Origin of the sequence: Actinocrinis sp., assembly GCF_035605935.1 — a bacterium.
Taxonomy (GTDB): Bacteria; Actinomycetota; Actinomycetes; order Streptomycetales; family Catenulisporaceae; genus Actinocrinis.
The window spans coordinates 1-44,735 of the sequence record NZ_DATNGK010000060.1 but is presented as its reverse complement, the minus strand read 5'-3'; the positions used below and the strand labels follow the sequence as shown (position 1 = coordinate 44,735).

Genomic DNA, 44,735 nt, shown 5'->3' with positions numbered 1-44,735 from the left:
CAACGCGGGCCTGTTCACCAACACGCCGCAGTCGATCGTCGGCCAGCAGGTCCTGGTCGAGCACTTCCCGGCAGGCGCCGGAAGCCCGGTGATCGTCATCTCGAACGCCGGATACGCCGCGCAAGCGGACACCGCGCTGGCCACCACGCCGGGAATCGTCTCGGTCGAGGACCCGATCATCAAGAACGGCTACGCCTACCTGCAGGGCAACCTGGGCTCCGCGCCGGACAGCCAGGCCGCGAAGAGCACCATCGACGCGGTACGCGCGAACGTGCACGCCGTGCAGGGCGCCGACGCGATCGTCGGCGGCAACACCGCGGTACAGCTCGACACCGAGCGAGCGTCGCAGCACGATGACAAGGTCATCATCCCGCTGATCCTGCTCGTCGTGCTGATAGTCCTCGGGCTGTTGCTGAGGGCGCTGGTGGCGCCGTTCGCGCTCATCGCGACCGTGGTGCTCTCGTTCGGCGCCGCACTAGGCCTAAGCACGATCTTCTTCAACAACGTGTTCCACTTCAGCGGTGAGGATGCGGCCTATCCACTGCTGAGTTTCGTGTTCTTGGTCGCGCTCGGGATCGACTACAACATCTTCCTGATGACCCGCATCCGGGAGGAAGCGGTCAAGAACGGCACCAAGCGCGGCGCGCTGATCGGTCTGGCCGCGACCGGCGGCGTGATCACCTCGGCCGGCATGATCCTGGCCGGCACGTTCGGGGTGCTCGGCACGCTGCCGGTGGTGGGCTTCGCCGAGATCGGGTTCACCGTCTCGCTCGGCGTCCTGCTCGACACCTTCATCGTCCGCTCGATCCTGGTCACCGCGCTGGCGATGGACCTGGACCGGCGGATCTGGTGGCCGAGCAAGCTGGGCCGGCGCGCTACGGCGTTCGCCGCGGTTCCCACGCAGGGAGTGCCTGCGAACGAGCCGGATTCGGTGACTCGGTAGACGTAGTGACTCGGTGGCTCGGCGACTCAGTGACGCAGCACCCTTAGTAGCAGGCCGAGTCCCAACGAACACGAGGGTCCGGTACCGCGATCGAATCGCGGTACCGGACCCTCGTCGTTGTGATGCCTGATTGCGTTTTCGGCTACTTGGTCTCGGTGACCTTGGCCAGGGCACGCGGGGCGTCCGGGTTCAGGCCGCGGGCCATGGTGACCTCGTAGGCGAGCTGCTGGAGTGGCAGGATCTCCAGGATCGGGGCGACCTCCTCCGCGGCCCCAGCGGGCAGCACGAAGCCCGCTGAGGCGCCCGCCACGTGCTCGCGGGAGCCGACCACGACCAGGTCTGCCCCACGCTCGCGCAGGCGGTCGAGAACCGGCTCCAGGGCCGCGCCGCCGGCCCCCGCGGAGGCGATGGCGATGACCGGGGAGACGTTGTCCACCATCGCCAGCGGACCGTGCAGAAGGTCCGCGCCGGAGAAGGCGTGCGCCGGCAGGTATGAGGTCTCCATCACCTTGAGCGCGGCCTCACGCGCGGTCGGATAGCCGTAGCCGCGCGAGGTGATGACGAGGCGCGCGGCGAAGCGATAGCGCTCCGCGAGCTTGACCACTTCGTCACGCCGCTCCTGGATCGAGGCGGCCAGCTCCGGCAGGCCCTTGGCCGCCGAGCCGTCGCCGCCGCGCACCGCGTCGATGAGAAGGAAGAGGGTCAGCAGCTCGGCGGTGTAGGTCTTCGTCGCGGGCAGCGCCTTCTCCGGTCCGGCCAGCACGTCGAGCGCCAGTTCGCTGGCCTGGTTGACCGGGGAGCCGGCCACGTTCGTGACGGCCAGCGTGAGCGCCCCGGCCGCTTTCGCCATCTCGGTGTAGGCGAGCAGGTCTGGCGAACCGCCGGACTGCGACACGGTGATCGAGAGCACGTCGCTGAAATCCGGCCGCGCGCCATACGCGGTCGCGGTGGACATTGAGGTGAGCCCGGCCGGGATGCCGAGTCCGACCTCGATCAGGTACTTGGCGTAGTAGGCGGCGTTGTCGCTGGTGCCGCGCGCGGTGAGCAGCACGAAGCGCGGCCTGCGGCGGCTGATCTCGGCGGCCACCTCGCGGATCGCCGGCAGGCCCTCGTCCAGGATGCGCTGGAGCACGGCGGGCTGCTCAGCCATCTCCCTGGCCATGATCTCGCCGGGCTCCGGGCTGGTCGCGGCCTGGCCGGCCGGGATGGTCGTCATGCGGGGCGGTTCCTCTCGGGGTTCAGGTTCTCGCGGCGCGGTTAACCGCCGCGGCGAGCGGCAAGCGCCTCGGCAGCGGCGATGCTGCAAACGCGCGACGCGCCGTATGTCTCGATCACGATCACGCCGCCGGCAGCGAGTTCATCGACTCGGCCGTACGGCAATCCCAATTCGACGACGACGGCATCCGGACGTTCGGCGACGATCGCGCTGACCGCGTCGGCCATCCACGCGTTGCGATTCAGGTCGCGCACAGCAAGCACGAGCGGCCGGCTTACCGCAGCGTCCAGGAGCGGTGCGACGTCGATGCGCGCGTTCTCGTCGACGACGGGCACGGTCATCAGGCCGACCGATTCGGTACCGGACGTGGGCGCGGATACGCGCGTACCCGTCGTACCAGGCAACAGCTCGGCGAGCGGCGCGAGCAGGCCCCAGCGGGTCGCCGTGTCGACGGCGATGTTCACCAGCGGCGAGAACTCGACGACGTAGGCCGGGCTGGTGAACGGCTTCAGCTCGCCGCGCACGCGCAGCGCCCGCCGCGCGGCCTCAAGCCCAACGCCCCGGTTCACCGGCTCGGTGCCCGCTCGCCCAGCCCAGACCTCGGCCGACCATCGTGCTACCGCGCGGTTGCGCTCGGCGGCCTCGTGCAGCCTCTCCTCCGACAAGCGACGCTCGCGTACCGCCCACACAATCGCGTTGCGCAGGTGGATGAACGCGTCTTCGTCGGCAAGTCCGCCGCCGAAGCAAATCGCGTCCGCGCCAGCCGACAGCGCCTTGACGGTGCCCTCGGCAATGCCATGCGTCGCGGAGATCGAACCCATGTCGATGCCGTCAGTGATGATCAGACCGTCGTACCCAAGTTCCTCGCGCAGCAAGCCGGTGAGCACCGCACGGGACATCGTCGCGGGCAGCGCGGCGTCGTAGCGCGGGAAGAGGATGTGCGCGGTCATGATGCACTTCGTCCCGGCCGCGACCGCCGCGCGGAACGGCGCGAGGTGCACGGCGAACCGCTCGTCGTCGAAGTCGATGAGCGGCAAGCCGAGGTGCGAGTCGGTGCCGGTGTCGCCGTGTCCGGGAAAGTGCTTGGCGCAGGCGGCGACTCCGGCCGCCTGCATTCCCTTGATGTACGCGGCGGTGTGACGCACCGTCAGCGCGCTGTCCGAGCCGAACGAACGCACTCCGATCACCGGGTTGTCCGCGTTCGCGTTCACATCGGCGACCGGGGCGTAGTTCAGATTGATCCCGGCGGCGGCCAGGTCGGCGCCGATGGCCCGGGCCACCTGCTCGGTCAGCTGCGGGTCGTCCGCGCTGCCGAGGGCCAGGTTGCCCGGGTAGGAGGAGCCGCGCTCGATCTCGAGGCGGGTGACGTCGCCGCCCTCTTCGTCCACGGCGACCAGCAGGTCAGGTTGCAGTGCGCGCAGCTCGCCGGTGAGTGCGGCGAGCTGCTCGATGCTGCGTACGTTCCGGTGGAACAGGGCGACACCGCCCAGTTCCCCGGCCTCGATCCGGCGGCGCAACCAGTCCGGCGGAGTAAGGCCGTCGAAGCCGGCTTGCAGGACGGCTCCGGCGTCGCGCAGCAGTCGGGCGGTGTCGGTGCCGGATCGGGCCATGGGTCCTGTCCTAGTTGCGTTACGTCGTGCGCTGTCTTGCGTCGTACTGTCTTGCTCGGGCACTGTCTTGCGTCGGGTGCTCAGCTGCTCAGCCCTTGACCGCGCCCGCGGTGAGCCCGGAGGCGACCTTCCGCTGGAAGACCACGAACAGAATGATCACCGGGAGGGAGACCAGCAGCGCCCCGGCCATCTGCGAGCCGTAGTCGGCGCCGTGCGTGGGGCTGGAGGAGTAGAAGGACAGCCACACCATCGAGGTGCGCTTGTCGTTGCTGCTCAGCAGGGTGTTGGCGAGGACGAACTCGTTCCACGCCTGGATCCAGGCGTACACGCCGGTGGTCACCAGGCCCGGCAGGGACAGGGGCAGGATGATCCGGAAGAACGCGCCCCAGCGGGTGCAGCCGTCCACCATGGCGGCCTCGTCCAACTCCACCGGGATGTTCACGATGAACGAGCGCAGCGTCCAGACCACGTACGGGATGGTGAAGACCAGGTAGGCAAGGATCACGCCGAGGAACTGGTCATAAAGCCCGGCCTTGTTCAACACGATGTAGAGCGGGATCGCGATCGACAGCAGCGGCACCATCTGGACGATCAGGATCGCCACGATGAACGGATTGCGGCCGCGGAAGCGGAACCTGGCCACGGCGACCGCGGCGAGGAACCCGACGACGAGGCCGGCCAGCACCGAGCCGATCGTGATGATCGCGGTGTTGCGCATGTTCCCGAGGAAGTCCGGGTCGTCGAAGATCGTCTTGTAGCTGGAGAAGTCGAAGTGCGTCGGCCAGAACGTCGGGTTCTGCGAGAGCAGGTCCCCGTTCGACTTCACCGTGGTCAGGATCATCCAGTAGATCGGGAACGCCATCACCAGGCCGAAGATCACGGCCACGACGTTCCACACGGTGGTCATCGCGCGGCTCTCGCCGGGACGGCGGCCGCGGCCGCGCCCCCGGGTCGGCTGCGTCTCGGGCAGCTGAGCGGGCATCGCCCGGGCGGAAGTGAAGCCGGCCATCAGCCCTGGCCCCCGATCTTGACGACCTGTCGGATGTACGCGACCAGCACCACCAGCATCAGCAGGATCATTGCGATGGAGATCACCGAACTGGTGCTGTAGTGCGAGCTGGTGAAGCCCTCTTCATAAAGGTAGATGCCCACGGTCCAGTAGCCGGGCTCCGGCGAGTTCTGCCGCAGCGCCCAGATCTGGGTGAACACCTGGAAGTCCCAGATGAAGCTGAGCGAGGTGCACAGCAGCAGGAAGGGCCGGATGATCGGCAGCACCACATGCCGGAAGCTCTGCACCGGGTTGGCGCCGTCGACCCGCGCCGCCTCGACCAGTTCCTTGGGGACCTGGGTCATCGCGGCGTTGAGGCCGAGCACGAGGAACGGCAGCGCGCCCCAGATCACCGCGGCGGCGACCACGACGTACAGGCCCTCGTTGGCATTGGCGAACCAGTCGTGGTTCTTCATGCCGCTGCCGCCGAACACATAGCAGATGTAGTCGATCACGCCGCCGATACCGGCGAAGAGCCAGCGGAACACGGTTCCGGTGACCAGCGCGGGGATCGCCCAGACGAACATCAGCATGGTCGAGACGAAGATCTTCACCCCTGTGGAGACCCGGTTGAGCACCAGCGCGAAGATCAGGCCGAGCGCGATGGAGAGCGTCACCACTTCGAAGGTGAACAGGAAGGTGCGCCAGACGACGTGCCAGAACTGCGAGTCGGAGAAGACCTTGCTGAAGCCCTGGAAGCCGATCCAGCGATCGAGGCCCGGCACCGCGAGGCGCAGGTAGCTGTTGACGTTCTGGAAGCTGAGCAGGATCACCCGCACCAGCGGGTAACCCATCACACCGATCAGGGTGAGGATCGCGGGCAGGATCAAGACATACGGGATGTACCGGCCCTGTACCGTGACGCCGCGCCGGCGGCGGCCGCTGGACGGCGCCAGGACCGGGCCCTCCAGATCTTCGACCCCGCGCTGGCGGGGGTCGGATTGAATCGCGCTCATCGTGTAGAGGGGTCCTTCCCTGGAGCCCGCGGTCCAACTGCGATACCGAGGCGGCGGCTCGTGCACAGCAGCCCGCGCGGTGCGGCGCGCGGGCTGCTGACTGGAACGTGCGTGGCCGCCGGAGGTGTGCTGAGACACCGTGCTCGCGGGCCCGGGCTGGCCGGGCCCGCGAGGGGAGACTACTGCGCGTTCAGGTCGCCCAGAATGGTGGTCTGAGCGGTGCCGAGAGCGGTCGCCGGGTCGGCGCCGGTGGCGATGGCCGAGAACGCGGTCTGCAGCGCGGTCTCGTCGGCGCCGGACCAGTTCGGCGAGTTCGGGATGAACCAGGTCGACGCCTTGGCCGCCTCACCGGTGGCCTGGTTGGCCGGGCTGGCCGCCTCGTAGGCCGAGATCAGCGTCTTGTTGTTCGGGATGGCGTACTTGGCCAGCAGGGTCTGGTTCGCGGTGTCGGTGAAGATCCGCAGGAACTCCGCGCCCAGGCCGGGGTTGGCGGCGTGGCTCGGCACGGCCAGGTCGGAGCCGCCGAGGAACGCCGGGGTCGGCGAGCCGGCCGCGGTGCCCGGAACCGGGATCTCGGCCAGGTCCTTGGCCAGCGCCGGGTTGCCCGCCTTCGGGTCGGCGACCGAGCCGGCCTCCCAGCCGGCACCGATGATCGCGGCGATGTTGCCCTTGGCCATCAGCGCGTCCTGGTTGGACTCGTCCACCGTGGTGCCGCCCACCGAGTACTTCTTCTGCAGGTCGTACCAGGTCTTGATGCCGTTGATGAAGGTCGGGTCGGTCAGCGTGCCGGTCCAGCTGTTGCCGCTGGCCTTCGCGATGACGCCCTTGACGCCGTAGGTGCCGGCGCCGAAGGAGACCGCCGAGTACCAGTTCTTGCCCGCCTGGTAGAGCGCGGAGAAGTTCGGCACGCTGGCGTTCTTCGCCTGGACCTTGGCCAGGTCGGCACTGAGTTCGTCGAGCGTGGTCGGCGGGGTGGTGACGCCGGCGGCGGCGAACAGGTCCTTGCGGTAGATCAGAACACGCGCGCCCGCGTAGTACGGGACGGCGTAGGTCTTGCTGCCGTCCGCGCTCTGTCCGGAGGCGGCCAGCGAGTCGAGCCACTGCGCCGAGTTGTCGAACTGGCTCTTGACGCTGGTCAGGTCGACGAACGAGCCGGCGTTGATGTACTTGGCGGTCTGGGTGTTGCCCAGCTCAAGCGCGTCGGGCGCGTTGCCGGACAGCAGCGCGGTGTCGAGCTTGGTGGTGTAGTTCGACCAGGTCTGGTACTCGATCTTGAGCTTGGCGCCGGTTTCCTTCTCGAACGCGGTCTTGGCCGCGGCGACGACGTCAGGCCAGCCCTTCTGGGCGTCTTGCATGATCCAGACGGTGACAGTCTTTCCGGCACCCTGAGTGCTGAGCGCACCCTGGGGCGTCGCGTTGTTGCCGCTCGACGACGACGAGCACGCCGAGGCGGTCAGCGCGGCCGCGGCGAGCGCGGCGGCGGCTGCGAACTTGCGCTTCAAGCCATCCTCCTGTGGATGCCAAGGCGGGGTGAGAGTGGACGGCACCGGTTCGGTCCCGAGCCGGCGACCCTGGGCTTCGCCGAGCCGGGCGGGTGCCACGCTGAACTTCTTGATTGGGGCGTTTACCGAACGGTCCGTGCCGCGTTTCTCAATGGTTTAGACCAGTTGGGAGAGTGGCATAGACCAATGTGGACCGTCAAGGGTTCCGGCGCGACCAGCCCAAGCCGTTATCAAGGCTTCACCGCCAGGGGCGATGTAGCTCCTGGTGCGATCGCTGGTGCATACTGGTCTAGACCTCTCAGCCGAGTGGCCGCCGCCGGCAAACCGCGCCGCGCGCAACCGGCGCCGCACGCGCACCGGCCCGGGAGGCTGTCGGTCCTTTACAGCGCCGTGGGACCATGACACCTTGTGCCCACAACATCAGGAGGTGCCGTGACGGTCGAGCACAGCGCGATCGAGGTTCGCGCCCCGCTCGTCGGGCCGGGGGAACCGGATCAGGACGACAACGCCCAGGCCGCCGAGCCGGCCGCGCGCGTGCCGAAGTACTACCGGCTCAAGCGGCACCTGCTGGAAATGACCCAGACCATGCCGCCCGGCACCCCGGTTCCGCCGGAGCGCACACTCGCGCTGGATTTCGACACCTCGCGTACGACGGTCCGTCAGGCGCTGGCCGAGCTGGTGGTGGAAGGCCGGCTCGAGCGGATCCAGGGCAAGGGCACCTTCGTGGCCAAGCCGAAGGTGGCGCAGGCTCTGCAGCTGACCTCTTACACCGAGGACATGCGCGCGCAGGGCCTCGAGCCGACCTCGCGGCTGCTGGAGATCGGCTACGTCTCCGCGGACGACGACTTGGCCGACCGGCTGGTGATCAAGCCGGGCTCACGGGTGCTGCGAATCGAGCGGCTGCGCATGGCCAACGGCGAGCCGATGGCGATCGAGACCACGCACCTTTCCGCGAAGCGTTTCCCCGGTCTTCGCAAGCATCTGACCAAGTACTCCTCGCTCTACACCGCGCTGAGCGAGGAGTACGGGGTGCATCTGGCCGAGGCCGAGGAGACCATCGAGACCGCGCTGGCCACCCCGCGCGAGGCGGCGCTGCTCGGCACCGATACGGGCCTGCCCATGCTGTTGCTCTCCCGGCATTCGAAGGACGACAACGCGGAGCCGGTCGAGTGGGTGCGCTCGGTGTACCGGGGTGACCGGTACAAGTTCCTGGCCCGCCTGACCAGGCCGAAGGCTTAACGTTCCCGCTCTTGATGTCTCATCGCCTCCACCGCAAGTCCCGGCGCTCGCTGATCGTGATCGCCCTGGCGGTGTGCGTGTTGTGCGCAGTCGGGGTCGGCATCGGAGTGGGGATCAGCGGGCCGCACAAGGACGGACCGCCGAGCGCGGTGCAACGAGCTGACTTCGCGGACATCCTGCCCGCGCCGGTCAGCGCGACGCCGACCGGCGGTCAGTTCACCATCACCAGTGCGACGTCGATTCACGCGTCGTCAGATTCCGCGCCCGCGCTGGCGGTGGCCGGGTATCTGGCGACGCTGCTTCGGCCGGCTACCGGTTATGCGCTGCCGGTGGCCAGCGCCGATACCGACGGCGCCGGGGTGATCCGGCTGGTGCTGACCGGCGAGGGCGACAAGAAGCTTGATGCCGAGGGCTATCGCCTGGATATCTCGGATGATCAGATCACTGTCACCGCGGCGCAACCGGCGGGCTTGTTCGACGCGGTGCAGACGCTGCGTCAGTTGCTTCCGCCACAGCCGGCGAAGGGCAGCGCGCAACGCGGCGTGGTCTGGTCGGTGCCCGCCGGACACGTGCTTGATTACCCGCGCTTCGGGTATCGCGCCGCAGGCCTCGACGTCGCACGGCATTTCTTCGGCGTCGCCGACGTCGAGCGGTACATCGATGAGATCGCGCTCTTCAAAATCAACTACCTGCACCTGCATCTGACGGACGATCAGGGTTGGCGACTGGCGATCGACGGTTGGCCGAAGCTGACCGACGTCGGCGCACGCACCGAGGTCGGCGGCGGCGCGGGAGGCTTTTACACGCAGGACGATTACCGCAAGCTGGTCGCATACGCGCAGGCTCGATACGTGACGATCATCCCGGAGATCGACGTCCCCGGGCACGTCACCGCCGCGTTGGCCTCGTACCCGGCGCTCAGTTGCGACGGCAAGACGCGGTCGGTGTTCACCGGCATCGACACGGGCTTCAGTTCGCTTTGCGCCGCCAAGCCCACGACATACGCGTTCCTCGACGACGTTTTACGGCAGATTGCTGCCCTTACGCCGGGACCATACGTCGGGATCGGCGGCGATGAAGCGCAGGCGACATCCGCGGCCGACTACGCAAAGATCGTCGACGAAGCCGCAGCGGACGTCCGGGCGGCCGGTAAGACCCCGTGGGGCTGGCAGGAGACCGCGACCGCGTCGGTCGGCACGCCATCCGTGGCGACGTACTGGAACCCGGGCCTGCCTGGCGCCGCGATCAAGCAGGCCGCCAATAGCGGCACGCAACTGGTACTGGATCCGGCCAACCACAGCTACCTGGATCAGAAATACGACGCGGAGACCGCGCTGGGTTTGCACTGGGCAGGCTACGTCGAGGTGCAGAACGCGTACGACTGGGATCCCGGCACCTATCTGCCCGGCGTGAATCAGGATGCGATCCTGGGCGTCGAGGCGGACCTGTGGACCGAGACCGTGGCCACCACCGGCGACATCGACTACATGGCGTTTCCGCGGCTTCCGGCGGTCGCCGAGCTCGGCTGGTCGCCTGAATCGACGCACAACTGGTCCGCATTCCGTGATCGCCTCGCCGCGCAGGGTCCACGCTGGAGCGCGATGGGCATCAAGTACTACCACTCGCCGCAAGTCCCCTGGCCCGCGGGCAGCTGACCACGCAGCTCTAGACTCGCCCGAATGAGCATCCTCGTTATCACGGGCACCGGTACCGGCGTAGGCAAAACGATCACGACGGCGGCGCTGGCGGCCCTCGCCGCGGCGCGCGGCTCCTCGGTCGCCGTGGTCAAGCCCGCGCAGACCGGTGTGGCTGACGGCGAGCCGGGTGACTTGGCCGAGGTCGCCCGGCTCGCCGGGATCTCGACGGCGGACACGCACGAGTACGCCCGCTACCCGGACCCCCTGTCCCCCGCCGCCGCGGCCCGGATGAGCGGCCTGCCGCCGGTCTCGCTGCACGACGCGGCGGCGGACATCCGCAAGCTCGCCGAGTCCCGCCGCCTGGTCCTCGTCGAGGGCGCGGGTGGGCTGCTGGTGCGCTTCGACGAGGACGGCACGACGCTCGCCGACCTAGCGCGCGAACTGGACGCGCCGGTCCTCGTGGTCGCCGATCCGGCGCTCGGCACGCTCAACCACACCGCGCTGACGCTGGAGTCGATGGCGTTGCGCGGCGTCGAACTGGCGGGAGTGGTCCTCGGCAACTGGCCGCAGCCACCACGGGAGCCGGACCTCGCGATGCGCTGCAATATCCGCGATCTGGAAACCCTCGCCGCGCGCCCGCTCGCCGGGGCGATCGCGGCCGGCGCCGGAAACCTCGACGCCGCCGAATTCCTGCTGGCTGCCCGCGCGGGCCTCTCCCCGGCCTTCGGCGGCACCTTCGACGCGGCGGCCTTCCGCGCTGCCTTCGGCCGCTGATCAGTCGTCGAACGGAGTCAGCCGGAACGCCGCGAACCGACCAGTCATCGGTGCCACCGCTCGAAAGTGCCGCTGGTCGAGTGTCAGAATTCGGTCCGTGCCGAGGCTGTCCGCTAGAACGACGTTCACCGCATCAGCCAGTCCAAGGGGCAGACTGGCATACCTGTCGAGCACACCCTTAGCGACAAGCACCTGGTCTCGTCCGACATCGGCAATCTCGTACACGCCTCGCTCGACCTCGCCGAGAAACGCCAACGCGGCCGAATAGCCGAAACGGGTCGTGATCATATAGTCGAGTTCCGCGAGAACGAGTGGCGAGACCACGACGGCCTCGGCCGTCCGAACAGCCTCCAAGCACTCCTTGTGAGCAGGATGCGACCGGTCCAGCGCCGCGAGAATGCCCGACGTATCGCCGATGACGCTCACTGATATCCCTCGCTGCCGAAACCCTCCGCCAGGATCTCATCGGTCCGGTCCGCCCACGTCGGATCGCCGCTATCGAGAAAGAGGCCGGGTTCGGGGCGTTCGGTAGGCAGCGAACTGAGAATCAGTTCGACACCTTTACGGATCAGCTCGGCTTCGGAATGGCCGCTGCGCGCTGCGGCTCGCTTGAGCCGCACCGCCTGCTCATCACGGAGGTAGACCGTTGTCCGATGCATGCCATATATGTTAGCAGCCAAAAGCTATTCAGGGGCCCTTGACCCTCCAGCGACCGGCATAAGGCAGACTGCTGGGCGAGATCGCCGCGCCGGAAGCACCGCGCCGAATGAAGGGCCTCGCATGACCGTCACCGTTGAAGCCGCCGACTCCGCGACGCCGGAGCGTGTCGCCGCTGCCGACCGCGACGCCGGGACGGGCGACATCTTGGCCGTCGCGCGGACGCAGGTGCTGGAGCAGGGGCGCGCGCTGGACGAGGCGCAGGTGCTCGCGGTGCTCGAGCTGCCGGACGAGCGGCTTGAGGAGCTGCTGGCGCTGGCGCACGAGGTACGTGAGCGCTGGTGCGGGCCCGAGGTCGAGGTCGAGGGCATCGTGTCGGTGAAGACCGGCGGCTGCCCGGAGGACTGCCACTTCTGCTCGCAGTCGGGCCGCTTCCCGAGCCCGGTGCGGGCCGCCTGGCTGGACATCCCCTCGCTCGTGGCGGCGGCGAAGGAGACCGCCGAGACGGGTGCGACCGAGTTCTGCATCGTGGCGGCGGTGCGCGGGCCGGACGAGCGGCTGATGGCGCAGATGCGCGAAGGGGTCGCCGCGATCAAGGCCGCGGTGGACATCAACGTCGCCGCGTCGCTCGGGATGCTGACGCACCAGCAGGTCGACGAGCTGGCCGAGATGGGCGTGCACCGGTACAACCACAACCTCGAGACCGCGCGCTCGTACTTCCCGAACGTGGTCACCACGCACTCCTGGGAGGAGCGCTGGGACACGCTCACCATGGTGCGCGACGCGGGCATGGAGGTGTGCTGCGGCGGCATCGTCGGGATGGGCGAGACCCGCGAGCAGCGCGCCGAGTTCGCCGCGCAGCTGGCCGAGCTGGAGCCGGACGAGGTGCCGCTGAACTTCCTCAACCCGCGTCCGGGCACGCCGTTCGGCGACCGCGAGCCGCTTGAGGGCCGCGAGGCACTGCGCACCATCGCCGCGTTCCGGCTGGCCCTGCCGCGCACGATCCTGCGCTACGCGGGCGGCCGGGAGATCACGCTGGGGGACCTGGGCACCGAGAAGGGCCTGCTCGGCGGGATCAACGCGGTGATCGTCGGGAACTATCTGACGACGCTTGGGCGGCCGGCGACGCAAGATCTCGAGCTGCTGGATCGGCTGTCGATGCCGGTGAAGGCGCTTTCTGCAACGCTCTGACCTGCGCTGCCCGTTCAACTGGACACAGAGTCCTAATAGTCGCGCCCGCGGAGCCTCGGCCCGCCACGGCTCAGGTCAACACAGTCAGGCGAGCAATGGCGTAAGCGCCAGCTCGGCTGCTCCGACGAGCGCGGGGGCCGAGAGGGCCGCCGCAACCACCGGTACGGCGACCGCGCGTTCCAGGAACGAGCGCTCGTGCAGCGCGTTGGACAGCGGCTCCGGAGCCACCACGAGCAGCCTGGCCAGCAGGCCGCCGAGCACGATCCGGTCCGGATCCAACAGGTTGACCAGCACCGCGAGCCCCGCGCCCACGCGGCCGGAGACCGTGTCCGCCGCCTCGCGCGCGACCGGGTCGCCTGCCGCGGCGTCCACCAGCACGACGCGCGCCCGGTATTCGAGCCCGGTGGTCGGCGTGTCGAGGCGCCCCGCGGCTCGCAGCAAGGCGCGCGGGTCGGCCTCGGTCTCCAGGCAGCCGCGCGCGCCGCACCGGCATGGCTCGCCGCCGGGATTCGCCGTCGTATGGCCGACCTCCATCGCGTAACCGCTCGCGCCGGTGAAAAGCCGGCCGGAGCTGATCAACCCTCCGCCGATGCCGATGTGCTCGGTCGTGACGAACAGCATGTTGCGAGCCTCCTTGCCCGCGCCGTGCACGTGCTCGGCCAGCGCGGCCAGGTTCGCGTCGTTGCCGACGTGGACCGGCAAACCGCGCAGCGCGGGGGCGTCGGCGAGTTCGGCGGCCACCAGGTCGCGGGCCGGGATGCCGGACCAGTTCATGTGACGCGGCGCGAGCGCGTAGCCGTCGGTCGCGCGTACCGGTGACGGCAGCGAGACGCCGACGCCGATGCACGGCCGGCGCGACTCCTCGGCGATGAGCCGCACTAGTCGCCCTATCCGGTGCATCGTCATCTCGACGTCGGGCGAGGGCTCAACTGCCTCGCGCTCGATCCGCAGCATCGTGCCGCCGAGTTCGAACGCACTCACGTCAAGGGTGTCCACGCGCAGGTGGACGGCGATCACGATCGGGGAGGTCGGCGCGACGCTGACCAGGTGGGATGGCCGTCCGCGGCCGCCGCCGGTCCCCGCCATCGCGCCGGTCGCGGTCTGCTGCGGACGCTCGTCGACGGTGACGAGACCGCGCTCCACGAGGTCGGCCAGCGCGTAGCTGATCGCCGAGCGGCCCGAATCGAGGTCGGCGGTGAGCTCGGCGCGCGTCGCCGTCCCGCCGCGCCGGTGCAGCGCGGTCAGCAGCCTCGTGGCGTTGTTCGCCGAGTCGTTGCCCGGCGTACCGCTGATCGGAGTGGACAGATCGGGGGTCACTCCACGATTATGTATTTGTACAACGTCTGCACAAAATGAGGGCCCGAGCAGGGCCGCACACTCGCCCGAGACGGATCGAAGCCGCGCGGACGCGGGAGGGGGAAAGGACGCAGGATGACGACCGCAACACTGATCGGCCTGGTCGCAGGCTCGCTGACCACGCTCGCTTGGCTGCCGCAGGTGTTCAGGGCGTTTCGTACGCGCTCGACCAAGGACTTCGCCTGGGAGTGGTTCGCGATGTTCGGCACCGGGGTCGGCGCCTGGCTGATCTACGGCTTTCTGGCGGCGGCCCCGGCGGTGATCGCCGCGAACGCGCTGACGCTGGTGCTGGTGCTGGCGCTGGGGGCGCTGAAGGCGGCCCACTCGGTGCGGTCGCGCTGAGCGCGACGATAGGCCATTAGGCGCACCGGACGCGGCATTAACCGAATCGCAACATCACGGATCAGTGCATCCGCCCTGGCCCGGCAATAACCTCCCTGCGGCGTCAATGCCGACGCTGTCGCCAGGAGGTTGAGATGAGTACGGGTTCCGATCAGCCGAGTCCACCTGCCCGGGGCCGGCCAATCCTCTCCCCGCTGCGTGTTGTCGCGGCGGTTTCCCTCATCGCGCCGTTCGTCGCGATGCTCTGGATCCCTTCGTACAACAAAACGAGCCCGAAGCTGCTCGGGTTCCCGTTCTTCTACTGGTACCAGCTGCTGTGGGTGATCATCACCGCGGTGCTGATGATCGTCGCTTTCACGGCGGTGAATCGCGATCGGGCGCAGCGCCGCGGGGCCTCGTCCGGGTCGGGTCCGGCATCCGGTGTCGATGAAGGCAGCGATGGAACGGGGGCCGCACAATGACGGGTAGCGCTGTGACAAGCACTGCTGTGCACGCGGCTTCCGCGCCGCTCGCCGCCGGGAAGGCCGTCAACGGCACCGAACTCGGCGTTCTGATCTTCTTCTTCGCCGCCGTCGCGGTGCTCGGCTTCCTCGCCGCGCGCTGGCGGCGGGTCGCCGATCGTCGTCACCTGCACGAGTGGGGACTCGGCGGCAGGTCATTCGGCGGCTGGGTCACCTGGTTCCTGCTCGGCGGCGACCTGTACACGGCGTACACGTTCGTCGCCGTGCCGGCCGCGATCTTCGCCGGTGGCGCGCTGGGCTTCTTCGCGGTGCCCTACACGATCCTGGTCTGGCCGATGGTCTTCATCTTCCTGCCACGGCTCTGGTCGGTCTCCCGTAAGCACGGCTATGTAACGCCCGCCGACTTCGTCAAGGGACGGCACGACTCGCGTGCGCTGTCGTTGGCAGTCGCGGTGACCGGCATCGTCGCGACGATGCCCTACATCGGCCTTCAGCTCGTAGGCATCCAGGCGTGCCTTGACGTGATTGGCATCGGCAGTAACGGCTCGACGTTCCAGAAGGACCTCCCGCTCTTCATCGCCTTCATCGTGCTCGCCGCCTACACGTACACATCCGGTCTACGTGCCCCCGCGCTGATCGCGTTCGTCAAGGACACACTGATCTACATCACGGTGATCGTCGCGGTCATCTACATCCCGACCCGGATTCCGGGTGGCTGGTCGCACATCTTCGACGCCGCGCAGACGAAGCTGACCGCGGTGAATCCGAAGACCGGCAAGCCCTCGGGATCGATCCTGCTGGCCAAGGGCAACTCGCTCCCATACGCCACGCTCGCGATCGGGTCTGCGATGGCGCTCTTCATGTACCCGCACGCGCAGATCGGCGTGCTGGCTACGAGGGCCCGCAGCACGGTACGCCGCAACCTCGCCGCCCTGACCGCGTACTCGCTGATGCTCGGCGTGATCGCGTTGCTCGGCTACATGGCGATCGCCGCGCACTTCACCACGGCCTCGCTCAACGGCAATGCGCAGCACGCGGTGCCGGCGCTGTTCGACTGGGCGTTCCCGTCCTGGTTCGCCGGCGTGGCCTTCGCCGCGGTGGCGATCGGGGCACTGGTGCCGGCGGCGATCATGTCGATCGCGGCGGCGAACCTGTTCACCCGCAACGTATGGGTGGACTTCGTGCGGCCTGACGCCTCGCCGCAGGAGCAGACCCAGGTCTCCCAGCTGGTCTCGCTGCTGGTGAAGTTCGGCGCGCTCGCGTTCGTGCTGGGCCTGGACGCGACCAGCGCGATCAACTTCCAGCTGCTGGGCGGGGTGCTGATCCTGCAGACCTTCCCGGCGATCGTGTTCGGCCTCTACACGCGGTACTTCCACCGCTGGGCCCTGCTGCTCGGCTGGGCGTCAGGCATCGTCTACGGCGCCCTGGTGGCCTGGTGGCAGTCCTCTGCGACGCAGCACCACTTCGGCTCGCAGGTCGCGCTGATCCCGTGGACGCATCAGAAGGCGTACATCGCGGTCACCGCGCTGGTGGTCAACCTGGTGGTGTTGATCGTGACGAACTTCGTGCTCAAGGCGATCAAGGCGCCGGCCGGCACCGACTCGACGGCGGAGGCGGACTACGAGTACGAGGAGATCGAACCGGAAGCGCCGCAGGTGACGCCGGTGGTGCTGTAGCGAGCAGTTTCGCAGTAGATCGAATGCATGGCTCCCCATCCCCGCCGGCTGTCAGAATTGGCGCTGAGCGAGGATGGGGAGCCATGGACGTCTTGGTGCGGGAAGCCCGCGAAAGCGAACTGGACGAGGTCGGCGCGGTCACGGCGACTGTGTACGACGGTCTGGTCAGCCCTGAGTATCTGGCGATCGTGCGGGACGCGCGCTCCCGCTGGGATTCTCCGGCCACCACGACATTCGTCGCACTCGACGACGGCACCGAAGGGTTGCTCGGAGCGGTCGTGCACGCCGCACCCGGCTCGCCCTGGCGCAATCTGGGCGAGGACGAGGAGTGCGAGATCCGCATGCTCGGCGTTCTCGCGGCGGCGCGTGATCGCGGCGTCGGCGAGGCGTTAGTGCGAGCATGCATCGCCCGAGCGAAGGCGCAGGGCTCGCCGCGGGTGGTCCTTTGCACGGAGCCCGAGATGCAGGCCGCGCAGCGGTTGTACGCGCGACTGGGGTTCGAGCGCGTGCCGCAGCGCGATTGGTCGGTGCGGCCGGGCATCACGTTGATGTCGTACGCGATGGAGCTGTCGTGATGAGCGCCACGGTGACGTACTGCGGACAGTGCGGGAAGCCTGTCGCAGAGGCCGATCATCGAGCGTGTGCGGCGCGGCTTGAGCTTGAACCGCCGCGGTACTGCGCACAGTGCGCCCGGCGGATGGTCGTGCAAGTACTGCCGAGCGGATGGACGGCCCGCTGTTCGGTGCACGGCAGCGCGTAGCTGGGAGCAGCGGGTGTCAGGAGCAGCGCAGAATTCCCGACAGCGTCTGACAGTGGGCGAGGCGGCTACGCGAGAACCGCGATGACGTCGCCTTCCTGGATGACGTCGCCGGGCACGACATGGACCTCGGTCACCATGCCGCCGAACTCGCACAGCACCGGGATCTCCATCTTCATCGACTCCAGCAGCACCAGCGCGGCCCCGGCCTCGACCCGGTCGCCCACCTTGACATCGACCTCGGCCACATTGGCCACCATCTCGGCGCGTACCACCTCGGACATGCCCGAATCCTCGCACAGACCGGGGCCGGCGCAAGGACGCGACGTGGCTGAGGCCTGAGTTCCTCGCCGGAGATCAGCCGGGATAAGGCTCTGCGGATTCGACGATCCGGGTCAGCGACTCGACGACGCGCGGGTCGTACTCGGTGGCCATGCCGAGCCTGATCCGCTGCAACGCGGCCAGCCTTCGGTCCGGGTCGAGCGCACCGCTGACCAGGTCGTCGTACGCGTTCGCGGCGCGGATGATGGCGCCGGCCAGCGCCACCGGCTCGTCCGCGTGGTCGGGCCGAAACGGCTGCCACTGATGCTCAAGAATCTCCGCCACATGGTCCAGCACGCCGGTTTGCCGCACCACGTCCGCGCCGAGAGCGGCCACCGAGGCGGCCCGCTCCGGGGCGATGAGCACGGTGGCGCCGCCGGGGATCGGGTCGGTGAGCGAGAGCTGGCCGATGTCGTGCAGCAGAGCGGCGTACTCGAGATCCAGCAGCTGCGCGTCGGGCAGGGAAAGATCACGGCCGATCGCCAGGGCCAGATGGCAGACGCGGCGGGCATGACCGGGCTCGGTGTAGTCCGCGAGGTCGGTCACCCGTGACAAAGCTCTGATGGTCTGCTGGTAGGTGGCGCTGATCTCGGCGTACCGGCGCAGCGCGCGCTGCACCACGAGGATCGGCGCGGCGGCGATCGGCAGCACCCACAGCCCGAGCGGCCGCGCGGTCAGCGCGATGGCGACGGCGAAAAGGAGCACCGTCGGGCACACCCAGGCCGTGGCGATGCAGTCGTCGCGGAAGCTGGAGAGCAGGCGGCGCAGCGACGGGCTCGGCCGCGCGGTCAGGCCGACCGGGTCCCAGCGCGACGGGCCCGCGGTCACCGAGGGCGTGCGGCCGGGTTCGAGCAGCCTGAGCAGCGAGGCCAGCAGGTTGTCCAGGAACAACGCCGCGATCGCGACCCCGGCGAGCAGTGCGCCGGTGACGGGCATGCTGTGCCGGGCGAGCAGGTCGCTTGCCGGACCCGGCATCAGCCAGCTGCGGAAGACCACCGCGGCGAACCCGGTCACGATGATGCGCCGCGCCAGATAACCGGGCCGTGGATGCCGGCCCGCGTAAGCCTGGATCGAGACGCCGCATACCGCCGCCACCGCGGTCACGGCGATGACCTCGGTCGCGCCGTAGGTCGTCCGCGTGCCGTCCACCGAGAAGCACAGCGCGAACGCGAACGCCGCGGTCGAGGCCAGCGGCGCGGAGTCCCGGCCGTGCGGCAGCGCGATCCGGATGGCCTCGCCGAGCGCGATGGTCGCGCCGAACGCGGCCGCGATGGCCGGCTGGCGTAGCGCGTGCAGGAGCACATCCAGGACTGCCGCGCCCGCGATGACCAGCGCGAAGCAGGTCAACAGCGCGGGCGCGGTCAGTGAGGCGTGCAGCCTGGCCGGGGCGCCCATACCTGTCACCGGCAGCTCGCGGCGGGATGCGGCGCGGCCGGATCCGGATCGTGCGGCCACGTCGAGGTGGTGCCGTGGCAGCCAACCTTCGCCCGAGCGGCGGCAGTCCGGCGGCTCACCGGCGCCCCCAGCGGGGAGCTCGTGGCTGCGGCGCGGACCGCTCCCGATCGCCAGCCTGCTCACCGGGCTGCCCAGCATCCGCCGCCGACTTCTCGCCCATCGGCGAGGGCACGACGAAGGCTGGGTCGTCGTGGTCGAAGCCGTTCACGCCGGAGTCCGGGACGGCGGGCCGCGGGATGGCGTGCTCGGAGTAAGCGGCGCCAGGGTGGCCGCCGACGCCGTTGGCGGCGTCGTGACTCGCGTCGCTCGCCGTGCCCTTCGCGGCGCCATTCCTGGGGATGCCCATGGTGGGACCGGCGTTGAGCGCCCCGGCGCCGAGCTGCGCGCTGCCGTTGGCTTGAGCCGGCACCGGCGTTCCGCTGAGCACGCGAGTCGGCAGGCCGAGTTCGTTCTGGAACGGCGCGAAGGCCGGCATGGTGCCGTCGCCGAGCCACGGCTGCCCCTCCCGCTCGGCCTCGACCAGTGCGGCGTGCATCGCGTCCACCATCGCCGGATCGAACTGGCTGCCCGCGCAGGCGCGCAGTTCGGCCACCGCCTCGGACACCGAGCGGGCCGGGCGGTAGGAGCGGGTCGAGGTCATCGAGTCGAAGGCGTCGGCGACCGCGATGATCCGGGCGAAACGCGGGATGCGTTCCCCGGACAGTCCGGTCGGGTAACCGCGGCCGTCCATGCGCTCGTGGTGGTGCAGGATCGCGGTGTACGCCTCATTGAGGAACGCGATGTCGCGCACGACGTCGACGCCGCGCACCGGATGCACCCTTATGGCTTCCAGCTCCGCCTCGTCGAACTTGCCGTCCTTCTGCAGCAGCCGGGTCGGCACGCCGAGCTTGCCCACGTCGTGCAGGATCGCCGCGTAGTGCAGGATCGAGATGCGCTGCTCCTCCATGCCGAGGCGCCGCGCGATCATCTCGCTGGCCTTGGCGACCCGCTCGCTGTGCCCGCGGGTGTAGAGGTCCTTGATCTCGACCGCCTGGACCAGGGCGCGCACGGTGGCGTCGTGCGCGGCGCGCTGCGCCGAGTATTGCGCGTAGGCCCAACGGGTGACCAGCAGCGGGCCGATCATCACCAGGCTGGCCATCACCTGTGCGTGGTTGCGCCACAGCACCGCGGCGAGCAGGCCGGCGAAGCTGTAGGCGACGTTGCGCGGCAGCACGTGCCGCACCGCGTCGCGCACCGCGGCTCGCGCACGGACCCGGCCGCCGAGGACGGTCATCGTCCCGACCAGGAGCGCGGGCACCGCCGAAAGAGCGAGCGCCGCGGCCACTATCGGCAGCAGCGCGCCCGGCATCTCCGGCCGCATCAGCGTCCTGGAGCCGTGCAGCAGGATGTAGACCGCGTCGCCGGCCACTGGCGTGAGGAAAATGCCGGAGAGCACGAAGATCATCCGGGACGGGGGCGTGCCGGGGCGCAGGCAGATGCACAATCCGCCCAGGGCGACGCTGACGGCCGCGGCGCCCGGGGTGAGCAGGACCACGGCGGCAAGCTGAAGCGCGACCGAGGCGGGCACGGCCGGGCTCTCCGCGAACCTCGGGAAGGTGGTGGTGAGCACGATCAGGCCCTGGATCGCCGCGAGGGCGAAGAAGAGCAACGGATCGACCCGGTCCCATCGGGTGACCGGCAGGATGACGGCGGCGACCGCGACGGCGGCCGCAGCCACTACGGCTACATACAGCCTCGGCGTCCTCGGCATCGGCCCATCCTCGCCCTCCCGGTCCGGGTAGGCCGGACTGGTGTGGGGGGTCGGACGCGCGCCGACGGGCGACCCTGCCCCGATCGGCTCCGTCCCCCGGGCCATCCTACGAAGCCTGCGCGCCAAGTGCGCAGCTGTCCCGGATTGAGTTTTCCGAAACTCCAGTACCGTCACGTCGCCACCCCTCCGCACCGGGGCACTCCTCAGCCCCGAGCCGGTTCCGCACTCCCGACTCGATGGCCTAACGACACGATGGTGCCACCTGTCACGCCATACGGAACACAATTCAATCGACTGAGTGGAAAACTCCGGCGAATATCGGTCCAGTTCAGACGGGCTGTAACGGATAAACTACCGAGCGTCAGCAAATCGGTTCGGCATTAACGGCGTTACATCTAAAACCGGATCAGCCGGGCATGAGAGATCGCAACCCATGGCGATCGAACGAGTACGAGGCGTGTCTTATCGCGTCGCGAAGGGGTCGCGAAGAGAGTGAGGGGGCGACGACGCTTCGGCGCCGCGAACGGCGCCGCGCGGAACGTCTAAGGGTGCGTCAGCTCGACGCGGCCGGCTCGGCGCTGTCGGCCGCGAGGTCCTGCTGGACCTGGCGGATCTTGGACAGCACCTTCAGGCGCAGCTGCTCGGGCGCGGTGTCGCAGCCGCAGCTGCGGTGAACCAGGGACTTGACCGCCTGCTCGAGGCCGAACTCGGCCAGGCAGGGCGCGCACTCGTCCAGGTGCTTCTTGACTGTCGCGCAGTCGTCCTCGGCCATCTCGTGGTCGATGTACTCGTAGACCCGGTCGAGCACCGACGTACAGTCGGTCTCGTGCGGGTGCCCGCAGCTCATGCCGTCGCCGCCTTTCCAGCGTCCCCGCTGTGACCGTTGGCCCCGTTCTGGCCGTTCGCGCCGGCCACCGCTCCGGCGAACCCGCGCTGTTCGGCGTAGTCGGCCAGCAGCTCCCGCAGCTGCCTGCGGCCGCGGTGCAGCCTGGACATCACGGTGCCGATGGGCGTGCCCATGATGTCCGCGATCTCCTTGTAGGGGAAGCCTTCGACGTCCGCGAGATACACCGCCATGCGGAAGTCCTCGCCGATCGACTGCAGCGCCGCCTTGACGTCCGAGTCCGGCAGGTGGTCGAGCGCCTCGACCTCGGCCGAGCGCAGTCCGGTCGAGCTGTGCGACTCGGCCCGGTGCAGCTGCCAGTCCTCGATCTCGTCGGTGCCGGAGGCCAGGGGCTCACGCTGCCGCTTGCGGTACCCGTTGATGAACGTGTTGGTGAGGATGCGGTACATCCACGCCTTCAGGTTCGTGCCCGGCTTGAACTGGTGGAATGACGCGTACGCCTTGGCGTAGGTCTCCTGGACCAGATCCTCGGCATCGGCCGGGTTGCGGGTCATCCGCAGCGCGGCGGAGTAGAGCGCGTCCAGGAACGGCATGGCGTCACGTTCGAACCGCGCGTCACGCTCGGCCGGCGTTTCCTGATCTAACAGCGCCTCGTGATCAGACAGCTGCTGGGCAGCCGTCAGCGCCGCGTCCGTCCCATCGACTGGCTGCGGCGAGGTCTGTGTATCCGCCTCGTGCGCAGGCTGCGCTCCGGCGGCAGTGCCCACCGTGATACCCACCTCCGTGATCGGATCCGGCTCGAGAACCAGCCGGACTCCCCCCGAGAATAGCCGTCGGGGGACGTGATCACCGATTCGGGCAGGCGTCAGCGGCGCGACAGGCGCGGGCGCCTCCGGGCTCGGCTCCTCGTGGAAGCGGGCGAAGTCGGCGAACTCGTGTTCGGTGAGAGTGGGGATTGTGGCCATCACAATCCTCAGAACAGCGGTTCAGCCTCCCCCATTCCCGCGGGCGCCGCCGGTTCGGGGATCGGTTCGATCAACTCCGGGCCGTTATTGCGCACCGAGTTCACCTGATCGGAGACCGCGGCCGCGATCCAGTCCGGGGAGAAGTCGAGCAGATCGCGCACCTGCCCCGGATCTTCCAGCTGCGGGTCGAGCCACGCGGTCCACGCGTCACGCGGCACGGTGAGCGGCATTCGGTCGTGCAGCCAGGCCATCCGGTCGGTGGCGGCGCCGGTCAGGATCGACGCGGACCACAGCTCGTTTCCCTCGGCGTCCCGCCAGCGCTCGTACAGCCCGGCGAAGGCGAGCGGGCCGCCGGCGACCGGATGCACGAAATAGGGCTGCTTGCGCGGCTTGGGCTTGGCTTTGGACTTCGTTCCGTCGGCCGCGCCCGCGTCGGCGGCGGGAGGAAGGGCCAGCCATTCGTAATACCCATCCGCGGGAAGCAGGCAGCGGCGGCGCGCGAAGGACTGCTTGAAGGCGGACTTCTCGGCAGCCGACTCGATCCGCGCGTTGATCATCTTGGCGCCCACGGACGGGTCCTTGGCCCAGAACGGGATCAGCCCCCAGCGCAGCGTGGAGAGCGTGCGCTGCCCATGGCGCACGAGCACCGCCGGGATCGGCTTGGTCGGCGCGACGTTGAAGTCCGGCGGGTACTCCTGGATCTGGAGATCCGCGCCGAAGTCGATGGCCAATTGCTGCGGCGGCGTGTTAACGACATAACGACCACACATGTGATGAAGCCTGCCACGCCGCGCTGACATTTGACTCAAGTCCGGCAGCGGTGCGGTTCTGTGGGTGGGATCCGCGGATGATGCACTGGGGAGTGATTCTGCGGCGGTCACCCGCGCGATCCACTCTCGGGCGTGAATGCGGGACAGATTTCCGGTCGCCAGCGCCACTACGCTTGAGGCATGACGACTTCGGAGCTCTGGACCGCCCCCACCAGCGCCGGGCCGGTGACCGCCCGGGTCACCGTCCCCGGCTCGAAGTCCGCGACCAATCGCGCCCTCCTGCTCGCGGCCCTCGCCGATGCGCCGGCCACGCTGCGCCGGCCGCTGCGCAGCCGTGACAGCCTGCTGATGACCGATGCGCTCCGTGCGCTCGGGGTCGGCATCGAGGACCTGCCGGCCGGCTCGTGGCAGGTCACGCCGCCGCAGGCGCTGCGTGGCGAGGTGAGCGTGGACGTCGGCAACGCGGGCACGGTCATGCGATTCGCGCTGCCGATCGCGGCGTTGGCCGACGGCCCGGTGCACTTCGATGGAGACGCGCGCTCGCACGAACGGCCGATCGGGGCGCTGATCGAGGCGCTGCGGGCGCTCGGCGCGGACATCGACGACTCGGCACGTCCCGGGCACTTCCCGCTGACCGTGCGCGGCGCCGGAGCGCTGGCCGGCGGCCTGGTGGAGATCGACTCCTCCGCCTCCTCGCAGTTCGTCTCGGCACTGCTGCTGGCCGGGGCGAGGTTCACCCGCGGGGTCGAGGTGCGGCACGTCGGCGAGCGGTTGCCCAGCCTGCCGCACATCCGCATGACCGTGGAGATGCTGCGCGAGGCCGGGGTCGCGGTGGACGACTCCGAGCCGCAGCGCTGGGCAGTGGCCCCGGGAACGATCCGCGGCCGCGAGACGACCATCGAACCGGACCTGTCGAACGCGGCGCCGTTCCTCGCGGCCGCGCTGGTGACCGGCGGCCGGGTGACCGTGACCGATTGGCCCGAGCACACGACCCAGCCGGGCGACCGGCTGCGCGAGATCTTCACGCTGATGGGCGCGCGCTGCGAACTCGGTCCTGACGGCCTGACGGTGACCGGCAATAGCATTGTGCACGGCGTCGACCTGGACCTTTCCGGCGAGTCCGAGCTGACCCCGACGATCGCGGCTCTGGCCGCGCTGGCCGACGGCCCTTCCCGGCTGCACGGCATCGGCCACATCCGGCTGCACGAGACCGACCGGGTCGCCGCGCTCGCCAAGGAGATCAACAACCTCGGCGGTGAGGTCGTCGAAGGCGAGGACGAGTTGCTGATCAAGCCGCGGCCGCTGCGCGGTGGCGAATTCGCGACGTATGACGATCACCGGCTGGCTACCGCCGCCGCGGTGCTGGGACTCGTTGTGCCGGGCATCCAGGTAGAGAACGTGGCCACGACCGGTAAGACGCTGCCCGACTTCACCGGCCGCTGGGCCGCGCTGCTCGCTGGAACGGAGTACCAGGGGTGACGGCGGCGGCGCACCGGGTATCGGCAGTCCGATGAGAAGCACGCTGAGGACCAGCACACCGACGATCAACTCGCCGATAGCAGTGACGGTGGACCGCGCGTGGTGAGGCGCGGCCGGGATTTCGACGAGGACGACATCCGGATCCGGGCGAATCCGCGCGGCTCGCGGCCGCGCTCGCGGCTGCGGCCCGATCACGAGGACGCGGCTGAGGGGATGGTCGTCGCCGTCGACCGCGGCCGGTACACCTGCCTGATCGAAGTGGACCGGGAAAGCCGCGAAGTCACCGCTATGAAGGCGCGCGAACTCGGCCGCAAGGGCGTGGTGCTCGGGGACCGGGTCTCGCTGGTCGGTGAGCTGCGCGGCGGACCGGACGCGCTGGCCCGTGTGGTGCGGGTGCATCCGCGCGAGCACGTGCTGCGCCGCACCGCCGACGACACCGATCCGGTCGAGCGGGTCATCGTCGCCAATGCCGATCAGCTGGTGATCGTGACCGCGCTGGCCGACCCCGAGCCGCGCCCGCGCATGATCGACCGCTGTCTCGTCGCTGCGTACGACGCCGGGCTGTCGCCACTGCTCTGCCTGACCAAAGCAGACCTCGCCGATCCCGCGCCGCTGCTGTCCGCCTATGAGGCGCTTGGCGTTCCGTCGATAGTGACCCGGCGCGGCGGCAGCTTGGAGCCGTTGCGTGAGGCGCTGGCCGGGCGAGTCAGTGTCCTGGTTGGCCACTCCGGCGTCGGCAAATCAACCCTCGTTAACGCGCTGGTCCCGGACGCGGATCGGGCGATCGGGCTGGTGAACGACATCACCGGGCGTGGTCGGCACACCTCGAGCTCAGCGGTGGCGCTGCGCCTGCCGGAGTACGTTGCGCCGCGACCGGAGCCGAGATCAGGCCCTGATGCAGCGGAACAGGGCCCTGTGAAAGCAGGAGATTCCAAAGGCGGGGAATCGAAGCCGTCGCGGCGTGCCCGCAAGGCGGCGGCGAGCGCGCGGGAGGCCAAGCCGTGGACCCAGCCGATACTCTTCGACGACGAGGAACTCGACGCGTTGCGCGAGCGCGACACGGAGCCGCGCGTGTTGCCCGAGGGCTGGGTGATCGACACGCCCGGAGTGCGGTCCTTCGGCCTGGCGCATGTGAGCCCCAGCCGGGTCGTGGAGGCGTTTCCTGATCTCGCGGGCGTGATCGCCGAGTGCCCGCGCGGTTGCACCCACGCGGCCGACGCGCCGGATTGCGCGCTCGACGAGTGGCTGACCGGGTTGCCGCCTGGCTCGGGTGAGCTCGCGGGCGCCGAAGCGCGGGTGGACTCGGTTCGGCGGCTGCTCATCGCGCTCACCGAGCGCGGCGCGGGTGGGTGAGGTCCGGCCGGATGCCCCTGGCACGGATAATCGAGCTCTTATTCGATGGCTTCGCTGAACCGGCGGACTTCTACCGGACTTCTACCTTGAGTGACCTTCCCATGGCATAGCGTAAAGGCTCCGCCGGTCGTCCGCGGCCGCGGGTCCCTGTCCCCTGTGAGAAGGACCGCCGGCATGTCATTCGATCCACGGCTGATCCAGGAGTCCTTCGCGCTGGTGGAAGACCGGACCGACCAGCTCGCCGGCCACTTCTACGCGCTGCTCTTCCTCGAGAACCCCGCGCTGCGCGACATGTTCCCGCCGATGATGGACGACCAGCGCGATCGGCTGATGGCTGCCGTGGCCCGGATCGTGCACCAGGCGCAGGAGCCGCAGAGTCTGATCGAGTATCTGCGGCAGCTCGGCCGCGATCATCGGAAGTTCGGCGTCCGGTCTCAGGACTATGATGCGGTGACCCGTTGCTTCATCGCGGCCATGCGGCACTTCGGCGGCGCGGGCTGGACGCCGCAGATGGATGCGGCGTGGCTGTCAGCCTTCGAATTCGTGTCGCAGACGATGATCGCCGCCGCGCAAGACTCCGCGAAGATCATCCCGGCGTTCTGGAGCGGCCGGGTCGTCGCGCATCACCGACCCAGCCCCTCGGTGGCGCTGCTGACGTTGCAGACCGACCATCCGTACCCGTTTCGTCCGGGTCAGGCCGCGGCGATCGAAACGCTGCGCTGGCCACGGGTCTGGCGCCCGTACTCGATCGCGAACGCGCCTCGCGCGGACGGCCTGCTGACCTTCCAGGTGCGCGCGGTCGACGGCGGCTGGGTTTCCACGGCGCTGGTGCACCACACTCGGCTTGGCGACACGGTGCGGCTCGGCCCGGCGGTCGGCTCGTTGGTGGGCAACTCGCTCTCGAACCGGGACGTGCTTCTGGTCGGCGGCGGCACCGGTATCGCACCGATCATGGCGATCGTCGAGGACATGACGCGCTGGAACACCAACCGGCGAGTCACCGTCTACTACGGCGCACGCAAAACCGCGGACTTGTACGCCCTCGACGCACTGGAGGCGCTGCGCGTCCACGCGCCGTGGCTGACCATCGTGCCCTGTGTTTCACACGATGCCTGGCACTCCGGCGAGCGAGGGCTGCTACCGGATGTGCTGGCCAGGCACGGCGCCGATCGCTTCAACTGGACCGAGCACGACGTCTTCGTCTCGGGTTCGGCTGAAATGATGCGGGCGACGCTGAAGCGGCTGCTGGATATGGACGTGCCCTCGGAACGCATCCGATTCGACGCGTTCGAGGAGCAGAGCGACGTGTATGCCGGCTTCAAACGTCAGGAGTATGCGGTCGCGGCGAGGGCAGCCGCGCAGGCGAGTGCGCGCAAGGTGCTTTCCTCCGGCGAGTCGCAGCGCGCCGCGCTGCCGCAGTCGCCGTCCTTACCGCCTTTGCCGCAGCGGACGCCGCAGCCCCTCCCGCGGCGCCAGCCATTTCCACAGGGCCAGCTGTCGCCGCAGCGCCAGCTTCAGGTCCGGCGTCAGGCGTCGAAGTCGAGTGCGACCTCGTCCGAGGTGGGCAGCGACTGGCAGGTGAGCACAAAGCCGCCGATCTTCTCGTCGGGTTCGAGGGCGTAGTCGCGGGCCATCTGCGCGGTGCCGGATACCAGCTTCGCGCGGCAGGTGCCGCAGACGCCGTCAGTGCACGCATAAGGCACATCTGGCCGGTCGCGCATGACCGCGGCGAGCAGGCTGTCGTCCTCTGGACGCAGCTCGCAGCGTGTGGTGCGGCCGCCCAGCGTCACGGTGATCCGCGTGCCCGTTCCGGTTCCGGCCACCGCGGTCTTGTCCTGCGTCGCAGGTTTCTGTTTCTTGACCCCTCCGGTATCGAAGAGCTCGAACCTGACATGCGTCGCGCCGCGCTCTTCCAGCACCCGGCGGCAGTCCTCCACCATGCCGATGGGCCCGCACAGGTAGTAGGCGTCATCGGGCGCCGCCGCGATCGCGTCGAGCAGCAACGGCAGCTTCTCCCGGTCGATGCGGCCGGTGAGCAGCGGCGAACCGTGATCCTCGCGGGAGAGTATGTGCAGCACCTCGAAGCGTGGCCCGTAGCGGTCCTTGAGGTCGGCCAGTTCGTCGAGGAACATCACGTCGGCGCTGGTGCGGTTGCCGTAGAGCAAAGCCGCGGTGCTTTCAGGGTTCGTACGCAGCGCGTCCTGGAGGATGGCGAGAACCGGGGTGATGCCGCTGCCTGCCGCGATCGCGATCACCCGCACCCGGCCGGCTTGCAGCTCGCCCGGGTGCGCGTGGAAGCCGCCGACCGGAGTGAGCACGTCGAGCACTTCGCCCGGCGCCAGCTTGCGGACCGCGTAGTCGGCGAAACCGCCGGGACCGTGCCGCTTGACCGCGACGGCGAGGCGGGAGGGCGGGCCGTCGAGCGGCGGAGGCGCGCAGATCGAGTAGGAGCGGCGCAACTGCTCGCCGGTACCCGGAGCGCTGTAGCGGATGGTGAGGTGCTGGCCGGCGGTATAGCGATAAGCCTCGCGTAGCGGTTCGGGCACGGCGAGCACGATGCGGACCGCGTCCTCGGTCAGCGGCTCGACCGCCTCGACGGTGAGCTGGTGAAACTGAACGGTCATGGGCGCTGCCTCATCGGGTCCGCTTGATCGCCGGGAAGGGCTCGCGACAGGCGGCACAGCGGCGCAGTTCCTGGCAGGGCGCGGGTCCGAACGCGCTGAGCAGGTCGGTCTGCGCGGCGCCACAATGCGGGCAGCGTACTTCGGCGGGCGGGCGGCCGAGGGTGACGAACACCGGAGCCGAGTCAGTCCCCTTCGATCCGGCGCGGCCCGTCGGCGGCGCGATGCCTTCTGCCGCGAGCTTTGCGCGGCCCTGCCGCGTGATGCGCTCGGGGGTCCACGGCGGATCGAAGCGCAGCTCAATCGCCACTGAACGCCACCCGGCGTCAAGCAGCGCGGCCTTCACGTCCTGCTGGATGACCTCCGTCGCGGGGCAACCAAGGTATGTCGGCGTCAGCTCCACGTGCACCGCTCGCGCATCCTCGTCGATGCGTACCGCGCCGACGACCCCGAGGTCGCCGAGCGTGATGTACGGCATCTCTGGATCGGGGACTGAAGACACGAGGTCTCGCGCGCTAAGCAAAGCTGTCTGTCCGTGCATTGCGGTCACCAGGCGGCGCCGGGGTGCGCGCGGTGCACCGATTGCATCTCGGCGAGCAGATAGCTGAGCGCTTCGGTGTGCAGGCCGCTGCGGCCGCCGCCCGGCCGCCATGTGCCGGTCGGCTCGACGCCGAGGGTGGCCTGCGCGAGGACCGCCTCGATCTGCTCGCTCCATTCCGCGTGCAACACCGCGGGGTCGGCGGCGATTCCTTCGTTAGCCAGAGCATTGACAAGGTCGTCGGCGGCGAACAGTTCCGCGGTGTACGGCCAGAGCTCTGCGACAGCGGCGGCTGCGCGGTCGTGGCTCTCTTCCGTGCCGTCGCCGAGCCGCACGGCCCAGCCGGCCGCGTATTCGACGTGGTACTCGACCTCGCTGAGCGCCTTGCCAGCGAAGGCGGCCAGGCTCGCGTCCGCGCTGTGCGCGAGCGCCCGATAGAGCGCGCGTTGATAGGTGGAGAAGAACAGCAGCCTGAGGATTGTGTGCGCGAAATCGCCGTTCGGCAGCTCGACGATCAGTGCGTTGCGGTACTCGCGGTCAGAGCGGCGGAAGGCCAGCACGTCCTCGTCCTGCGCGGTGGATTGACCGGCGAGGGAGAGCAGGTAGCGTGCCTGGCCGAGCAGGTCGAGGGCGATGTTGGCGAGTGCGACCTCTTCCTCCAGGTCCGGCGCGCGGGTCAGCCACTCGGACAGTCGGTGCGATAGCAGCAGCGCGTCATCGCCGAGCCGCAACGCGTATTCCTCAACCGGCTTCTCCACCGGCCGCACGGTGACGCCTGTTTCTGTGGCACGCGTCTCGGTCACAGGTTCTTCACCCCCTCCGGCAGCTGGTAGAAGGTCGGGTGCCGGTACGCCTTGTCTGCGGCGGGTGCGAAATAAGGGTCCTTCTCATCAGGGCACGAAGCACTGATGGCACCGCCCGGCACCACCCAGATCGAGACGCCTTCGCCGCGGCGGGTGTACAGATCGCGGGCGCGGCGCAATGCGAGCTCGGCGTCCGCGGCGTGCACCGAGCCGACATGCTGATGCGAGAGGCCACGGCGCGGGCGCACGAACACCTCCCACACCATGCTGGCTATTTCGCCAGGTGCGCTCGGCCCGGACGCAGTCGGGCTGTTCATAAGCTGGCTCCATGCTTCTGCGCGTACGCGGCCGCGGCGGCGCGAACCCAGGCGCCGTCCTCGTGGGCGGCGACCTTGCGGGCGATCCGCTGCCGGTTGCACGGGCCATTGCCGGCGAGTACGGCCTCGAACTCGGACCAGTCAATCGGTCCGTAGTCGTAGTGCCCGCTTTCAGGATTCCACGTCAACTGGGCGTCCGGAAGGGTGAGCCCGAGCACCTCGGCCTGCGGGACGGTGATGTCCACGAAGCGCTGCCGCAGCTCGTCGTTGGTGTGCCGCTTGATCTTCCAGTGCGTGGAACGCGCGGTGTGCGCCGAGGCACTGTCCGGCGGCCCGAACATCATCAGCGAAGGCCACCACCAGCGATCCACCGCGTCCTGCGCCATAGCGCGCTGCTGCGCGGTGCCGTGCGCCAGGGCGTACAGCGATTCATAGCCCTGACGCTGATGGAACGACTCCTCCTTGCAGATGCGCACCATCGCCCGCGCGTACGGACCATACGAGCAGCGGGTCAGCGGGATCTGGTTGACGATCGCGGCGCCGTCCACGAGCCAGCCGATCGCGCCGACATCGGCCCAAGTCAGCGTCGGGTAGTTGAAGATCGACGAGTAGCGCTGGCGGCCGGTGTGCAGCGCGTCGAGCAGTTCCTCGCGTGACACGCCGAGCGTTTCGGCAGCGGCGTAAAGGTACAGCCCGTGGCCGGCTTCATCCTGCACCTTCGCGAGCAAAATCGCCTTGCGCCGCAAGGACGGCGCGCGAGTGAGCCAGTTGCCCTCTGGCTGCATGCCGATGATCTCGGAGTGCGCGTGCTGGGCGATCTGCCGGATGAGCGAGGCGCGATAGGCGTCGGGCATCCAGTCGCGCGGCTCGACTCGCTCGTCAGCGGCGAGCAACGCGTCGAATCCTGCCTGCGGATCGACCGATCGCGCGTCTGGGGTTACCGATCCGGCTTCGACGACGGACACCTGCCACACCTCCCGACCGAACGTTCGGTTCAAGTGTCCCCGGTCCGAGTACCCCCGTCAATGCCGAGCACTCCTCCCGTGTTACTGAGCGTGTGCCGTTATCGAGAGCGCGCCCGAGAGTCAGGCGCCGCGATTCAGCCCCTGACGCCGCCGAAACGATAGGTTGGGGGCGTGACGGGCTATGACGACGACTTGCGGCTGGCGCACGTCCTGGCGGACCAGGCCGACTCGCTGACCATGCAGCGCTTCAAGGCGCTGGATCTGAAGGTGGAGACCAAACCGGACCTCACCCCGGTCAGCGACGCGGACAAGGCCACCGAGGAGCTGCTGCGCACCACGCTGAGCCGCTCGCGCCCGCGCGACGCGGTGATCGGCGAGGAGTACGGGGACACCCCGGGCAACAGCGGCTCCACCCGGCGGCGCTGGGTGATCGACCCGATCGACGGGACCAAGAACTACGTGCGCGGCGTTCCGGTCTGGGCGACGCTGATCGCGCTCATGGAGGGTCCAACCCCCGTGGTCGGCGTGGTCTCCGCGCCCGCGCTCGGCCGGCGCTGGTGGGCGTCGAAGGACGGCGGGGCATACTCCGGGCGCTCGCTGTCCTCGGCGACTCGGCTGGCGGTCTCGAAGGTCAAGGCCCTCGAAGACGCCTCCTTCGCCTACTCCTCGATCATCTCGTGGGAGGAAGACGGCAAGCTCGACGGTTTCCTGACCCTCTCCCGAGCCTGTTGGCGCACCCGCGCCTACGGGGACTTCTGGTCGCACATGATGGTGGCCGAGGGCAGCGTGGACCTGGCCGCCGAGCCCGAAGTCTCGCTCTGGGACATGGCCGCGGTCGCGGTAATCGTCTCGGAGGCGGGCGGCCTGTTCACCTCCACCGACGGCGACCCCTCCCCCGCCGCGGGCTCGGCCTGCACCTCCAACGGCCTGCTGCACGACGCTCTGCTGGCGCACCTGGGGGACTGACGGATGGTCACCTGGATCGTCGACCAGCTGCTGAAGCTCAATCCGTGGGTGGCCCTGGGTCTGGTGTTCCTGCTGCCGGGCCTTGAGGCTTCGATCTTCCTCGGCTTCATCCTGCCCGGCGAGACCGCGGTCGTCGTCGGCGGGTTCCTCGCGTACGAGCACAAGATCCCGCTGTACGCCGTGTTCCTTGCCGCGATCGCAGGAGCGATCCTGGGCGATTCGGTCGGGTACGAGGTCGGCAAGAAGTGGGGCGACGCACTACTCGACAAGGCGCCGAAGCGGTTCGTTAAGCCCGCGCACATCAGGCAGGGCAAGGACCTGATCAACCGGCTCGGCGGCCGCGCGGTGTTCATTGGTCGCTGGACTGCGGTACTACGCGCGCTGGTGCCGAGCCTGTGCGGTACGGCGAAGATGCGGTACCGAAGCTTCCTGCTTTGGAACGCACTCGGCGGCGTCACCTGGGCAACCGCGTTCATCCTGATCGGCTACCTCGCCGGCACGGCCTGGCAACGCATCGAGCACTACACCAACGTGGTCAGCTACGCGCTTTTCGGCGCGGCACTGGTCCTGATCGTCGGGCTCGTGCTGTGGAACCGGCGCCGGCAAAAGAAGAAGGACGCCGAGACCGAGGCCGAGATGGCGCACGACGAATCCGAATCCGCTTCGAGTCAGCGCGGCTGACGCCGGATCAGCTGCCGAGCGGCTTGGCCGGCGTGCTGCTCTCGGGCCGATCGACCACGCACTCGGCGTGCTGATCCGCGGGCTTGGCGTCGACGAGTTCGCCGTACCGCGACAGCAACAGCGCGCCGCCGACCGCCAGCAGGAACCCGACGATGCCGAGCGGGGCGAAGCCGTGGCGCGTCGTATCGCCGAGCGCGATGAGGCCGACCAGGGCGGGGATCGTCGTCTCGCCGACCACCAGCGCGGCCGTCGTCGCGGTGACCGAGCCACGCTGCAGTGCGCCCGCGAAGAACATGAAGCCGGTCACCGAGGCGATGATCGCCGCGTAGGCCGCCGGATCCGCGACCAGCCGCTCGACGGCCAGCGACGGTATCACCCGCACCGAGATTCCGAAGATGCCGAACAGGAAGCCGGCCAGCGCGCCGAGCACTGCCGGGTGCACCTGCTTGAACACGTTCGCGACCATGATCGCGACCGTCGCGAGGGCCGCCGAGGCGACCAGCAGTCCGTAGCGGGCCCCGGTGTCGAAGGTGCCGCTGCCCTCCGGCCCCGCGGCGAGGCAGAGCAGAACGAGTCCGAAGATGACACTGGTGACCGCGAGCTTGTCCCGACGGATCATGCTCGCGCGCAGGAGCAGAACCGCAGTCACGGCCGTTACCGCAAGGTTCGTGTTCACTAGCGCCTGCACGGTGAACAAGGTCAAGTGGCGTAGGGCGAATAGGTTGAAGCAGAGCCCGATCGCGTCAAGACCCGTGCCTGCGAGGAAAGGCAGCGAACTGAGTACGCGCACCAGCAGTCGGTGATCGATCTGCTCGGTACGCTCCACCCGCCGCGCTCCGACTGCCTGAAGCACCGAGGCGACGCCGTAACACAGCGAAGCCACCAGCGCAGCCATCAGGCCCCATCCCACTCGGAAGCCTCCTTAGCTCACGCCTGATCGGAACGTATCGCGGCGACGGCTACCGCGCAGCAAAACTGAAGATCACCTGAACCGCCTATCCACCCTAGGGGAGATGCGGGCGGGAACACACCGGCCACGCGGGGTGTCTTAGCGCTGTTGCCGCAGTGGGCCATGCGCAGCTACGAGACGGATGTCACGTGGCGTTCAGCGGTCGTTGGCCTCAAGCTTTAAGGAATACCGCTCGGAAGGCATGCGCGCCCCCGACTCAGGGGACAAACAGCCTTACCACCCTTTCGCGCTACCGAACGCCCCTGCCGGGGCCCAGGGAGCAAAACCGTCGATGACGCCGTGCGAGGGCGTCGTCGTACCCGCGTGACCCCGAGCACGAACGATCCAAAAGGAGCCTCCGGTGCCCACCCTCGCCCCGTCGCCCCGCCGTCGGACCGTCCGCCACGAGACCGCGATAGACCTGCTCGACGGCGAGATCCGCCGCCTTGCTGAGTTAGTCGCCGACACCTCACCGTCCGCCCCCGTGCCAGGTTGCGGGGACTGGACGCTCTCCGACCTCATCGACCACGTCGGGCTGATCCACCTGTGGGTGCGCACGATGGTCGAGAAGTTGGCCCCGGAGCGCATCGATCGGCGCCCCATGACCTCCGGGATGCCGCAGGACTGGTCCGCGGTCCCCGCCTGGTTCGCCCAGAACGGCGCCGCCCTGGTCGCCGCGCTGCGCGCCGCCGACCCGGACGCCCCGATGTACTCGTGGGCCGCCGACAAGCACGTGAGCTTCTGGATCCGCCGGATGCTGCATGAGACCACGATCCACCGGACAGACGCCGAGGCCGCGGCAGGCGTGGCGAGCCAGATCGAGCAGGCGGTGGCCGTGGACGCGGTCGACGAACTACTCGACCTGCTGCCGTTCGCCGCCTTCTTCCAGCCGAAGGTGCGCGAGCTGCACGGCGACGGCGAGACGATCCACCTGCACGCCACCGACCTGGACGGCGACGAGCTGCCCGGCGAGTGGCTGATCACCCTGGAGCCCGAGGGCTTCCGCTGGTCGCACGCGCACGTCAAGGGCGCGGCCGCGATTCGCGGCAAGGCGCAGGACTTGGCGCTGTTCATTTACGGCCGGCGCAAGGTGGGCGACCCGCAGCTGGAAGTGCTCGGCGACCTCTCGCTGCTCGCGCACTGGTCCGCTAAGTCAGCGTTCTGACAGTTCACCCGGTACGGCCGGAACGGCGGCATCGGCGGGCGGCGGCGTAAGTCGCCCGCCGGACAGCCGGAATCCGGCCTCTCGCAGCACCGGGATCGAGGCTTCGAACAGGCCGATGATCCGGCGCGCGACGTAGAAGCAGATCATTCCGCACGGAATCTCCGCGAAGAGCGCGAACAGCACCGCGATCAGCTGCTCGCTGGCGCGGCGCGAGGTGAGCACGTCGAACCAGGCGTCGATGAACAGCATCGTCCCGGTCGCCGTGGCCGTGATCGCGCCGCGCGGGGAGCGCCTGGCGACCCGGTAGGCGGTCAGCGCGAAGCCGATCACCAGGAAGCAGTCGAAACCGCCCCAGACCAGCCGGGAGTGTTTGCTGATCACGCCGGGCTCGGTGGTAGTGAACAGGAACACGGTCCACGGGATCAGCACCAAAGCGCCGGCGACGAAGAACCACTCGACCCACGTCGGCAGCAGCCTGGTACGCCGCCATTCCTCCGCGGCGCGGCGCTCGCGCCGTACCCGCTGCAAGCGCTCGACCCGCGCCGTGCCTCCGTGGCCCATGGAGCCTCACCGCTCTCTTCGCACTCGCCCGGGCTTCGGTGCCCGCGTCTGATGATGCCCATACCAACGCCGTTGGCCTCGCCTCGCCCCTTATGCTGACCTAAAACGGCCCAAGCAGACTTCAGCGACCTTGGATTGGGGGCCCGGGTGGCGAACTCGGCGCACATGACCACCGCCGGCGCGACCGCGACGAGCGACGGCACGGCCCAGGCAGCCGCCGGCGGGTTCGCTTGGCCGGTCGAGCAGTTCTCCCTCGGCAACGGGCTGCGAGTGGTCGTGGCCCCGGACCATTCGGCGCCGATCGTCGCGGTGAACCTCTGGTACAACGTGGGCTCCCGGCATGAGCCGCCCGGCAAGCACGGCTTCGCGCACCTCTTCGAGCACCTGATGTTCGAGGGCTCGGCGCAGGTCGGCAAGGGCGAGCATTTCGGCGTGCTGCAGGAGGTCGGCGGGGCCGCGATCAACGCCACCACCAGTTCGGACCGCACCAACTACTTCCAGACCGTGCCGTCCGCGGCGCTGGCCACCGTGCTGTGGCTTGAGGCAGACCGGATGGGCGCGCTGGCGCTGACCCAGGAGACCCTGGACAACCAGCGCGAGGTGGTCAAGAACGAGCGCCGACAGCGGTACGACAATGTGCCCTACGGTCGCTGGCACGAGGTGCTCGGCGAGCTTGCCTACCCCGAGGGACATCCGTACCACCACTCGACGATCGGCTCGATGGCTGAGCTGGACAGTGCGCAGTTGTCCGACTTCACCGCCTTCTACGAGTCCTACTACTCCCCCGACAACGCAGTGCTCACGGTCGTCGGCGACACCACGGCCGAAGAGGTGCGCGAACTGACCGAACGGTACTTCGGCGCGCTGAGCCCGCGGCCGCGGCCGCAGCTGCCGCCGGTCGAGGAACTGGCGGACGTGCTGGGCAAGGCCGAGCGGGTCGAACTCGAGGAGCCGGTCCCACTGCCGCGAGTGTTCTTCGCGTTTCGCTCCGCCCGCTTCGCCGAGCCGGGCTCGGCGGCCGATGACGTGCTGAGCGTGGTGCTCGGCCGGGGCCGCGGCAGCCGGCTGTTTCGCGAGTTGGTTACCGAGCGGCGGCTGGCTCAGGCCGAGGGAGGCTATCTCGGCACTTGGCAGCGCGCCTGGCACGCCTCGATGATCACCGGGATGGCCACGCCGCGCGACGGAGTGACGCTGCCTCAGCTGGAGGCGGCGTTCTTCGAGGTCTGCGAGCAGGTCGCGGCCGATGGCGTCAGCGAGGAGGAGCTGAGCAGAGCGCGCTCGATGCTTGCCGCGGACTGGTCGCGTGAGCTCGCGACGGTCGGCTCGCGGGCCGATCAGCTCGGCAAGCACGCCACGCTGTTCGATGACGCGCTGAAGGTCGCCGATCGGCTCCCTGAGCTGCTTGAGGTGGACGCGGCTCAGGTTCAGGAGGCGGCCGTGCGGGTGTTCGCACCGGACAACCGGATCACGCTCGCATACACACCCACGGCAGAACGCAACGACGAGAGCGCGGAGGCCTGAGAGCTGTGACTGAGACCTCTGCAAGCTTCGGCGCCGCCGCCTCGCTCGCCGCGCGTCCAGGCAGTGTCCCCCCGCGTCCGTATGTCTTCCCCGAAGTCCGTACCGTGCCTGTCGGCGGGGGACGTATCGTCGCCGCACACCTGCCGGGCCAGCCGATCGCGTGGCTGTCGGTGCTGCTCGACGGCGGCGCGTTATCCGACCCGGCCGGCCTCGACGGGCTGGCCAAGGCGACCGCGGGATTGCTCGACGAGGGCACGCAGAAGCGCAGCGCTGACGACTTCGGCACCGCGGTGGAATCGCTGGGCGGCAGCTGGTCGGTGGACACCGGCTGGGAGACCGCGCGGATTTCACTCGATCTGCCGATCCGCGAGGCCGCGGCTGGAGCGGACCTGCTGGCCGAGGCGGTGCGCACGCCGGCGTTCACGGACGTTGACGTCGAGCGATACCTGTCGGACCTGGTGGCGGCCAAGCGCGAGTCCTTCGCGCGGCCGGGTCCGCGCGCGCAGCTGGCGCTGCGGTCGGCGCTGTACGGTGCCGACGCCCGCTTCGGCCGGCTGACCGGTGGCGACCCCGAGTCGGTAGCCGCGCTCAATGCGGAGGCCGTGCGCGCCTTCCACGCGACCTGGCTGCGGCATGCCGGGACGCTGCTGATCGCGGGTGACCTAGACCGGCTCGACGTGGAAGCGCTCGGCCGGACCATCTTCGGCGACTTCCCAGCGTCCACCGCTTCCCGGCCCCCGGCCCCGGCCGCGCTGCCGAGTCCGCAGCGGCTGACAATCGCCGATCGGCCGGGCGCCGTGCAATCCACCCTGCGCATCGGTCACCCGACCGTCACGCGGGCCGAGGCGGCGCAGCACGGCATCGACGTCGTGGCGCTGCGGCTCACCGCGACGATCCTCGGCGGCACGTTCACCTCGCGTATCAACCACGAACTGCGCGAGGTGAAGGGGTACACGTACGGCGCGCACGCGGGCTTCGACTTCGGCCGTCCGGTGGGCCTGTTCTCGTTCTCGGCCGAGGTGCGCACGGATGCGACCGCCGATGCCGTCGCCGACACGCTTCGGGTCATCGATGAATTCATCGACGGCGGCGCGACGAGCGTGGAGCTGGAGAAGACCCGCGCGTACTTGACCGGTGCCACGCCGATCGGCTTGCAGACCGCTGGTGCGGTCGGCTCGCGGCTGGTCGAGATGGTGCGGCACGGGCTGCCCGAGGACTATGTGACCACCGAACACGCACGGCTGCTGGAGGTGACGCTGGACGAGGCCAACGCGGCAGTGCGGGCGGCGCTGCGTCCGGCGGACCTGGTGGTCGCGGTGGAGGGTGACGCCTCCGTCGTCGGCGCTCCGCTCGAAGCCCTCGGTCTCTAACGTCCCACTCCCCGAAACGGATTTGCCGCTTCCGCGCGCTCCCGTGCTAATCTCCGGATCAAGGTCATGAGTGCCAGCGCTAAGCCCCGGCTTGCTGGCCGGCAACCCTTCCACCGCGATGGGGTGCCCCGGATGGAGACCGGGCCGCGCGGGAGTCGCGTGGCAAGCGCGGATCCGTTGCGCAGGTAAAGCCGCTGAGGCTTGCCCCGCGGGTCCCCGGACCCGTAAGGGGACGAGCCGTCATGCCGACCGCCACATATCAGGCCACCGCCGAAGTCACCGCTGCCGCGCGCCCGCTGCGCCGCGTCGTCGGCGCCGATCTCCCCGTCCCGATCGTGACCGGCGGCACGCGGCCGTACGCCAACCTCGACTACGCAGCCTCCGCTCCCGCGCTTACCGACGTCGCCGAGCACATCGCCACCGTGCTGCCGTATTACGCGTCGGTGCATCGCGGCGCGGGCTACGCGTCGCAGGTCTCGACCGCGGTGCTGGAGAACGCGCGGGCCTGTGTTGGCCGCTTCGTCGACGCACGGCCCGATGACGTCGTGGTTTTCGTGCGCAACACCACCGACGCGCTGAACCTGCTGGCCGGCGCGGTGCCGGCGGGCAGCGGTGCGCAGGGCGGATCAGTGCTCTACCTCGACATCGAGCACCACGCGAACCTGGTGACCTGGCAGCGGCGCGGACACGTGGTCCTGGAAGCCGCGCCGACGATCCGGGAAACGCTCAGCGACCTCGACGCCGCGCTCGCCGCGACCCCTACCGCGCTGGTCGCGGTTACCGGCGCGTCCAACGTGACCGGCGAACTGCTCCCGATCAAGCGGATCGCCCGCATCGCGCACCGCCACGGTGCACGCGTCGTGGTCGACGCGGCGCAACTCGCCCCGCACCGCCGCATCTCGCTGCGTGAATCAGGTGTCGACTACATCGCTTTCTCGGGCCACAAGCTCTACGCGCCTTACGGAGCGGGCGCACTGGTCGGCCGCCGCGACTGGCTCGACGCCGCGCCGGCGTACCTGGCTGGCGGCGGCGCGGTTCGCGAGGTCACCGGTGAGTCGACCGAGTGGGCCGCGGCGCCCGCCCGGCACGAGGCGGGCACGCCGAACGTCCTTGGCGCCGCTGCGCTGGCGAAGGCCTGCGAAACCCTTGCCGCGCAAGGCGAGTCGAGTCTGTCAGCCCACGAGGAAACCCTGCGCGGCCGGCTCATCAGCGGACTGACCCGGCATACCGAAATCAGCGTCCTGCGTATCTTTGCCGACTCCACTGACGCGATCGGCGTGGTCGCGTTCACGGTGGCCGGATTCGACGCGGGCTTCGTCGCGGCGTACCTCTCCGCCGAGCATGCGATCGGCGTGCGTGACGGCCGCTTCTGCGCCCACCCGCTGCTCGCCCGCCTCGGTGCCCACAAGGACGGAGCTATCCGCGCCTCCTTCGGCGTCGGCTCGACGACCGCCGACGTGGACCGCCTGATCGCCGCGATCGATCAGCTCATCGCCACCGGACCCGGCTGGACTTATGAGCGAGTCGATGGTCGTTACGCGCCGATCGGCGACCCGCGCCCGCTGCCCGACTTCGCCGGCGCGGCCCGCGGATCCGCCTCTCCCTGCGGGGCCTGACAGACCCCTTCCGGTCGCGCTCTGTCAATCCTCTTCAAATGAGCCCTCTTCGATCGAGTCCCCGTCAACCTCAGCGAGCGAGTCAAGATACTGGCTGATCGCGGCGACCGCGACCGCACCCTGCCCGACCGCGGAGCCAATGCGTTTGATCGAGCCCGCGCGCACATCACCGGCCGCGAAGACGCCCGGGATCGAGGTCTCGGTGAGCAGTGGCGGGCGGTCGAGCGGCCAGGACATCGGCAGCAACTCGGGGCGCAACGCCACCTCGGTGTCGGTCAGCACGAAGCCGAACTCGTCGAGCGCCACGATGTCCCGTACCCACTCTGAGAAAGGGACCATGCCGATCAGCACGTACAGGCTGCTCGCCGGGAGCACCTCGACCCCGCCGGTGTGCAGGTCGAGCAACACCGCCTTCTCCAGCCTGCCGTAGCCGCGCACCTCGCCGACCTCGGCGCCGCAGCGGACGGTGATCCGCTTGTGGCTTTCGATAGCCATCGCGTGCTTCTCCGAGAGCGGTGCTTGCGCGAGGTTCGGTTCGCGCACCACCAGCGTGACCGAGCGGGCATGCTCGGCGAAGCCGAGCGCGGCGGCCGCGGCGGTGTCGCCATCTCCGACCACGATCACGTCCTCGTCCGCCGCCGCCTTCGCTTCAGCGGCCGAGGCACCGTAGTAGACCCCTGCGTTGACCAGTTCCTCCGCTCCGGGCACGTCGAGCTTCCGCCAGGTCATCCCGGTCGCGATCAGGACCGCCCGGCCGACGACGGTCGTCCCGTTGTCGAGCATCACCCGGTGCGCGCCCTTGAGCGGCAACAAAGTCGTGGCTACCTTTGCGCTGCACCACTCCACGCCGAGCCGCTTGGCCTGCGCCAGCGCCCGGTGCGCGAAGTCGGCGCCGCTCAAGCCGGCTGGGAAACCGAGGTAGTTGTCCACGCGCGTGGTGATCCCGGCCTGGCCGCCGGGGCAGTCGTCCTCGACCACGACCACGGACATGCCTTCGCAGGCTCCGTATACGGCAGCTGCGAGACCCGCCGGACCGCCGCCGACGACCACCAGGTCGTAGCGGTCACGCGTCGCCTCCTGTGTCAGGCCGAGCGCCGCCGCCAGTTCCGCGACGGTCGGGTCGTAGAGCGCCCGGCCGTCATCGAAGAGCACTGTCGTGGGCGCGGGATTCGGCAGATTCAGATCGCGGGCCAGCGCGTGCGCCTCCGGATCGTCGGACAGGTCGAACCAGGTGAATGGCACGAGGCTGCGCGCGAGATAGTCCTTGACCAGGTACGACTTCGGCGCGAACCGATGTCCGAGCACCGTCACCCCGACCTGGGCCGCCGCGTGCTGGGCGAACCAGTCGGTCAGCAGGTCGTCCACGATCGGCAGCAGCCGGTCCTCCAGCGGCTCGGCGGGCAACACGAGGTACCGGTCCACCTGCGACTGGTTGATCGCCTGGAGCGCCGCATCGGCCTGGTCCATCGTGGTCAGCAGCACTCGCCTGGTGGCCGGGGAGGCTATCCCGACGTGACCGAACAGCGCGACCCCGGAGCCGTCCGGCAGCCGGTGCGAACAGATGACCAGCGAGACCGCGGTGCCCTCGACGGTCAGATACGTCAGCACCTCGGACGCCTCACGCACGCTCCCGGCGCCGATCACCCGGGAACTGCCGCCGAGGTGCCGCCGCAGCGCCTCCACGAGTTCGTCGCGCTGCACCGGATCCGGACTGACCATCAGCACCGCCGAGGTACGCGGGTGCGCATTGCCGCTAACTGAACGCGGAGTCTCAGCCATGGCCGCCGGCCTCCTTCGGGCAGGGAACGAACGGGAGAACTAGTCCACCTACGGCGAAAGTAACCCCGCCGACCGCGCTGCGCGCTCTGGGTAGAGCCAACGGGCTACACGTGTGCGGCGCGGGCGCGTGGGCACCATCCCTGTACGGCTCGCGTCAGCGAACACGCACGCTAAGTAAGGGGCATTGATGCTTGCGATTGGCCCTCAGATCCAAGCCCTGTCCGACGGAGCGGCCACCGGCCTCATCATCGCCGTCGGCGCCGGGGGTTCCTTCGCACTCGTACTCGTGCTCACCTTGCTTACCGTTCGCCGATCCGAGCGAAGGGCGGTCCGTGCCCGGCAGAACCAGATGGCCACAGTCGGCGGAGGCGATGGTCAGGACGCGTACCCGCCGCAGCCGTACTCACCCCATGAGCCGCGCAGTCATCGTCCTTATTCGCGGCAGTTCCGGATTCCCCGTCAGGACAATGGCCACGGGGCAACGAACGGCTCGCGGCCGGCCGGTGGCTCGCCAGGAACGGAGATACCCATGGCCCCATGGCCGCCGAACGAGGACTGAACCAAGCGCAACCCTGTCCCGTTCAACTGGACAAGCAACCGTCGCCTGTCCCGTTGAGTGAGACAGATTTATCGCGTTCAGGTAGCGGCGAGCGCGGTCAAGGTCTCGGCGTTGTGCGGTACGAGGATCACATCGTCGACGCCCACGGCGCGGTACTCCCCCAACGCTGCCTGCACTGCGGTGACTGAGCCGACAGCGGCGACGGAATCAAGCATCTCCGGGGGCGCAGCGGCTACGACGGAGCGCACGTGCGCGCCGGAGCGGGCAAGCCGGACGATCTCGCCGAAGCCGGCCTCGGTGAACATGCCTGCGAAGCCGGCCGCGCGTACATAGGGCATCAACGCGCGCAGCATGTCGCGCCGGGTGCCCTCCTCAGGATCGACGGCTACGGGCACCCACACCGCGAGCCTCGGGGGCTGCCTGTTCGCGCGCTCGGCCGCCAACTGAATGCGTCCGCGCAGCCGAGCCAGATGCTCGACGGTACCTATTGGGACGATGAGCCGGTCAGCTCGCGCGACGGCCACTTCGGTCAGCTCTGCGCCGAACGCGAGCACGCTCAGGTCCGCGTTTGAGGGCGGCAACGCGCAGACGAAGCCGCGGGTGCGTACCAGTGCTCCAGCGAAGTCGACCGGCGTTCCGGCCAGCAGTCCGCTGTCGCGGCGAGGCCCGCGCAGCACGGAGGCCGACTCGGCGACCACGGTCGCGGGAACGCCTCGCGCGCGACCGTGCCACTCTTCCACCACCGTGGACGTCGAGGCCGCGAGCGCGATCCCTACCGTGCGACCGGTCAGGGCAGCGACCGAGGCGGCACCGCGAGCGACGGTTACCGGATCACGCACCCCGGCGGGCAACGGCCCGAGGCAGAGCGCGGCCGGTCCTTGTCCCATCGCCGCGCCGAGGGCGAACGCGTCGTGACCGGTCGCCTCGCCGAGCATGACCTCGTGGTACCCGAGCTGGTCGGCCAATCGAGCGATAGCCACCGCTTCGGCCGGATCGCCGTCTGCGCGGGCACCGACGAGAACGCCCAGGTCCGCAGGGGTCGGAATGGGAACGGGCTGCAGCGGCTCGGCCATCCGGGCCGTGCGGGCGCGCCGCATCGGCGCGGGGCTGACGACCGCCGGTCCTGGGGCCGCGCCGCGCCGCGCCGTCTCCTGCGGGGCGCCGCTCACCGAACCGCCGTCCTCCCCAGCCCGGTCTTTGAACCAGTCCAAGATCGCAGTACGCATCTAGCCAGCTGATCCAACTGCGGAAACCGTAGCGGCTCCGCGGTCGATGGCGGAAGGTCGCCGGGGCTGTCGGCCGGTTAACCTCCGGTCGGATAGGTTAGACAAACTGCGCGGGCCGCGCTCGCGCACCTGAAGCGATGAAGCGGACACGAGGAGTGCCAGCCAGTGCGTATCACCTCGATCGGCCACGCCGGCCTGCTGTTGGAGACGGCGGCCGGGCGGATCGTCTGCGACCCCTGGTTCACCCCGGCCTACTTCGGCTCTTGGGTGCCGTTCCCGGACAACACCGGCGTCGACCCGCAGTGGGTGGGCTCGGCTGACTACCTGTACGTCTCGCACCTGCACCGCGACCACTTCGACCCGGACTGGCTCAGCCGGCACATGTCGAAGGACGCGACCGTGCTGCTGCCGGACTTCCCGGTGCCCGACCTGCGTGACGCGCTTGAGGACCTGGGCTTCAAGCGGTTCGTGCAGACCCGCAACAACCAGATCGTCGAGTTGGACGGCCTGCGGATCCTGATCAACGCGCTGGTCTCGCCGACCGACGGCCCGATCGGCGACTCCGGCCTCGCGGTCGACGACGGCACCGTGCGCATTTACAACCAGAACGACTCGCGTCCGGTGGAAGCCGGGCCGATCGAGGAGTTCGGCGCGTTGCACGGGCACTTCCTGCAGTACTCCGGCGCGATCTGGTACCCGATGGTGTACGACTTCCCGGACCGGATGAAGGAGACCGTCGGCAAACGCAAGCGGCGCAACGGAATGGCCCGCGCGCTCAAGTACATGGACCAGTACC

Annotated in this window: 42 protein-coding genes and 1 riboswitch; of the genes, 19 read left to right on the top strand and 23 right to left on the bottom strand. The window is 69.2% G+C overall.

Annotation, left to right across the window (positions count from 1 at the left end; genetic code table 11):
- Nucleotides 1-943, top strand: a 943-nt coding sequence (locus VN779_RS05340; RefSeq protein WP_325720729.1) for an MMPL family transporter, incomplete at its 5' end; no start/stop codon positions are given.
- A gap of 142 nt (nt 944-1,085) precedes the next feature.
- Here VN779_RS05340 and VN779_RS05335 read toward each other — a convergent pair.
- The 5 genes from VN779_RS05335 to VN779_RS05315 form a co-directional block, all read right to left on the bottom strand.
- Nucleotides 1,086-2,159, bottom strand: a complete 1,074-nt coding sequence (locus VN779_RS05335) for an SIS domain-containing protein (RefSeq protein WP_325720727.1) — start codon at nt 2,157-2,159, stop codon at nt 1,086-1,088.
- Between the two features lie 41 nt (nt 2,160-2,200).
- Complete coding sequence (locus VN779_RS05330; protein ID WP_325720725.1) at nt 2,201-3,769, bottom strand: glycoside hydrolase family 3 protein; 1,569 nt, start codon at nt 3,767-3,769, stop codon at nt 2,201-2,203.
- Between the two features lie 88 nt (nt 3,770-3,857).
- Nucleotides 3,858-4,778, bottom strand: coding sequence for a carbohydrate ABC transporter permease (locus tag VN779_RS05325; protein ID WP_325720724.1), 921 nt, complete (start codon nt 4,776-4,778; stop codon nt 3,858-3,860).
- The gene (locus VN779_RS05320; protein ID WP_325720723.1) at nt 4,778-5,773 is read right to left on the bottom strand and encodes a sugar ABC transporter permease; all 996 of its coding nucleotides are present in this window, start codon (nt 5,771-5,773) and stop codon (nt 4,778-4,780) included. Before VN779_RS05320 ends, VN779_RS05325 begins: the two co-directional genes overlap by 1 nt.
- Before the next feature lie 179 nt (nt 5,774-5,952).
- Nucleotides 5,953-7,275, bottom strand: a complete 1,323-nt coding sequence (locus tag VN779_RS05315; RefSeq protein WP_325720722.1) for an extracellular solute-binding protein — start codon at nt 7,273-7,275, stop codon at nt 5,953-5,955.
- A gap of 534 nt (nt 7,276-7,809) precedes the next feature.
- Here VN779_RS05315 and VN779_RS05310 point away from each other — a divergent pair.
- Genes VN779_RS05310 through bioD form a run of 3 tightly spaced genes read left to right on the top strand, consistent with a single transcriptional unit; the run spans nt 7,810 to nt 10,925 of the window.
- Nucleotides 7,810-8,514, top strand: coding sequence for a GntR family transcriptional regulator (locus VN779_RS05310; RefSeq protein WP_349260651.1), 705 nt, complete (start codon nt 7,810-7,812; stop codon nt 8,512-8,514).
- Nucleotides 8,515-8,528: 14 nt separating this feature from the next.
- Complete coding sequence (locus VN779_RS05305; protein WP_325720720.1) at nt 8,529-10,169, top strand: beta-N-acetylhexosaminidase; 1,641 nt, start codon at nt 8,529-8,531, stop codon at nt 10,167-10,169.
- Nucleotides 10,170-10,193: 24 nt separating this feature from the next.
- Nucleotides 10,194-10,925 carry a dethiobiotin synthase gene (gene bioD / locus VN779_RS05300; RefSeq protein ID WP_325720719.1) on the top strand — a complete coding sequence of 244 codons (732 nt, stop codon included), beginning with the start codon at nt 10,194-10,196 and terminating at the stop codon, nt 10,923-10,925.
- Here the strand turns inward: bioD and VN779_RS05295 are convergent, their stop codons facing one another.
- Complete coding sequence (locus VN779_RS05295; RefSeq protein ID WP_325720718.1) at nt 10,926-11,351, bottom strand: PIN domain-containing protein; 426 nt, start codon at nt 11,349-11,351, stop codon at nt 10,926-10,928.
- Entirely contained in the window at nt 11,348-11,545 is a 198-nt protein-coding gene (locus VN779_RS05290; protein ID WP_325720717.1) for a hypothetical protein, read from the bottom strand. Before VN779_RS05290 ends, VN779_RS05295 begins: the two co-directional genes overlap by 4 nt.
- A gap of 160 nt (nt 11,546-11,705) precedes the next feature.
- Here VN779_RS05290 and bioB point away from each other — a divergent pair, with 160 nt between their 5' ends.
- Entirely contained in the window at nt 11,706-12,773 is a 1,068-nt protein-coding gene (gene bioB / locus VN779_RS05285; protein ID WP_325720716.1) for a biotin synthase BioB, read from the top strand.
- An 84-nt stretch (nt 12,774-12,857) separates the two neighbouring features.
- On the opposite strand, the gene VN779_RS05280 is transcribed toward bioB, so the two are convergent.
- A complete protein-coding gene (locus VN779_RS05280) occupies nt 12,858-14,090 on the bottom strand; it encodes an ROK family transcriptional regulator (protein ID WP_325720715.1) in 1,233 nt (410 codons plus the stop codon).
- A gap of 114 nt (nt 14,091-14,204) precedes the next feature.
- On the opposite strand from VN779_RS05280, the gene VN779_RS05275 reads away from it, so the two are divergent.
- From VN779_RS05275 to VN779_RS05260, 4 genes are all read left to right on the top strand, one after another.
- On the top strand, nt 14,205-14,471 hold the full coding sequence (locus VN779_RS05275) for a SemiSWEET family sugar transporter (RefSeq protein ID WP_325720713.1): 267 nt from the start codon (nt 14,205-14,207) through the stop codon (nt 14,469-14,471).
- Nucleotides 14,472-14,605: 134 nt separating this feature from the next.
- Nucleotides 14,606-14,932 carry a DUF3311 domain-containing protein gene (locus tag VN779_RS05270; RefSeq protein WP_325720711.1) on the top strand — a complete coding sequence of 109 codons (327 nt, stop codon included), beginning with the start codon at nt 14,606-14,608 and terminating at the stop codon, nt 14,930-14,932.
- Entirely contained in the window at nt 14,929-16,608 is a 1,680-nt protein-coding gene (gene mctP, locus VN779_RS05265; protein WP_349260647.1) for a monocarboxylate uptake permease MctP, read from the top strand. Before VN779_RS05270 ends, mctP begins: the two co-directional genes overlap by 4 nt.
- An 83-nt stretch (nt 16,609-16,691) precedes the next feature.
- Nucleotides 16,692-17,183: a GNAT family N-acetyltransferase gene (locus tag VN779_RS05260; protein WP_325720707.1), complete on the top strand. Its 492-nt coding sequence runs from the start codon at nt 16,692-16,694 to the stop codon at nt 17,181-17,183.
- A 250-nt stretch (nt 17,184-17,433) separates the two neighbouring features.
- Here VN779_RS05260 and VN779_RS05255 read toward each other — a convergent pair whose 3' ends face one another.
- From VN779_RS05255 to VN779_RS05230, 6 genes are all read right to left on the bottom strand, one after another.
- Nucleotides 17,434-17,649, bottom strand: a complete 216-nt coding sequence (locus VN779_RS05255) for a biotin/lipoyl-binding carrier protein (RefSeq protein WP_325720705.1) — start codon at nt 17,647-17,649, stop codon at nt 17,434-17,436.
- 73 nt (nt 17,650-17,722) lie between these two features.
- Nucleotides 17,723-19,141, bottom strand: a complete 1,419-nt coding sequence (locus tag VN779_RS05250; RefSeq protein ID WP_325720703.1) for an HD-GYP domain-containing protein — start codon at nt 19,139-19,141, stop codon at nt 17,723-17,725.
- A 55-nt stretch (nt 19,142-19,196) separates the two neighbouring features.
- Nucleotides 19,197-20,891: an HD-GYP domain-containing protein gene (locus VN779_RS05245; RefSeq protein ID WP_325720700.1), complete on the bottom strand. Its 1,695-nt coding sequence runs from the start codon at nt 20,889-20,891 to the stop codon at nt 19,197-19,199.
- A gap of 553 nt (nt 20,892-21,444) precedes the next feature.
- Nucleotides 21,445-21,738 (bottom strand): mycothiol system anti-sigma-R factor, encoded by a 294-nt coding sequence (gene rsrA, locus VN779_RS05240; RefSeq protein ID WP_325720698.1) that lies wholly within the window; start codon nt 21,736-21,738, stop codon nt 21,445-21,447.
- The gene (locus tag VN779_RS05235; protein WP_414639583.1) at nt 21,735-22,502 is read right to left on the bottom strand and encodes a sigma-70 family RNA polymerase sigma factor; all 768 of its coding nucleotides are present in this window, start codon (nt 22,500-22,502) and stop codon (nt 21,735-21,737) included. The genes rsrA and VN779_RS05235 overlap by 4 nt, the downstream gene beginning before the upstream one ends.
- Nucleotides 22,503-22,708: 206 nt before the next feature.
- Nucleotides 22,709-23,470, bottom strand: coding sequence for an SOS response-associated peptidase (locus VN779_RS05230; RefSeq protein ID WP_325720694.1), 762 nt, complete (start codon nt 23,468-23,470; stop codon nt 22,709-22,711).
- 180 nt (nt 23,471-23,650) lie between these two features.
- On the opposite strand from VN779_RS05230, the gene aroA reads away from it, so the two are divergent.
- From aroA to VN779_RS05215, 3 genes are all read left to right on the top strand, one after another.
- Nucleotides 23,651-24,949: a 3-phosphoshikimate 1-carboxyvinyltransferase gene (gene aroA / locus VN779_RS05225; protein ID WP_325720692.1), complete on the top strand. Its 1,299-nt coding sequence runs from the start codon at nt 23,651-23,653 to the stop codon at nt 24,947-24,949.
- Nucleotides 24,950-25,051: 102 nt separating this feature from the next.
- Entirely contained in the window at nt 25,052-26,302 is a 1,251-nt protein-coding gene (locus tag VN779_RS05220) for a ribosome small subunit-dependent GTPase A (protein WP_349260649.1), read from the top strand.
- A gap of 174 nt (nt 26,303-26,476) precedes the next feature.
- Nucleotides 26,477-27,925 (top strand): globin domain-containing protein, encoded by a 1,449-nt coding sequence (locus VN779_RS05215; RefSeq protein ID WP_325720688.1) that lies wholly within the window; start codon nt 26,477-26,479, stop codon nt 27,923-27,925.
- On the opposite strand, the gene VN779_RS05210 is transcribed toward VN779_RS05215, so the two are convergent.
- From VN779_RS05210 to paaA, 5 genes are all read right to left on the bottom strand, one after another.
- Nucleotides 27,829-28,926 (bottom strand): 2Fe-2S iron-sulfur cluster-binding protein, encoded by a 1,098-nt coding sequence (locus tag VN779_RS05210; RefSeq protein ID WP_325720686.1) that lies wholly within the window; start codon nt 28,924-28,926, stop codon nt 27,829-27,831. The genes VN779_RS05215 and VN779_RS05210 overlap by 97 nt on opposite strands.
- A gap of 10 nt (nt 28,927-28,936) precedes the next feature.
- Nucleotides 28,937-29,401 (bottom strand): 1,2-phenylacetyl-CoA epoxidase subunit PaaD, encoded by a 465-nt coding sequence (gene paaD, locus VN779_RS05205; RefSeq protein ID WP_414639582.1) that lies wholly within the window; start codon nt 29,399-29,401, stop codon nt 28,937-28,939.
- 68 nt (nt 29,402-29,469) lie between these two features.
- Nucleotides 29,470-30,264, bottom strand: coding sequence for a 1,2-phenylacetyl-CoA epoxidase subunit PaaC (paaC, locus tag VN779_RS05200; protein WP_325720682.1), 795 nt, complete (start codon nt 30,262-30,264; stop codon nt 29,470-29,472).
- On the bottom strand, nt 30,261-30,581 hold the full coding sequence (gene paaB, locus VN779_RS05195; protein ID WP_349260646.1) for a 1,2-phenylacetyl-CoA epoxidase subunit PaaB: 321 nt from the start codon (nt 30,579-30,581) through the stop codon (nt 30,261-30,263). The genes paaC and paaB overlap by 4 nt, the downstream gene beginning before the upstream one ends.
- Nucleotides 30,578-31,546 (bottom strand): 1,2-phenylacetyl-CoA epoxidase subunit PaaA, encoded by a 969-nt coding sequence (gene paaA, locus VN779_RS05190; RefSeq protein ID WP_325720680.1) that lies wholly within the window; start codon nt 31,544-31,546, stop codon nt 30,578-30,580. Before paaA ends, paaB begins: the two co-directional genes overlap by 4 nt.
- Nucleotides 31,547-31,717: 171 nt before the next feature.
- On the opposite strand from paaA, the gene hisN reads away from it, so the two are divergent.
- Together hisN and VN779_RS05180 are read left to right on the top strand one after the other, a co-directional pair.
- Nucleotides 31,718-32,512: a histidinol-phosphatase gene (gene hisN, locus VN779_RS05185; protein WP_325720678.1), complete on the top strand. Its 795-nt coding sequence runs from the start codon at nt 31,718-31,720 to the stop codon at nt 32,510-32,512.
- Nucleotides 32,513-32,515: 3 nt separating this feature from the next.
- Nucleotides 32,516-33,193: a DedA family protein gene (locus VN779_RS05180; protein ID WP_325720676.1), complete on the top strand. Its 678-nt coding sequence runs from the start codon at nt 32,516-32,518 to the stop codon at nt 33,191-33,193.
- A gap of 7 nt (nt 33,194-33,200) precedes the next feature.
- Here the strand turns inward: VN779_RS05180 and VN779_RS05175 are convergent, their stop codons facing one another.
- Complete coding sequence (locus VN779_RS05175) at nt 33,201-34,103, bottom strand: hypothetical protein (protein WP_325720672.1); 903 nt, start codon at nt 34,101-34,103, stop codon at nt 33,201-33,203.
- A 400-nt stretch (nt 34,104-34,503) separates the two neighbouring features.
- On the opposite strand from VN779_RS05175, the gene VN779_RS05170 reads away from it, so the two are divergent.
- Complete coding sequence (locus tag VN779_RS05170) at nt 34,504-35,307, top strand: maleylpyruvate isomerase family mycothiol-dependent enzyme (RefSeq protein ID WP_325720670.1); 804 nt, start codon at nt 34,504-34,506, stop codon at nt 35,305-35,307.
- Here the strand turns inward: VN779_RS05170 and VN779_RS05165 are convergent.
- On the bottom strand, nt 35,296-35,868 hold the full coding sequence (locus VN779_RS05165; RefSeq protein WP_325720668.1) for a hypothetical protein: 573 nt from the start codon (nt 35,866-35,868) through the stop codon (nt 35,296-35,298). The two genes, VN779_RS05170 and VN779_RS05165, sit on opposite strands and share 12 nt — an antisense overlap.
- Before the next feature lie 165 nt (nt 35,869-36,033).
- On the opposite strand from VN779_RS05165, the gene VN779_RS05160 reads away from it, so the two are divergent.
- The 3 genes from VN779_RS05160 (at nt 36,034) to VN779_RS05150 (ending at nt 40,375) form a co-directional block, all read left to right on the top strand.
- A complete protein-coding gene (locus tag VN779_RS05160; protein WP_325720666.1) occupies nt 36,034-37,389 on the top strand; it encodes a pitrilysin family protein in 1,356 nt (451 codons plus the stop codon).
- 5 nt (nt 37,390-37,394) lie between these two features.
- The gene (locus tag VN779_RS05155; RefSeq protein WP_325720664.1) at nt 37,395-38,759 is read left to right on the top strand and encodes a pitrilysin family protein; all 1,365 of its coding nucleotides are present in this window, start codon (nt 37,395-37,397) and stop codon (nt 38,757-38,759) included.
- A 62-nt stretch (nt 38,760-38,821) separates the two neighbouring features.
- Nucleotides 38,822-38,934: riboswitch (SAM riboswitch) on the top strand.
- Between the two features lie 67 nt (nt 38,935-39,001).
- Nucleotides 39,002-40,375: an aminotransferase class V-fold PLP-dependent enzyme gene (locus VN779_RS05150; protein WP_325720662.1), complete on the top strand. Its 1,374-nt coding sequence runs from the start codon at nt 39,002-39,004 to the stop codon at nt 40,373-40,375.
- A gap of 24 nt (nt 40,376-40,399) precedes the next feature.
- Here the strand turns inward: VN779_RS05150 and VN779_RS05145 are convergent, their stop codons facing one another.
- Both VN779_RS05145 and VN779_RS05140 read right to left on the bottom strand, forming a co-directional pair.
- Nucleotides 40,400-42,154: an FAD-dependent oxidoreductase gene (locus tag VN779_RS05145; protein WP_325720660.1), complete on the bottom strand. Its 1,755-nt coding sequence runs from the start codon at nt 42,152-42,154 to the stop codon at nt 40,400-40,402.
- Between the two features lie 636 nt (nt 42,155-42,790).
- A complete protein-coding gene (locus VN779_RS05140; protein ID WP_325720658.1) occupies nt 42,791-43,939 on the bottom strand; it encodes an LLM class F420-dependent oxidoreductase in 1,149 nt (382 codons plus the stop codon).
- A gap of 165 nt (nt 43,940-44,104) precedes the next feature.
- On the opposite strand from VN779_RS05140, the gene VN779_RS05135 reads away from it, so the two are divergent.
- A partial coding sequence (locus VN779_RS05135) for an MBL fold metallo-hydrolase (RefSeq protein ID WP_325720656.1) occupies nt 44,105-44,735 on the top strand: 631 nt, incomplete at its 3' end.

Excerpts from the sequence above, each read along its gene's own strand:
- VN779_RS05145 (WP_325720660.1), bottom strand. The coding sequence starts at position 42,154 with ATGGCTGAGACTCCGCGTTCAGTTAGCGGCAATGCGCACCCGCGTACC.
- VN779_RS05140 (WP_325720658.1), bottom strand. The coding sequence starts at position 43,939 with ATGCGTACTGCGATCTTGGACTGGTTCAAAGACCGGGCTGGGGAGGAC.
- paaD (WP_414639582.1), bottom strand. The coding sequence starts at position 29,401 with ATGCCGTACATCACGCTCGGCGACCTCGGGGTCGTCGGCGCGGTACGC.
- VN779_RS05335 (WP_325720727.1), bottom strand. The coding sequence starts at position 2,159 with ATGACGACCATCCCGGCCGGCCAGGCCGCGACCAGCCCGGAGCCCGGC.
- VN779_RS05255 (WP_325720705.1), bottom strand. The coding sequence starts at position 17,649 with ATGTCCGAGGTGGTACGCGCCGAGATGGTGGCCAATGTGGCCGAGGTC.
- rsrA (WP_325720698.1), bottom strand. The coding sequence starts at position 21,738 with ATGAGCTGCGGGCACCCGCACGAGACCGACTGTACGTCGGTGCTCGAC.
- VN779_RS05270 (WP_325720711.1), top strand. The coding sequence starts at position 14,606 with ATGAGTACGGGTTCCGATCAGCCGAGTCCACCTGCCCGGGGCCGGCCA.
- VN779_RS05165 (WP_325720668.1), bottom strand. The coding sequence starts at position 35,868 with ATGGGCCACGGAGGCACGGCGCGGGTCGAGCGCTTGCAGCGGGTACGG.
- paaB (WP_349260646.1), bottom strand. The coding sequence starts at position 30,581 with ATGAACAGCCCGACTGCGTCCGGGCCGAGCGCACCTGGCGAAATAGCC.
- bioD (WP_325720719.1), top strand. The coding sequence starts at position 10,194 with ATGAGCATCCTCGTTATCACGGGCACCGGTACCGGCGTAGGCAAAACG.
- VN779_RS05150 (WP_325720662.1), top strand. The coding sequence starts at position 39,002 with ATGCCGACCGCCACATATCAGGCCACCGCCGAAGTCACCGCTGCCGCG.
- VN779_RS05230 (WP_325720694.1), bottom strand. The coding sequence starts at position 23,470 with ATGTGTGGTCGTTATGTCGTTAACACGCCGCCGCAGCAATTGGCCATC.
- VN779_RS05325 (WP_325720724.1), bottom strand. The coding sequence starts at position 4,778 with ATGGCCGGCTTCACTTCCGCCCGGGCGATGCCCGCTCAGCTGCCCGAG.
- VN779_RS05210 (WP_325720686.1), bottom strand. The coding sequence starts at position 28,926 with ATGACCGTTCAGTTTCACCAGCTCACCGTCGAGGCGGTCGAGCCGCTG.
- VN779_RS05330 (WP_325720725.1), bottom strand. The coding sequence starts at position 3,769 with ATGGCCCGATCCGGCACCGACACCGCCCGACTGCTGCGCGACGCCGGA.
- bioB (WP_325720716.1), top strand. The coding sequence starts at position 11,706 with ATGACCGTCACCGTTGAAGCCGCCGACTCCGCGACGCCGGAGCGTGTC.
- VN779_RS05320 (WP_325720723.1), bottom strand. The coding sequence starts at position 5,773 with ATGAGCGCGATTCAATCCGACCCCCGCCAGCGCGGGGTCGAAGATCTG.
- VN779_RS05180 (WP_325720676.1), top strand. The coding sequence starts at position 32,516 with ATGGTCACCTGGATCGTCGACCAGCTGCTGAAGCTCAATCCGTGGGTG.
- VN779_RS05305 (WP_325720720.1), top strand. The coding sequence starts at position 8,529 with ATGTCTCATCGCCTCCACCGCAAGTCCCGGCGCTCGCTGATCGTGATC.
- VN779_RS05275 (WP_325720713.1), top strand. The coding sequence starts at position 14,205 with ATGACGACCGCAACACTGATCGGCCTGGTCGCAGGCTCGCTGACCACG.
- mctP (WP_349260647.1), top strand. The coding sequence starts at position 14,929 with ATGACGGGTAGCGCTGTGACAAGCACTGCTGTGCACGCGGCTTCCGCG.
- VN779_RS05215 (WP_325720688.1), top strand. The coding sequence starts at position 26,477 with ATGTCATTCGATCCACGGCTGATCCAGGAGTCCTTCGCGCTGGTGGAA.
- aroA (WP_325720692.1), top strand. The coding sequence starts at position 23,651 with ATGACGACTTCGGAGCTCTGGACCGCCCCCACCAGCGCCGGGCCGGTG.
- VN779_RS05245 (WP_325720700.1), bottom strand. The coding sequence starts at position 20,891 with ATGCCGAGGACGCCGAGGCTGTATGTAGCCGTAGTGGCTGCGGCCGCC.
- VN779_RS05260 (WP_325720707.1), top strand. The coding sequence starts at position 16,692 with ATGGACGTCTTGGTGCGGGAAGCCCGCGAAAGCGAACTGGACGAGGTC.
- VN779_RS05160 (WP_325720666.1), top strand. The coding sequence starts at position 36,034 with ATGACCACCGCCGGCGCGACCGCGACGAGCGACGGCACGGCCCAGGCA.